At 62.4% G+C, this 57,671-nt stretch carries 45 protein-coding genes and 2 tRNA genes (1 of these 47 running past the window's edge); 25 read left to right on the forward strand and 22 right to left on the reverse strand.

The genetic code is table 11. The features are described 5' to 3' along the window. The 6 genes from MUO32_RS17965 to MUO32_RS17990 all read left to right on the forward strand — a co-directional run. On the forward strand, positions 1 to 196 hold a 196-nt coding region (locus tag MUO32_RS17965), incomplete at its 5' end, for a hypothetical protein (protein ID WP_257949743.1). 76 nt (positions 197 to 272) lie between these two features. Next, complete coding sequence (locus MUO32_RS17970; RefSeq protein WP_257949744.1) at positions 273 to 494, forward strand: hypothetical protein; 222 nt, start codon at positions 273 to 275, stop codon at positions 492 to 494. 77 nt (positions 495 to 571) lie between these two features. After that, on the forward strand, positions 572 to 781 hold the full coding sequence (locus MUO32_RS17975) for a hypothetical protein (protein WP_257949745.1): 210 nt from the start codon (positions 572 to 574) through the stop codon (positions 779 to 781). Positions 782 to 1,054: 273 nt separating this feature from the next. Next, positions 1,055 to 2,470 carry a cytochrome ubiquinol oxidase subunit I gene (locus MUO32_RS17980; protein WP_257949746.1) on the forward strand — a complete coding sequence of 472 codons (1,416 nt, stop codon included), beginning with the start codon at positions 1,055 to 1,057 and terminating at the stop codon, positions 2,468 to 2,470. Beyond that, a complete protein-coding gene (gene cydB, locus MUO32_RS17985) occupies positions 2,460 to 3,464 on the forward strand; it encodes a cytochrome d ubiquinol oxidase subunit II (protein ID WP_257949747.1) in 1,005 nt (334 codons plus the stop codon). The genes MUO32_RS17980 and cydB overlap by 11 nt, the downstream gene beginning before the upstream one ends. A gap of 323 nt (positions 3,465 to 3,787) precedes the next feature. Continuing rightward, a complete protein-coding gene (locus MUO32_RS17990; RefSeq protein WP_257949748.1) occupies positions 3,788 to 4,087 on the forward strand; it encodes a chorismate mutase family protein in 300 nt (99 codons plus the stop codon). A 7-nt stretch (positions 4,088 to 4,094) separates the two neighbouring features. Here MUO32_RS17990 and galE read toward each other — a convergent pair whose 3' ends face one another. Continuing rightward, positions 4,095 to 5,087, reverse strand: coding sequence for a UDP-glucose 4-epimerase GalE (gene galE / locus MUO32_RS17995; protein WP_257949749.1), 993 nt, complete (start codon positions 5,085 to 5,087; stop codon positions 4,095 to 4,097). Positions 5,088 to 5,191: 104 nt separating this feature from the next. Between galE and MUO32_RS18000 the strand changes: the two genes are divergently transcribed. Beyond that, a complete protein-coding gene (locus MUO32_RS18000; protein WP_257949750.1) occupies positions 5,192 to 5,719 on the forward strand; it encodes an AAA family ATPase in 528 nt (175 codons plus the stop codon). Positions 5,720 to 5,725: 6 nt separating this feature from the next. On the opposite strand, the gene MUO32_RS18005 is transcribed toward MUO32_RS18000, so the two are convergent. Both MUO32_RS18005 and MUO32_RS18010 read right to left on the reverse strand, forming a co-directional pair. After that, complete coding sequence (locus MUO32_RS18005; protein WP_257949751.1) at positions 5,726 to 6,892, reverse strand: pyridoxal phosphate-dependent aminotransferase; 1,167 nt, start codon at positions 6,890 to 6,892, stop codon at positions 5,726 to 5,728. A gap of 264 nt (positions 6,893 to 7,156) precedes the next feature. Next, positions 7,157 to 8,023: a hypothetical protein gene (locus tag MUO32_RS18010; RefSeq protein ID WP_257949752.1), complete on the reverse strand. Its 867-nt coding sequence runs from the start codon at positions 8,021 to 8,023 to the stop codon at positions 7,157 to 7,159. 191 nt (positions 8,024 to 8,214) lie between these two features. Here MUO32_RS18010 and MUO32_RS18015 point away from each other — a divergent pair, with 191 nt between their 5' ends. Both MUO32_RS18015 and MUO32_RS18020 read left to right on the forward strand, forming a co-directional pair. Next, entirely contained in the window at positions 8,215 to 11,355 is a 3,141-nt protein-coding gene (locus MUO32_RS18015) for a glycosyltransferase (protein ID WP_257949753.1), read from the forward strand. 212 nt (positions 11,356 to 11,567) lie between these two features. Continuing rightward, positions 11,568 to 12,695: an alginate lyase family protein gene (locus MUO32_RS18020; RefSeq protein WP_257949754.1), complete on the forward strand. Its 1,128-nt coding sequence runs from the start codon at positions 11,568 to 11,570 to the stop codon at positions 12,693 to 12,695. A 21-nt stretch (positions 12,696 to 12,716) separates the two neighbouring features. Here MUO32_RS18020 and MUO32_RS18025 read toward each other — a convergent pair whose 3' ends face one another. The 14 genes from MUO32_RS18025 to MUO32_RS18100 form a co-directional block, all read right to left on the reverse strand. Next, positions 12,717 to 14,096 (reverse strand): glycosyltransferase family 2 protein, encoded by a 1,380-nt coding sequence (locus tag MUO32_RS18025; protein WP_257949755.1) that lies wholly within the window; start codon positions 14,094 to 14,096, stop codon positions 12,717 to 12,719. 135 nt (positions 14,097 to 14,231) lie between these two features. Then, on the reverse strand, positions 14,232 to 15,401 hold the full coding sequence (locus MUO32_RS18030) for a nucleotide sugar dehydrogenase (RefSeq protein WP_257949756.1): 1,170 nt from the start codon (positions 15,399 to 15,401) through the stop codon (positions 14,232 to 14,234). 225 nt (positions 15,402 to 15,626) lie between these two features. Continuing rightward, on the reverse strand, positions 15,627 to 16,949 hold the full coding sequence (locus tag MUO32_RS18035; RefSeq protein WP_257949757.1) for a hypothetical protein: 1,323 nt from the start codon (positions 16,947 to 16,949) through the stop codon (positions 15,627 to 15,629). Positions 16,950 to 17,378: 429 nt separating this feature from the next. Beyond that, positions 17,379 to 20,669, reverse strand: a complete 3,291-nt coding sequence (locus MUO32_RS29315; RefSeq protein WP_308311307.1) for a M10 family metallopeptidase C-terminal domain-containing protein — start codon at positions 20,667 to 20,669, stop codon at positions 17,379 to 17,381. A gap of 671 nt (positions 20,670 to 21,340) precedes the next feature. Further along, positions 21,341 to 21,416 (reverse strand) — tRNA-Phe (locus tag MUO32_RS18055). Between the two features lie 174 nt (positions 21,417 to 21,590). Further along, positions 21,591 to 21,800, reverse strand: coding sequence for a DNA gyrase inhibitor YacG (gene yacG, locus MUO32_RS18060; protein WP_257949758.1), 210 nt, complete (start codon positions 21,798 to 21,800; stop codon positions 21,591 to 21,593). Then, on the reverse strand, positions 21,800 to 22,420 hold the full coding sequence (locus tag MUO32_RS18065) for a Maf-like protein (protein ID WP_257949759.1): 621 nt from the start codon (positions 22,418 to 22,420) through the stop codon (positions 21,800 to 21,802). The genes yacG and MUO32_RS18065 overlap by 1 nt, the downstream gene beginning before the upstream one ends. Positions 22,421 to 22,498: 78 nt before the next feature. Further along, positions 22,499 to 22,717 carry a translation initiation factor IF-1 gene (infA, locus tag MUO32_RS18070; RefSeq protein WP_007759621.1) on the reverse strand — a complete coding sequence of 73 codons (219 nt, stop codon included), beginning with the start codon at positions 22,715 to 22,717 and terminating at the stop codon, positions 22,499 to 22,501. A 145-nt stretch (positions 22,718 to 22,862) separates the two neighbouring features. Beyond that, entirely contained in the window at positions 22,863 to 23,324 is a 462-nt protein-coding gene (locus MUO32_RS18075) for a low molecular weight phosphatase family protein (RefSeq protein ID WP_257949760.1), read from the reverse strand. A gap of 4 nt (positions 23,325 to 23,328) precedes the next feature. Continuing rightward, complete coding sequence (locus MUO32_RS18080) at positions 23,329 to 23,805, reverse strand: UPF0262 family protein (RefSeq protein ID WP_257949761.1); 477 nt, start codon at positions 23,803 to 23,805, stop codon at positions 23,329 to 23,331. A 3-nt stretch (positions 23,806 to 23,808) separates the two neighbouring features. Beyond that, positions 23,809 to 25,107: a histidinol dehydrogenase gene (hisD, locus tag MUO32_RS18085; RefSeq protein ID WP_257949762.1), complete on the reverse strand. Its 1,299-nt coding sequence runs from the start codon at positions 25,105 to 25,107 to the stop codon at positions 23,809 to 23,811. 47 nt (positions 25,108 to 25,154) lie between these two features. Next, complete coding sequence (locus tag MUO32_RS18090; RefSeq protein ID WP_257949763.1) at positions 25,155 to 25,592, reverse strand: DUF2948 family protein; 438 nt, start codon at positions 25,590 to 25,592, stop codon at positions 25,155 to 25,157. Between the two features lie 105 nt (positions 25,593 to 25,697). Continuing rightward, positions 25,698 to 26,990, reverse strand: coding sequence for a UDP-N-acetylglucosamine 1-carboxyvinyltransferase (gene murA / locus MUO32_RS18095; RefSeq protein WP_257949764.1), 1,293 nt, complete (start codon positions 26,988 to 26,990; stop codon positions 25,698 to 25,700). Between the two features lie 167 nt (positions 26,991 to 27,157). Further along, positions 27,158 to 27,358 carry a hypothetical protein gene (locus tag MUO32_RS18100; RefSeq protein ID WP_257949765.1) on the reverse strand — a complete coding sequence of 67 codons (201 nt, stop codon included), beginning with the start codon at positions 27,356 to 27,358 and terminating at the stop codon, positions 27,158 to 27,160. Between the two features lie 148 nt (positions 27,359 to 27,506). On the opposite strand from MUO32_RS18100, the gene MUO32_RS18105 reads away from it, so the two are divergent. Then, positions 27,507 to 27,581 (forward strand) — tRNA-Thr (locus MUO32_RS18105). 249 nt (positions 27,582 to 27,830) lie between these two features. Next, on the forward strand, positions 27,831 to 29,513 hold the full coding sequence (locus MUO32_RS18110) for a calcium-binding protein (protein ID WP_257949766.1): 1,683 nt from the start codon (positions 27,831 to 27,833) through the stop codon (positions 29,511 to 29,513). A gap of 142 nt (positions 29,514 to 29,655) precedes the next feature. Here the strand turns inward: MUO32_RS18110 and MUO32_RS18115 are convergent, their stop codons facing one another. Further along, the gene (locus MUO32_RS18115; RefSeq protein WP_257949767.1) at positions 29,656 to 30,687 is read right to left on the reverse strand and encodes an AraC family transcriptional regulator; all 1,032 of its coding nucleotides are present in this window, start codon (positions 30,685 to 30,687) and stop codon (positions 29,656 to 29,658) included. 79 nt (positions 30,688 to 30,766) lie between these two features. Here MUO32_RS18115 and MUO32_RS18120 point away from each other — a divergent pair, with 79 nt between their 5' ends. From MUO32_RS18120 to MUO32_RS18170, 11 genes are all read left to right on the forward strand, one after another. Then, positions 30,767 to 31,957 carry an MFS transporter gene (locus MUO32_RS18120; protein WP_257949768.1) on the forward strand — a complete coding sequence of 397 codons (1,191 nt, stop codon included), beginning with the start codon at positions 30,767 to 30,769 and terminating at the stop codon, positions 31,955 to 31,957. 68 nt (positions 31,958 to 32,025) lie between these two features. Further along, the gene (locus MUO32_RS18125; RefSeq protein ID WP_257949769.1) at positions 32,026 to 32,706 is read left to right on the forward strand and encodes a permease; all 681 of its coding nucleotides are present in this window, start codon (positions 32,026 to 32,028) and stop codon (positions 32,704 to 32,706) included. A gap of 74 nt (positions 32,707 to 32,780) precedes the next feature. After that, on the forward strand, positions 32,781 to 33,932 hold the full coding sequence (locus MUO32_RS18130; protein ID WP_257949770.1) for a fumarylacetoacetate hydrolase family protein: 1,152 nt from the start codon (positions 32,781 to 32,783) through the stop codon (positions 33,930 to 33,932). A 1-nt stretch (position 33,933) separates the two neighbouring features. Further along, the gene (locus tag MUO32_RS18135) at positions 33,934 to 34,401 is read left to right on the forward strand and encodes an Lrp/AsnC family transcriptional regulator (RefSeq protein ID WP_257949771.1); all 468 of its coding nucleotides are present in this window, start codon (positions 33,934 to 33,936) and stop codon (positions 34,399 to 34,401) included. Positions 34,402 to 34,565: 164 nt separating this feature from the next. Then, the gene (locus tag MUO32_RS18140; protein WP_257949772.1) at positions 34,566 to 38,030 is read left to right on the forward strand and encodes an indolepyruvate ferredoxin oxidoreductase family protein; all 3,465 of its coding nucleotides are present in this window, start codon (positions 34,566 to 34,568) and stop codon (positions 38,028 to 38,030) included. A 37-nt stretch (positions 38,031 to 38,067) separates the two neighbouring features. After that, positions 38,068 to 39,216, forward strand: a complete 1,149-nt coding sequence (locus MUO32_RS18145) for an isovaleryl-CoA dehydrogenase (protein WP_257949972.1) — start codon at positions 38,068 to 38,070, stop codon at positions 39,214 to 39,216. Continuing rightward, positions 39,216 to 40,823, forward strand: a complete 1,608-nt coding sequence (locus MUO32_RS18150; protein WP_257949773.1) for a carboxyl transferase domain-containing protein — start codon at positions 39,216 to 39,218, stop codon at positions 40,821 to 40,823. Before MUO32_RS18145 ends, MUO32_RS18150 begins: the two co-directional genes overlap by 1 nt. 12 nt (positions 40,824 to 40,835) lie before the next feature. After that, entirely contained in the window at positions 40,836 to 41,219 is a 384-nt protein-coding gene (locus MUO32_RS18155) for a RidA family protein (protein ID WP_257949774.1), read from the forward strand. 70 nt (positions 41,220 to 41,289) lie between these two features. Continuing rightward, the gene (locus MUO32_RS18160) at positions 41,290 to 43,275 is read left to right on the forward strand and encodes an acetyl/propionyl/methylcrotonyl-CoA carboxylase subunit alpha (protein WP_257949775.1); all 1,986 of its coding nucleotides are present in this window, start codon (positions 41,290 to 41,292) and stop codon (positions 43,273 to 43,275) included. Next, a complete protein-coding gene (locus MUO32_RS18165; RefSeq protein WP_257949776.1) occupies positions 43,272 to 44,147 on the forward strand; it encodes a hydroxymethylglutaryl-CoA lyase in 876 nt (291 codons plus the stop codon). The genes MUO32_RS18160 and MUO32_RS18165 overlap by 4 nt, the downstream gene beginning before the upstream one ends. 123 nt (positions 44,148 to 44,270) lie before the next feature. After that, complete coding sequence (locus MUO32_RS18170) at positions 44,271 to 45,071, forward strand: crotonase/enoyl-CoA hydratase family protein (RefSeq protein ID WP_257949777.1); 801 nt, start codon at positions 44,271 to 44,273, stop codon at positions 45,069 to 45,071. An 81-nt stretch (positions 45,072 to 45,152) separates the two neighbouring features. Here MUO32_RS18170 and pbpC read toward each other — a convergent pair whose 3' ends face one another. Both pbpC and MUO32_RS18180 read right to left on the reverse strand, forming a co-directional pair. After that, the gene (gene pbpC, locus MUO32_RS18175) at positions 45,153 to 47,237 is read right to left on the reverse strand and encodes a penicillin-binding protein 1C (RefSeq protein WP_257949778.1); all 2,085 of its coding nucleotides are present in this window, start codon (positions 47,235 to 47,237) and stop codon (positions 45,153 to 45,155) included. Between the two features lie 12 nt (positions 47,238 to 47,249). After that, positions 47,250 to 52,706: an alpha-2-macroglobulin family protein gene (locus tag MUO32_RS18180; protein ID WP_257949779.1), complete on the reverse strand. Its 5,457-nt coding sequence runs from the start codon at positions 52,704 to 52,706 to the stop codon at positions 47,250 to 47,252. Between the two features lie 504 nt (positions 52,707 to 53,210). Here MUO32_RS18180 and MUO32_RS18185 point away from each other — a divergent pair. Beyond that, the gene (locus MUO32_RS18185) at positions 53,211 to 54,155 is read left to right on the forward strand and encodes an AEC family transporter (RefSeq protein ID WP_257949780.1); all 945 of its coding nucleotides are present in this window, start codon (positions 53,211 to 53,213) and stop codon (positions 54,153 to 54,155) included. A 124-nt stretch (positions 54,156 to 54,279) separates the two neighbouring features. On the opposite strand, the gene MUO32_RS18190 is transcribed toward MUO32_RS18185, so the two are convergent. Then, on the reverse strand, positions 54,280 to 55,026 hold the full coding sequence (locus tag MUO32_RS18190; RefSeq protein WP_257949781.1) for a cytochrome c family protein: 747 nt from the start codon (positions 55,024 to 55,026) through the stop codon (positions 54,280 to 54,282). Between the two features lie 151 nt (positions 55,027 to 55,177). On the opposite strand from MUO32_RS18190, the gene MUO32_RS18195 reads away from it, so the two are divergent. Continuing rightward, the gene (locus MUO32_RS18195; protein ID WP_257949782.1) at positions 55,178 to 55,933 is read left to right on the forward strand and encodes a 3-deoxy-manno-octulosonate cytidylyltransferase; all 756 of its coding nucleotides are present in this window, start codon (positions 55,178 to 55,180) and stop codon (positions 55,931 to 55,933) included. Positions 55,934 to 55,944: 11 nt separating this feature from the next. After that, the gene (locus MUO32_RS18200) at positions 55,945 to 56,796 is read left to right on the forward strand and encodes a prephenate dehydratase (RefSeq protein WP_257949783.1); all 852 of its coding nucleotides are present in this window, start codon (positions 55,945 to 55,947) and stop codon (positions 56,794 to 56,796) included. On the opposite strand, the gene nudC is transcribed toward MUO32_RS18200, so the two are convergent. Continuing rightward, positions 56,793 to 57,671, reverse strand: the 3' portion of a protein-coding gene (gene nudC / locus MUO32_RS18205; RefSeq protein WP_257949784.1) for an NAD(+) diphosphatase. 96 nt of this gene lie beyond the right edge of the window; the window shows 879 of its 975 coding nt (coding positions 97-975); its start codon lies beyond the right edge, outside the window — the gene reads right to left on this strand; its stop codon occupies positions 56,793 to 56,795. The genes MUO32_RS18200 and nudC overlap by 4 nt on opposite strands.

Genomic DNA, 57,671 nt, shown 5'->3' on the forward strand with positions numbered 1-57,671 from the left:
CGCCCTGTCGCTCTCCGCCGGTGCCGCTTTCGCTGAAAACCCCAGCCTCGGCCGCACCGACGTTCAGCCGTCGGCTGTCGACCAGTCCACCACGGCTTCGATCAAGTCCGGTAACCACGCTGCTGTCGTCGCTCAGCAGGAAGTTGCCGACTCCCGGGCTCGCTACGGTGACGGCGCTCCCTACGCCGGCCGTTAATCAACGCCTCATCCAATTCCTTCGCCGACCGGCAGGTCCGGTCGGCCGATCCTCCCAAATTCGAAAGGTTAAGATCATGAACAAGTTCGCAATCGCCATCGCCGCCCTGTCGCTCTCCGCCGGTGCCGCTTTCGCTGAAAACCCCAGCCTCGGCCGCACCGACGTTCAGCCGTCGGCTGTCGACCAGTCCACCACGGCTTCGATCAAGTCCGGTAACCACGCTGCTGTCGTCGCTCAGCAGGAAGTTGCCGACTCCCGGGCTCGCTACGGTGACGGCGCTCCTTACGCCGGCCGTTAATCAACGCCTCATCCAATCCCTTCGCCGACCGGCGGGTCCGGTCGGCCGATCCTCCCAAATTCGAAAGGTCTAAGATCATGAACAAGCTCGCAATTGCCATCGCCGCCCTGTCGCTCTCCGCCGGTGCCGCTTTCGCTGAAAACCCCAACTTCGGCCGCACCGACGCCCAGCAGTCTGCCGTCGACCGCACCACGACCGCTTCGGTCAACAAGGGCACCGCTCAGGGCACCGTCGACTACATCGACCCGGCTGCCAACCGCTACGGCGACGGTGCACCGCGCAACTAACCGCGACGACCCGCGGCCATGGGCCGGATCTGACGCGAGGCGCCCCCCTCTCTGCCTCGGTCCCCAAGACCGGCCTGTCAAACCTCCGCCGTTCCCCTCGGCGGAGGTTTTTTATTGCCCGCAGGGCGAGCGAAATGCCGCACGCGGGCGATTGTCGCGGTGCGGCAATGCGGGCTTGTGCGCCGAATTGACTTTTATCTGTTCGAAACCGCATCCTTGGGGTGACCGGCGGGCTGAAAAGGCGCGCGGCGGCCTGATGAAAGGATGTGGTCGATGTTCGAACAGTTGGACGCAACGCTGCTTGCCCGTTTCCAGTTTGCCTTCACCGTCTCCTTCCACATTGTCTTCCCGGCCTTTTCGATCGGGCTTGCGAGCTATCTCGCCGTTTTGGAAGGGCTGTGGCTCTGGACGAAGGACGAGGTCTATTTCGCGCTCTTCAATTTCTGGAAGACGATCTTCGCACTCGCCTTCGGCATGGGTGTCGTTTCGGGCATCGTCATGTCCTACCAGTTCGGCACGAACTGGAGTGTCTTTTCCGACAAGGCCGGGCCGGTCATCGGGCCGTTGATGGGCTACGAGGTGATGACGGCGTTCTTCCTGGAAGCCGGTTTCCTCGGCGTCATGCTGTTCGGCCTCAATCGCGTCGGCCCGAAGCTGCATTTCTTCGCCACCCTCATGGTTGCCTTGGGCACGCTGATCTCGGCCACCTGGATCCTTGCCGCCAATTCCTGGATGCAGACGCCGGCCGGCTTCTCCATCAACGAGGCGGGTCAGTTCGTGCCGGTGGACTGGTGGGCGGTCATCTTCAATCCGTCCTTCCCCTATCGGCTCGTGCATATGGTGCTCGCCGCCTATCTCACCACCGCCTTCGTGGTCGGCGCGGTCGGCGCCTATCATCTGCTGCGCGGCGATGCGCCGAAGCGTGCGAAGACGATGTTCTCCATGGCCATGTGGATGGCAGCGATCGTCGCGCCCATCCAGATCTTCGCCGGCGACATGCACGGTCTCAACACGCTGGAACATCAGCCGGTCAAGGTTATGGCGATGGAGGGGCACTATCAGAGCCATCCCGACGGTGCGCCGCTGATCCTCTTCGGCATCCCGAATTCCGCCGAGCAGCGCGTCGACTACGCCGTCGAAATCCCGAAATTGTCGAGCCTCATCCTGAAGCATGATCTGAATGCACCGCTTGCCGGCCTCGACACGGTGCCGAAGGCTTTGCAGCCGCCGGTCGCTATCGTCTTCTGGTCGTTCCGCATCATGGTCGCGATCGGCTTTGCCATGCTCGGCCTCGGGCTCTGGTCGCTCTGGTGTCGCTGGCGCGGGACGCTTGGCGAAAACCGCCTGTTGCACCGCGCCGCCGTCCTCATGGGTCCCGCCGGTTTCGTCGCCGTGCTTGCCGGCTGGGTGACGACGGAGGTCGGTCGTCAACCCTACACGGTCTACGGTCACCTGCTGACGGCGCAATCCGTCGCGCCCATCGCCGCCCCGGCTGTCGCGACCTCGCTGATCGCCTTCATCGTGGTCTACTTCCTCGTCTTTGGCGCCGGCACATTCTACATCCTGCGTCTCATGGGGCGCTTGCCGCGCGATCCGATGCCCGATCTCACGGAGGGTCCGCTCCGCTCCGCCGGTATTACGCCCGCTGCCGCAGCATTCACCAATGGGAGCCACCATCATGGCGCTTGATCTTCCCTTCATCTGGGCGGCCATCATCGCCTTCGCCGTGCTCGCCTATGTCATCCTCGACGGTTTCGATCTCGGCGTCGGCATCCTCTTTCCCTTCTTCAAGGCGAAGCGCGACCGCGACGTGATGATGAATTCCGTTGCACCCGTCTGGGACGGCAACGAAACCTGGCTGGTGCTGGGCGGCGGCGGGTTGATGGCGGTCTTCCCGCTCGCCTACGCCACCATCCTGCCGGCACTCTACATGCCGCTGATCCTGATGCTGCTCGGTCTCGTCTTCCGCGGCGTCGCTTTCGAATATCGCTGGCGCACGCGGCGCGGCGAGTTCCTCTGGGACATCGCCTTTGCCGGCGGCTCGATTACGGCAGCCTTCACGCAAGGCGTGGCGCTCGGCGCGCTGGTGCAGGGCATTGCGGTGGAGAACCGGGCCTATGCGGGCGGCTGGTGGGACTGGCTGACGCCGTTTTCGGTTGCGACCGGCCTTGCGCTCGTCGTCGGTTATGCGCTGCTCGGCGCCACCTGGCTGGTGATGAAGACGAGCGGCGATCTGGCCGCCCGCGCGCGCCGCTATGCGCTTTGGACTGGAGCGGTTACGCTCGTCGCCATGGGGCTCTTCAGTCTGTGGACGCCCTTCCTCGAGCCACTCTATTTCGAGCGCTGGTTCGGCTGGCCGACGGTGATTTTCAGCCTGCTCGTGCCGCTCCTCGTGCTCGGCTGTTTTGCCCTGCTGCTGCACGGCCTGAAGACAGGGCACGATTCGCGGCCGTTTCTTGCGGCGCTCGGCCTCTTCGTGCTCGGCTTTGCCGGCATCGGGATCAGCTTCTACCCCTATATCGTACCGGCGTCGCTGACGATTTGGCAGGCGGCGGCGCCCGAGGAAAGTCTCTCCTTCCTCCTGGTCGGCGCCTTGGTGCTGGTGCCTGTCATCCTCGTCTACACCGCCTATGCCTACTGGGTCTTTCGCGGCAAGGTCGATCCGGAGGAGGGGTATCATTGATGCGGGAGCCGTCGACGGCGAAGAAACTGCTGTGGTTCGTCGGCCTCTGGCTGGGTGGTGTTCTCGCCGTTACGGGGCTTGGATTGATTATCAAATTAGCGATTGGAACATAACTTCACGCTACGTGACGGCATCCAGCTTCGCGCCAGCTTGTTTGCCTAGGTTCCGCCTCGGCCAGCATGCAGGCCCGCAAGTGGAAGACAGGACCGCACCCTCCTTTCGCTTAACCCCCGGGCCTGCATGTGGCCTTGTGTCTCGCGACGGTGAGATGCCTTTCCCCCCGGACATTCCTCTGCTATCCGGGTCTCGCAAAGGAGACCGGAATGGCGAAGACGGCTGAAGACTGCACGACGATGGCGCAGATCCGCGAAAACATCGATCGTGTCGACCAGGCGCTGATGGCGCTCTTCGAAGAGCGCTGGAGCTTCATCCGCCGCGCGGCCGAGATCAAGGCCGGTCTGGGCATGCCGGCCGACGTGCCGGTGCGCGTCAAGGAAGTGCGCGACAACGCCAGCCGCAATGCGCAGGCGCATGGCCTCGACGGCGATTTCTACGAGGGCATCTGGGCGCAGCTCATCCAGCACGCCATCGCCTACGAGAAGGCGCAGCTTGGCGAAGATTGAGCTTCTTCTAAAGCTGGTTGCGCTTGCCGAGGTGCTCTTCCCAGTCGAGCGCCGTGCGCACGATGAAGTCGAGATTGTCGTGCTGCGGCTGCCAGTTCAGTTCGGTCATCGCGATGGAGGGATTGGCGACGATCAGCACGGCGTCGCCCGGCCGGCGGCCGGCGAGCCGCACCGGGAAATCCTTGCCGGACACGGCCTTCACCTGCTCAAGCACTTCAAGGACCGAGAAACCACGGCCATAGCCGCAGTTGGCGACGATCGAACCGCCGCCCGCGCGCATGCGCTGCAAGGCCTTCAGATGCGCATTGGCAAGGTCGCTGACGTGAATATAGTCGCGAATACAGGTGCCGTCGGGCGTGGGATAGTCTGTGCCGTAGACGTCCATGCCATCGCGTTTGCCAAGGGCCGCCTGGCTGGCGACCTTGATGAGATGGGTGGCGCCGGCGCTGGACTGGCCGGTGCGGCCGCGCGGATCGGCGCCGGCGACGTTGAAGTAGCGTAGCGCCGTGTAGGTGAAATCATGCGCGGCGGCGGTGTCGCGCAGCATGATCTCCGTCATCAGCTTGGACGAGCCATAGGGCGATTCCGGGCGAAGGGCAGCGGTCTCCAGCACAGGCTCGGTGCCGTCGGGCGTGCCATAGACGGCGGCTGTCGAGGAGAAGACGAAATGCGGCACCTTCGCCGCCAAGGCCGCTGCGATCAGCGCCCGTGACTTCACCGTGTTGTTCTCGTAATAGGAGAGGGGATCGGCGACCGATTCCGGCACGACGATCGAGCCGGCAAAGTGGATGATCGCATCGATGCGGTTCTCGGCGAAGATGGTGGACAGCAGCGCCCCATCGGCGATATCGCCTTCGTAGAAGCGCGCCTCGGGCGCTACCGCCCAGCGGAAGCCGGTGGAAAGCCGGTCGAGCACCACCACGTCCTCGCCGGCATCGACAAGCGCCCAGACCATGTGGCTGCCGATGTAACCCGCGCCGCCCGTAACCAGAACCGCCATGTATTCCCCCGAATCGCTTGAATTTCGCGCATATCAGCGCGCCCGCACACAAGACGCAACCGCAATCGCGCCCGCGCGGTTTCCCGCCTGAGAAAGGTCATAGTATGTCCGACCGCTTTATCGTGCTTTCCGGCTGCTCCGGCGGCGGGAAATCGACCCTTCTGGAGGAGCTGCGCCGGCGCGGCCATGCGACGGTCGCGGAGCCCGGCCGCCGCATCGTGCAGGAGGAGCTTGCGAGCGGCGGTACGGCCTTGCCCTGGCTGGACCTTGCCGCCTTCGCCCGCCGTGCCATCGCGCTGGCGCTTGCCGATCTGGACGCGATGCGGGAGCAGGCCGGTTTCGTCTTCTTCGATCGCGGCCTGATCGATGCGGCCTCTGCGCTCGAGGCGCATTGCGGCGAGCCCGTCCTGGCCGCGCTCGCAACGCAACACCGCTACAACACGAAGGTCTTTCTCACACCGCCCTGGCCGGAGATCTACGCGGGTGATGCAGAGCGCCGGCATGGTTTCGAAGCCGCCCTTGCCGAGTATGCGAGGCTTGAAACGACCTATCCGACGCTGGGATACGAGACGGTCATCCTGCCGAAAGTGGCGGTGGCCGAGCGTGCCGATTTCGTGCTCGCCCGGCTGTAGCCGGCGTCAGCGAGCCGCGATGTAGCGGGCAAGCCGATCGGCCGCTTCCGCCACTTGCCCGGGATCGCGCAGGAAGCAGGCGCGCATGAAGAGTTCGCCGCCGGGACCGAAGGCCGTACCCGGCGCCAGGCCGACATTGGTGCGGTCAACGATATCGATTGCGGCGCGGCGTGAATCCGTCACGCCGTCGATCTTCAGGAAGGCATAGAGTGCACCATCCGGCTTCAGCGTCTCGACCCGGTTGGTGGCGATCAGGGCATCGCAGAACACGTCGCGGTTCTTCGTCGCCTTGTCGATATTCGCCTGCAGGAAGGCATCGCCTTCGTCGAGCGCCACGATCGCCCCCTGCTGCAGGAACTGCGGCACACCCGAGGTGGAATATTGGATGAGGTTTTCCAGTACCTGGCCGATCTCCGGCGGCGCGACGATCCAGCCGACGCGCCAGCCGGTCATCGACCAGTTCTTCGAGAAGGAATTGACGAAGACGACCTTGTCGCCCTCTTCCATCACGTCGAGGAAGGAGGGCGCCCGTCCGCCTGCATAATGATAGAGCGCGTAGATCTCGTCCGCCATGATCCAGAGATCATGGCGACGGGCGATGTCGAGAAGGCTCTTGAGGTCCTCCCGCGTCGCGGTCCAGCCGGTCGGGTTCGACGGCGTGTTGACGAAGAGCACACGCGTTTTCGGCGTGATTGCCGCCTCGACCCTGTCAAGATCGACCTGCCAGCGCCCGCCGGTAAAATCGAGCGTCACGGCAATCGGATTGGCGCCGGAAAGCTCTGCCGCTGCGGCAAAATTCGGCCAGGCGGGCGTCAGGTACACCATGTCGTCACCGGGCGAGACCAGCGCCTCGATGACAAGCTTGATCGCTTGCATGCCCGACCCGACCACATAAAAATGCTCGGCCGGCAAGGTCGTCCCGAAGCGCCGCGCATAATAGCGCGACAGCGCCGCCCGGAGTTCCGGTATCCCCCGCTGCCAGGTATAGAAGGTCTCGCCCCTGAGCAGCGCCTCGGATGCTGCCCGCGCAATGAACTCCGGCGTCGGGAGTTCCCCTTCGCCCACCCAGAGCGGGATGAGCCCGTCGCGCCCGCGTGCATAATTTACGACTTCGACGATCCCGCTTTCCGGCGCACGGAGGGAGCGGGGGCTGAGATGGTCAAGCAAGGTCATTATCTGCTCAATTTCGAATGGATGAATGCAGGCGAGCGAAACGGGGCAATCCGGGAATGCTGGCAGGCCCATTCAGGCCACGCCGCTTGGTTTCTGAACACGGGTGAGATCATCCGCGCATTTCTGTCTCAGCCACGGGGCATGGCAATCTCAGGTGGTGAGCGCTTTCCGCCAGCAGGCCGGAAGCATGTACCTTCAAGCAAAGGGAGCGCGCCGCTAGCTGTAAATCGCCCCGACTGGGCGCCGGAGGCGCCCAGCATTCATTTAGAGAGGTAACTGGTTCACCTTTTCGAGGATTTCGCTGAAGACGTCAGGCGTCTCGGCTCCCTTGTGGCCGGATTCGTCATCGAAGAGGATTCTGCTGAAATTGTCGTTATCACCCAGAATATAGGGATCGACACCCATTTTCAGGCAGAATGGCCGGTAATGCTCGATGAAATGGTGAATATCGACCACGTTCTGCGCGTAGATCACGCGCCGCCCCTTCAGTGCATCGACGCTTTCCAACAAATCCAGGCGCGGAGCGAATTTTTCCTGTGCGGCTTCCCTGTCCCCGGTGCCCCAGCAGGTCATGAGGTACTTCTTTACCGAGCTCTTGTGGTAGTTGACGATCGTAATTTGCGGATTGATCGCCACCATCGCAATCTCAGGCATCATGCTGCCGAAACGGAGCGATGCGAAACCGCCGCCGCTCGATCCGTAGGAGACGATGTTCCTGTGCTCGACGCCGACCGTCTTTGCGATGGCACTCACCACCTCGATGATCGGTAGCACAGGGTCGAAATCCTCTGTACCTGCATACCACGCAAGCCCCAGGTCATTGCTGAGATAGAGGCTGGGGTCGGATATGAAGAGGCAGTGTCCCTGCATCTGTTCGGCCCATGTCCACCGTTGGAAGACGGGCGGCTGTCGCTTCGAGCGCTGTGCATCGCCGGAAAAAAAGACAAAGAGCCGCTGCTTACCGGGAGCGGGACGCCATAGAAAATCTATTTTGTATCGTCCCTGCGTGAGTGTATAAATTGCGGGATCTGTGACGCTTATTCGGTTTTTGTCGAAGGGGCTAATCTTGATTCCAGATAAGTCCGCAAGGGAAGCCTTTGTGTTGCGCCCTTTATTTTCAGCGTTCGCCATATTTTCTACTCATGCATGGATTTGTATTTCAAGCTTAGCCTATATCGCGAGCAACTCCCTAGGATTTCCCGCATGCTTGAACTGACCCTGTGAAAGCGATAAGAGCATAGCCACCAAGTCAATTTTGTCAAACACGGCAACCTGCATTCTTGGCGGGCCCGCGAAACGTAAGCAAGAGTCGAGACCTATTGATGACTGCCAAAACCACCGAGGCGGCGAAATCCGAAAAAGCAGGTTCTAGCTCAGTCCCGGGCGCAGCCGATGCAAGCGTTGCTAACAGCCTTGATGGCAGGGCGTCTTCGCCGGTTGTTTTGGATATCAATGTAAATGGTGGCTCTCCGGCCAAGCGGAGCGAAAAGCCAGCTGCGCAATCGCGCTCTGACGCTGAAAAGAAGCAGGCGGAAGAGCTCAAGAAGCTGACGCTTGAGCGGAAAAATCTGCAGCAAGAACTTGCCAGCACGAAGATGGCCTTTCTCGAGGCCATTCGGTCTTCGCTTGCGGTCCAGGCAAGGACGGTGGAGTTTCAGGCGGAAATCGATAATGCAAAGAGTGCGCTTGCGGAGCTAAAGGTATCGATCGAAGCGTCCAATCAGAGAAAGCAAATGCTGAAAGCTTCAGTCAGCGGAGCAGAGCATGGCGATGAGGCTACACTCGACTTCGCTGTCGATGAGATCGAAAGTGTTGTTTCGATGTGGCGTAAGCGGGCCCTCAATGCGAAGGCGGACAATGATGCCCTGCTTAAATATGCCGAAAATTTGAAAGCGCGTAACTTGAAGCTGAAGAGTTCTCTTAGCTGGCGTCTTACGATGCCCTTGAGATTCGCGCTCAAACTGCTCTTCGGCGGCCAAGACTACAAAATTGGCAAGATGCCGAAACTCAAGAGCAAAAAGTGGACGAAGAAAGGCTCTCTCGGTTTCTTCTACGATTTGGTCAACGGCGGCGAGGGTAATAGCAAGGGCAAAGTTCCTGAAATCATTTCCGAAACGGAGAAGAGACTCTGGGGCGGATATTCGGAATGGGCCTTGAAGCGCTATGAGGCGATGAGGAATGACGCTTCGCTCGATCCGTCCATTCGCGCCGATGTTTTCTTCCGACTGGCAACCTGGCATGCCGTTCAGGGGCGCTATGATCTTGCACTCGAATTTATGCAGCAGCGCAGACTGACCGATCCTAAGATTGCGCCCTTCAAGCGACAGGCTCTCCTTGAAGCCTATTTTCTGTGCCGCCTGTCCCGTGCGACAGAAGCGCGCGCGCTGCTTGACGCTTATGCCAAGTATAAGGGAAGCGATGCCGACGTCGAACTCATGTATGCCAGCACCTGGCTGGATACGGGGGAAGCCGGCAGCGCGTCTGTCGATGAGAAGAAGGCGCTCAAGCACATCAATGCGATGTACCGTTCCTTCGGCATGACGGAGATTGCGAAAATCGATCCGTCGCAGCCGCTGTCGATCGACAACGTCCGCGGCACGGTGGCGGGTGGTGCCGTCGACGAAGCCGTCAAGGTGACGGTCATCGTCCCGGTCTTCAATTCGCAGGACACCATCCTCACAGCCCTCAAGGGGGTTGCGGCCCAGACCTGGAAGAACCTTGAAGTCATTATCGTGGACGATTTCAGCACCGACGGGACGGCGGATATCGTTGCCGGCTTCTGTGCAATGGATGACCGCTTCAAGCTGATCCGGCAACCCTATAACCGGGGAAGTTACTTCTGCCGCAATGTTGCCATCCGGCACGCGACAGGCGATTTTGTTACGATCCACGATGCCGATGACTGGTCACATCCGGAACGGATCGAGCTCCATGTTCGAGATGCCCAGGAATCCAAGTCGCGCGCTAACATCTCCAACTGGATGAGAGCCAGAACCGACTTCGTGCCGGTCGGCACCTGGCGGCCGACGGAAAAGCTGATTTCTCTGAACATGGGTTCCTTTTTCGTCGATCGCACGCTCTTCCATGAGGTCGGCTCATGGAACGAGGTCCGCGTGTCGGCCGATCGTGAATTCATCAAGCGTTGCGAACTGTTTCTCGGCGAAAAGGTCCGGACCGGTATTGTCAAGGGTGCGCCGCTCACTGTCGGCCGGTCGAGCGAATCCTCGCTCACGCGCCAGAGTGCGACGCATGTGGCGACCACCTATCACGGTGTCCGGCGTGATTATCACGAGGTGACGGACCTCCTGCATCGGAAATGGGGCAGCAAAGTCATCGGTGACCTGAACACCATCGGTACGATGGGCGGAGAACTGGCACCGATATCCATCCATGCTGAGCGCAAAGCGGCCGAAGTCGATGTACTGTTGATCGGCAACTGGAACATGCGGGGAGGAACGTTCCATTCCGCGCGGAACATGGCGGCGGCCGCCAAGGCCGACGGCCTCAGCGTCGGGTTCTACCATTATCCGAACTGTGACCTCGAAATCACCAAACCGATCCGCAGCGACTTCCGCGAGCTTTTGTGGGAGCAAGGTTTCAAGATGGTCGTGGCTGGGGAGGAGGTGAAGGCGAAAACCGTCATCTTTACCTATCCTCCAGTTCTGGACGAGAAGATCGACCTCTTTCCGCGCATCAGCCATGAGCGGGTCTTCGTCGTCGTCAACCAGATGGCTGAACGCAACATCAGCAAGACGGACGTCGCTTATGATCCGCGCAGGGTTCGGCAGAACCTTTTGGCTCTTGTCGGCACCGAAGGAGAATGGGCACCCATCTCGAACCGCGTCCGGGAAATCATGATAGCCGACGCGCGCTATCCCGCACCGGTGGCAGACACCTGGACGCCAATGACCGATATCAGCCGGGTCAGCGCAACACCTGCGCCGTGGCGTGGCAAGGAAAGGGTCAAGCCCCGTATCGGCCGCCACGGGCGCGATCACGTCCTCAAGTGGCCGAGCCGGCGCGAGGACGTTTATCAGGCCTATTGCGTCGACAAGGACTGTGACGTTCATTTCCTCGGCGGGGCAAAACACGCACTACAGCTTCTCGGAAACACGCCGGAAAACTGGAAGGTCGATCCCTTCGGCTCGCTCGATGTTGGCGCATTCCTGTCGGATCTGGACTTCTTCCTGCATTTCCCTGACGAGGATTACATCGAGGAATTCGGACGCGCGCCGATGGAAGCCATGGCTGCGGGTGTACCGGTCATTCTTCCTTCCGTCTTCAAGTCCGTCTTCGGAGACGCAGCGATCTACGCCGAGCCAGAAGGAGTCTGGGCTGTCGTCTCCGAACTCTGGAAAGACAAGGCTGCTTGGCAAGAGCGTTCTGAAGCTGGACGACGGTTCGTTCGGGAGAATTGCGCCTACAGCGCCTTCGGCAAGCGGATCGCGGCTGTTAAGCCCTGACCGTGAGCATTTGTCGTAATGCCAATGTGCCAAGCCGACCCGGAGCTCTTCCGGGCCGATGCATTTCAGGCGTAAGCTCCGCTGTAGGTAAGGCCGTAGCGAATTTTAGGGTGCGGCCAACCTCCGTTCCAATTCACAGCCGGATGTTGACAGGGAAACCTTGTTAAAGCGTAGATTTCTACTGATCCAACGCCGTTTGATAGGGAAGCCAAATGCGCCGTTTGCACTTCACAATCAGCGTTGCTGTCTCTATTTCTTGTTTCTCGGCTGCGCCCGCCCCGTTTGATGCACCGGCCGCCGCACAGGAGATTTTCCCCCATCCTGGGCTGCTGCAAACCCAACGGCAATTACAGAGGTTCTCTGAACGATCGACCATATCTGACATCGTTGCCGATACCTATAAGCTGATGGAGGATGATCCGCGCAGTTCGGGCGATTACCAGCCGCAACCTCTGGCGGTCGTCGATGTCGTAAGTTCCGGTGCCGGACCGGCGGAAAAAGCGTTCAAAGACGACGCGATCGCCGCGTATCTCAACGCGATGCTGTGGGTCAAAACCGACGATCCTGTGCATCGTGACAAGGCGATGGAGATTTTGGACGTCTGGGCTTCCACGTTTAAAACAGTGACGACCGACGTTGACGCTAGAAATTCGCCGCGGCAGCCGCAGCTGGAAGCGGCCTGGGCTCTTCCGATGTGGGTAAACGCTGCGGAAATCATCCGCTACTACGACAATGGCGGCGCCGGCTGGCAACCAGAAAGTATCGACCGATTTGATCTCTTCATCGATAGGCTTTTTGCTTTTTCCAGCCAGGCGATGGATAGAAAAAACAACTGGGGCGCCTCCGCCGCCATGGCGGCGGTGGCGGTCGGTGTCTATCAGAACGATAGGCGACGGTATAAAGCGGGCCTGAACAGCATCAAGAAGTTGATGCCCGCTGTGATCTCCGAGGATGGGGAGATCAACGAATTGCGAACTCGCGATTGCAGTCATCCTCAATATTCTCTGGCCGCCTTTGTCCAGGCGGCGACAATTGCAGGAAATCAAGGGGACCAATCCCTCTGGTTGTTTGGCCAAACCGCAGATGCCCCACCGCTTCTTGCGCGGGGACTAGAATACATGGCGGAGGCACTGATCGAAGGCAGCCCGGTGCGCGATTGCCAGCGGCGCGGCCATATCGGTAAGCTTGGCGCGGGCTACGGCGACATCGCGCTGCAAGAATATCAGGAACGGGGAATATTCTTGCCGAAGTTGCGGAAAGTGGTGCAGTTCACAGGCGTCGATAGGCCGTCCTATCAATTTCTGGGATGGTCGTCGGCGACGTATATGCTGGCGAACTGACGCAGTCCGCTGCGCAGCCTCTCAGTCTGTGGTGAGGCCGACATAAAGGCTCTGGCGATAGCGCAAGGCCCGAGCCTGTTTCTTCCGCCAGGCTTCCCAGTAGTCCAGGCGCTCTGCATTCATCGCCTCGCCACGTTTGGTTCCCGTCATGACATCCGTCATCAGCGAACCGGCGCGGTGTGCGCCGAAAGCCAGCGGTAGGGACAGCAGGCGATATCCGCGCTGGCCATAGATGAGCCGGAGGCGGGCGATGTATTCGCTATCCGCGCCGGTACGGACATTTTCGTAGAACCCGGCACGGCTGAGCGTCGGCGCTTTGCGAAACAGCGGGGAGGCTGGGTTGAATCGTGTCAGCGGATGGATCTGGGTCGCGTAGAACAGGCCGTCGTCCTGAATGCGCACCCATTTGGACGCCGTCACATTCAGGTTCCTGTCCTTGAGCATGGGTTCGACCTGCCTGTGGATTTTCTCAGGATGAGCCCAGTCGTCTGAATCATGACAGGTCACGAAATCGCCGTTTGCATTGGCGAGCGCCATGTTGCGCGCGGCATAAGGGCCACCGTTCTGGGTTCGCTGGATGAGCCGGACGCGTTGGTCCCTCAACGTAAAGCCCGTGACGACGGCAACCGTATCGTCGGTGCTGCTGTCATCGACCACCAGAATCTCGATATCCCGGTAGGTCTGGGCCAGCAGCGAGTCGATCGCGGCACCGATTCTTCCACTCGTATTGTAGGCTGGCATCGTGACGGTGACGAGCGGACCACGGACAGAGCCGGCCTCGGCAGTCGATACGAGGTTCGATGCGGAGAGACAGATCGAGTCATCCTTGCGCCGCAAAGAAGACAAGCCGTACGTCGCCAAATATGAATTCAAATCCTCAAGCTTGGCAGCGTGATCGACCGTCATATTGGCGTGCAACAGAAGGATATCGGGATCGACGGTGTCCCGGTCTCCATCGAGGGCTTCCTTGATCATCTCGCCCGCCTGATGGGTGTGCCCCAAAGCGAGATGCAGCGCCACGCGCAGCCCGAGATTTGAACGCTGGTCTTGTCCGTTGAGGATTTCGAGCGCTGTGTCTGGGCTATATTGGGCGATCGCTCGAGCCGCCGGCGACAACAACGCCGGTGTCAGCAAACGTTTTGAGTGGGCCTCTCTCAAGATACGGCTACCCGCAGCGATATCGCCGCACGCCGCCAGGGAAACGCCAATCGCCACGGCATCGCCCCCACTTGTGGGCGCTTGTCTGGCCTCTACAACAGTACGATAGCAGCCTGCCTTGTAGAAGGCCCATACGGCGTCAGACGGAATGGGAGAATTCTCATTGCCGTAGAAGGCGATTGCCTCCAGAAACCGTTTCCTTTGGAACAGGTATTTGAAGCGAATTTTGTCGTAAAAATTCATCTCTGTTCCAATACACGGCCCCGGAATCCTTTTGATGCAGAGGTCATTTGTCTTCCGGGTGGAGCCATTCCGCAGGGATTCACATGAGATTTCCCCGCAGCCTGTGCCGGCTTGTCGGAGAGTAGAGGAGATGTCTCAATCCACCCCGAAGATATCCCGCGTATAAACCTTGTCCTTCACGTCACTGAGTTCCGGCATGTAGCGGTTCGCAACGATGACGTCGGCGCGTTGCTTGAAATCGGCAAGATCGCGGACGATTTCCGAATGGAAGAAATCGTTGCCGGGATATTCTGGCTCGTACACGATAACCGAGATACCCTTGGCTTTGATGCGCTTCATGATGCCCTGGATGGAGGACTCTCGGAAATTGTCCGAGCCCTGCTTCATGATCAAGCGATAGACGCCGACAACCTGCGGCTCACGGGTGAGAATATCGGCAGCCAGGAAATCCTTGCGCGTGGTGTTCGCGTCGACGATGGCTCGGATAAGGTTCTGTGGGACCTCCGAGAAGTTGGCCAGCAATTGTTTGGTATCCTTCGGCAGGCAGTAGCCGCCGTAACCGAAGGAGGGATTGTTGTAGTGGTTGTTGATGCGCGGGTCGAGGCCGACGCCTTCGATGATCTGCCGGGAATCGATGCCGTGCGTCATGGCATAGGAATCGAGTTCGTTGAAATAGGCGACCCGCATGGCGAGATACGTGTTGGCGAAAAGCTTGATTGCCTCAGCTTCGCCTGCGCCCGTAAACAGGACCGGCACATTCTGCTTGATGGCGCCTTGCTGGAGCAGCCCGGCAAAGACTTGCGCGGGTTCGCCCTGGCCTCCGACGACGATGCGGGAAGGGTGCAGGTTGTCGTGCAGCGCCTTGCCTTCACGGAGGAACTCGGGCGAGAACAGGATACGCTCGTCGCCGAACTCCCGCTTCAAACGATCCGTGTAGCCGACGGGGATCGTCGACTTGATGACGATCGTCGCGGTCACATTGTGTTCCCGGACATCCTTGATAACCGTTTCTACGCTGCTGGTGTCGAAATAGTTGGTTTCAGGATCGTAGTTCGTCGGCGTCGAAACGATGACGAATTCGGCGGCACTGAAGGCCTCGGCCTTGTCGTTCGTCGCTTTCAGGCGAAGACGCTTCGTCTTCAGATATTCCTCGATATCGGTATCGACAATCGGCGAAATGCCGTTGTTGATCTTGGCGACCCGGTCGGCCGAGATATCATAAGCGATAACGTCGTTATGCTGTGCAAGCAGAATAGCGTTGGAAAGGCCGACATAGCCTATGCCAACAACAGTAATATTGGCCATTAATAACTCCTGGAGATGCACACGCCTAAAGCCGAAGCTCGACAGAGGCGCTTCCCCGCGTTTCATGGAAGATGCGGAAAGCCAGCGAGGTAAAGCAAGGAATCCGGCGCGACGCAAGGCGAAATATGGTTGTTTTCCTCTGAAAACACCTTGCCCGGTGCCGGCATGGACGGAAAGAGATGGTCGTAAGCCGGATCTCTCCGGGACGAGCTCAGCGGCCAGCGCTCATTTCGCCACGCGCGAAGAGGAAAGATCGCTTCTTCCCGTCAGTAATTCAGGACGGCTTGCACCATATCGCGCGCGCACGTCGAGTTCGCCATTCTGAATCTGCGTCAGGACCTTCCCAATGCGGCGCGCGGCGGCGCCATCGAATTCGCCGATCCCGAAGGCTTTCGCGGCCCAGCTGAGGTCGTATTGGGCGACAAGGCGACGGGGATCGCGGATGGCCGCCATGACAATAGTCCGCAAGTCGTCGCGGTTTCTCGCCACCGGAATCTTCAGGGCATCCCAAATCTGCTCGAACTGGACATACTTCGCAGTCACAGCCACTTTACCATCCAGGGCGGCCTCCAGCAACATCGTGCTGTTGAGGGACACGAGGATATCGCTCGCGGCAATGGTTTCCTCCGCCGAAAGGAGATAGAGCGACGCATCGTCGATCGCTATGTGCGGATTTCTGTCCACCTTCTCGTAAATCTCCGCATCCAAAATCGCGTCCTTAGACGGCGGCGTCCGGATGATGAGCTGGATGCCGTTATCGCTGGCGATTGAAATGAGATCCAGGATCGCGGAGTTTTGTGCCGCCCGTGCCGCCTTCATGTCGTACTGGCTGTCGAGGGGTTGCGCGGCAAAGACCATGACGGGTTTGTCTGTCGTCAATCCCAAGCTGAGGACGGCATCCTTGGCGTTGCCAGCCCGCGTCTCTCCAAGATAGTCGAATTTCGGCGCTCCGACTTTCAGGATGCGCTCTGCCGGATACCCCCTCTCCATGAATATCCGCTCCTGCATATCGCCCCAGGCCAGCACGATGTCACATATCGGCGTGTTCATCCCCATTTTCGGATGGGTATAAAACATGTTCTCCTTGGCGAAGACCGATTCGTGTGGCACCAGAATGGTCCGGATTCCCAGACGCGACGCGCCGTAAACCAGCCGCCGCATTGCCGGCAGCCAGTCAAGCGTCACAATGAGGCCGAGCGCGGAATGTCGGTGTGGCGACAGCTTGTGCATCACCATGCGGTCGTAGACGTCGCCATGGGAATCGGCAAAGCGTATGATCTCTTTGCGTTGCTGCTTGTCGCTCGGGTCGGAAAACATTCCCAGGCTGGCAAATGGGGCCGTACCGCTGCGGCTCAGCAGGCGAATGAGTTTGTCGGTATGCTCCGGGACCCATGGCTGGAACAGGAAGCTGGGCTGGACATCGTCAACCGCAGCGGGGTCATTTCGGACAAACCACTCGGGGGGGGAAGGCCATTTTGCCGCCTCTCTCAGCGCCGTGGCTGTCCGGAGGAAATTCGGCAAATTCAATCGTTTAAGAAAATCGACCATCAATCTAACCCTTTCCCACCACCACACAAGGTTGTCGATAGGCCTTCATTCCACATGCGTCCGATGCCGGCTTCATATTTTAGTTGCCGACGAAGCGTCAAGGATTGTTGAAGGGCGATGGCTGTTTGCCAAGGAGCGGAGTAGCGGCACTTTCGGTCGCACGGGCGGCTGTCTTCGCAGTGAGAGGAGCCGGCCCTTGCCGGATGTGTCGGGATTTTTCAGCGTTGCTTCCAAGCTGCCAGATCGACGGTACGTACAATGACATTCAGGGATAAGCCCGCTCCACGATATGTCCCGGTCTGTAAAATCGTCTCGATGAAACAGATGATCTCATGATCATGGCGGAGCCTGGAGGCAATCTGTTCGTAAACAGGCCTACATGCTCCGCCACCGTCATTTGGACTTCATCACGAGCCCGTCGAGCAGATATTAGAGAAGGAAATCGCCGCTTGTGAGGGTGATCGCGCCCGAAAGCTTGATCTGGAAATCGATCTTCCCGTCTCCATTGGTGTCGCCGCTGACATAGGTATTCCCACCGGACTGGCTGTAGCGCAGTTCGCCGGCAGCCTTGTGGAAATCCTCGGTGCCGATGAATTTGAATTTGTCGTTGGTTTGGGTTTTCGAGTTTGCGTCGATGCTCTGGAGATTGATGATATCGTCCTCGGATTGCTTGAAATCGGTGATCGTATCGCGCGAGGAGGACGTCGAGTCTTTGACGGAAATGAAGTTGAACACATCCGCACTGGTTCCGCCGGTCAGGGTATCCGCTCCGCTTCCACCCTGGATGAAGTCCTTGCTGCCGCCGCCGGAAATGGTGTCGTTGCCACTGTTTCCGATCAGGCGGTCGTCACCCTTGCCGCCATCGATCTTGTCGGACGAAGAGCCGCCAGTGATGGTGTCCGCCCCGCTACCGCCAACAACGTTGATTGCGCCGCCGGCCGCGGTCACCTTGCCGCCGGTGTTGAAGAGCGTCACCAGGCCCGAACCCTGGATGCGGACGCTGGTCGCGTCGGTAATATCGCCGGTATCGATGCGTGCTCCGACAGAGCCGACATTGATTGTTACGTAATCATTGTCGGCCTGACCCGCGAAAGACTTATTGAGATAGAGGGCGAGCGGGCTGGATTGCTTGCTGACATCAATGACGTCGATGCCTTTCGCCGTACCCATCGTGCTGGCGCGGAAGGCGGAACTGGAGGAGAGGAGGAGCGTGTCGCGCCCGGCGCCGCCAAAGATGTCGTACTTGTGATCCGCCAGGAAGCTCGTCGAGATCGAAAACACGTCGTCGCCATTGCCGCCGGACCCGCCGATATCCGTCTTGAAGAGGGAAATCGTGAGCGGCTTTGTGCTACTGGAGAACACGAAGTTCTCTGCCTTGAGTGCAGCCGCGGAAACGCCTTTCAGAATGAACTTGTCGCCGCCACCCAGTGAAACCACGGTATCGGATCCGACTTGTTTGACCGAGAGGAAGGTGCGGGACGCAACCAGCGCTTTGCTGAGATCCAGGCGATCACCCGACGTGCCGGCCTGGAAGTCAGTAATGGTGTCTTCGCCGTCGCCGCGGCTCAATACGAAGGTGTCTGCGCCGATGCCACCTGTCAGCGTATCGGTGCCTTTTCCGCCGGTGATCAAGTCGGAGTTTGAACCGCCGTCCAGAATATCGTTGCCGTCGTCGCCGTACAGAAGATCCTTGCCGCCGTTACCCTTCAGAATGTCGTTGCCTGTTCCGCCGCGAAGCTTGTCCACGCCGGCTGCACCAATCAGTTCGTCGGCAGCATATCCGCCATCCATGTCCGAGCCGGAGGCGCGCGCATAAATCTTGTCGACCGCTCCGGTGCCCCGGAAATAGCCGAAGGTGACGTTGTTCGCCTCTATCGTGGAATTCGGGTGGACGCCCTTCGCGCCTGGCGAAACGCCGGAGGAACCGCCGGTGGTCGTGTTGTAGTCGAGCACGGATCGATCGACGATCACGGTGTTGTTGCTGTCGGGGCTGCCGTGGAAGTTGATGTCCCGGTTGGTGCTGTCGACCTGAATGTAATTGTAGTGCTCGGCACTGTAGGACGAGAACAGGACGCTGTGACGCATGTCCTTGTCCGTGAGGTTTGTGAACGTATTCTCGAACGCTTCACCGAAGGCGAACGCATAGCCGTTGCCGTCACCGCCCTTGTTGTGCGAGCCGATCGTGCTCAAGGTGTCGCCGCTGATCCGGAAAACGGACTGGAACGAGAAACCGTGGGAGGCTGCATTGGTGACCGCGATGTTGTGGAGCTTGACGCCTGTCGCCTGCAGAACTTCGATGGCTGCGCCGTCGAGTCCGGCGGGAAGCGTATTTTCGAAGAGATAGGGATTGGCCGCCCCGAGGTCGGTGGTGACCGAGAACCCGCCGACCTCGACGTTCTTGATCATCTCGCGGACTTCAACGGTGGCTTTGCCTGCTTCGAACGTATATGGCACCGCCTTGCTCAGCGTCACCGTCTTGCCGTTGACGCTCGTCACCTCGGCCAGCATTTCGCGCAGATTTTCCGCCGACGTCTTGATAAACGTATTGCCCTGGGAATCGAGCCATGCCCGATCGTTGGCCTGGCCCATATAAATGACGTCGCCGACCTTAACATCGGTGGCGCGATCAAGCACGATCTTGTTGGAACCTGCGGTAGCGGTGGAAGCAAGCTTGGCTTCCGAGGATACCTCAACGCCCTTGCCGATATGGATTGCGGTGGCGTTCTTGTTGTCTGTCTCGATGACGATCTTGGTCTTGCCTTCACCAGCACCGACGAGCGCTATATCGTCGCGGTTTATCTCGAGCGCCTTGGTGAAATTGTAGGTGCCGGCAGCGAGGTGAATGGTGGCTCCGGCGGGTGCATCGTCGATTGCTTCCTGGATCTTTTCTACAGAGACGCCCGCCTTGAAATAGAAGTCCTTCTGGACGCTCTGGCCCTTGAAAATGAAATCGCTGGCGGTGAGTGCGGACGCCTTGACACCTTCGAGGGTAAGCTTGTCCGAGCTGCTGAAGGTGAGGACCGTATTGTTGCCGCTCTGGGTCATCGAGAGGCCCGAAAATTGGGTGACGCTGGTGACGCCACGGAGATCGATGACCTCGACTGCGCCATCGGCATCGAAGTCCGTGATCTTGTCCTGGCCATCTCCGGTCGAATAGACGAAGCGATCGGAATTCGCGCCGCCCGTCAGCGTGTCGCTACCCTTGCCACCCGAGATCACATCCAGGCCGGCATTGCCGGAAATCTTGTCATTGCCGGCGCCACCTTGGATAGTGTCGTTCTTCACGCCGCCTTCGACATTGCCGTTTGACGTGCCTTCGAGGACGACTCGCTGTTCGCTGGAGTCGGTAAGCGTGACTTTGCCGGTGCCCTGGATACCGAGTGTGGTACCGTCGGTGTTGAGCGAGATCGCATTCGCGCCGAACTTGACGAGGAGCATCCCGTCGTCCGCCTGGGTGATGGTCTTGGTGTTCAGCGACAGGCGCAGCGTGCTGATCTTCGCGGACAGATCGAGAATGTCGACACCGGTGACACCAACGAAGCGGCTGGCATCCATGATGACCTGGGAGCTGGCGCTGATGACCAGCGTGTCGATCCCCTTGCCGGCTGCAATTTTATCCGTGCTTTGAAGCTGTACCCAGCTTCCCGAATAAGTGTCGGCGGCATCTGTGCCGCCGAAGTTATCCGGCCCCGCCGTGTTGTTCGTGAGTACATATTTCATAACTGCCTGCCCCCGATATTTGTCTGTTGAGTCGCGTCCAGAACTACACGCCTGCAAACAATGTGCGTACGGCGCCGCAGATTAGGAAGGTGCGTGATCCCGTTCTACATAATGGTATGCCGGTTGATATTTTATAAATGTCTGCTTCGCATCTGGCTAGGCGGAGCCGAAGCCAAAGGATCCGTTTCGCTACATATCAGATCGAGCGTTCGAGGGCGACTGAAGGCTGTTCGAGATCGCGTAAAATAGTTTCGGCAGTTATCGTCTTGGGATGTGTGTTTGAGGCCGCCTATAAACTTGCAAGCCAACGGATCTGTTCAACATGGGGTCGGTCCAAGCTGGGGCCAGTTCAGAAAGAATCTGCAGAAGGGAGAGCGAAATTTAGCAAGGCCTAGCGCTGAAGGGTTTCCGACATGCTGTAACAGCCCTTTATACCGGGATGGGGCAGTGAAGCCATCTATCTCCTGCTCGGTCACTCGACTGATGTTTTGGGAAAACACCAATTCCCGCGCGCTGACATGGCACGAAAGGCGATTGCAATCCTGGCGAATTTCGAAGTCGCACTGAGCAAGAGAAAGCGAAGATTGTCAAACCCGGCACATAAATCTGTCGACTTCAGATCCATAAGGAGGAGATTACATGATGAAGATGGGCGTCACAAAGACTTTAAATGGTGCCCGGAGGCGGATTTGAACCACCGACACGCGGATTTTCAATCCGCTGCTCTACCAACTGAGCTATCCGGGCATCCGGGTGGATTTCGCATTCGAAACCCGTGGGGCGTTTGGTTGCGCCCCGGAAGCGAGCGGGGTTATAACATCTTGCAAAAATGTGTCCAGCCCTATCGGCGGTTTTTTGCGGGAAAAATGACAGTCTTTTCAAGTTGCGGAAAAGATTGAGTTTTCGCCTCGCATCAGACGTTCACATTTCGTCGTCTTCCGCCTTGTCCTCGCCATCGGCGACAGGAATGACATAGGAGCCGGAAAGCCAGCGGTTGAGGTCGACGTCGCGGCAGCGGTTGGAGCAGAAGGGGTAGTGCTCGCGCGCCGAGGGGCGGCTGCAGATCGGGCACGGCACGGCCTTGCGCAGGGGCGCGACGGTTGCCGCTGGTTTTTCAGTCTCGTCCGCCATCAGGCACCCGCCCAGCCGTCATGCACGTCGAAACCTTCGCCCGAGAGCAGCGTGAGGGTTTCGTAGAGCGGCAGGCCCACCACATTGGTATAGGAACCGACGAGCTTGACGACGAAGCTGCCGGCAATGCCCTGGATGGCATAGCCGCCGGCCTTGCCGCGCCACTGGCCGGAGGCGAGATAGTGCTCGATATCCGTGGTCGACAGGCGCTTGAAGCGGACCTTCGTGTCGATGACCTTCTGGCGCACGGTCCTGTCAGGCGTGATGAGGCAAACGCCGGTGAAGACGCGATGGCTGCGGCCGGAGAGGAGATGCAGCGCACTCGAGGCTTCGTCGATCATCTCCGTCTTCGGCAGGATGCGCCGGCCGACGGAGACGACCGTATCGGCCGAAAGGATATAGCTGCCGGCAAAGGCCGGATCGCCCTTGATGGCGGCGAGCGCCGCCTGCGCCTTGCCGGTCGACAGGCGCCGTGCGAGCGAGCGGGGATGCTCGGAGCGCTTCGGCGTCTCGTCGATATCCATCGGCATCAGGCGTGTGGGCTCGATGCCCGCCTGCGCGAGCAGTTCGACGCGGCGCGGCGAGCCGGAGGCGAGGATGAGCTTGTCGGTCTGCGCCATGGGAGCTCCGGAAAAGTCCGGGACGCGCCGTCGTTCAAGCCGCGGCCTGAAGCCGGGGCGAAGGCGCGGTCCCTGGGCTTACTTGAAACGGTAGGTGATGCGGCCTTTGGTAAGGTCGTAGGGGGTCATCTCGACCAGAACCTTGTCCCCGGCGAGAACGCGGATACGGTTCTTGCGCATGCGGCCCGCCGTGTGCGCGATGATCTCGTGTTCGTTTTCAAGCTTGACGCGAAACGTTGCGTTCGGGAGCAGTTCCGTGACGATACCGGGGAATTCGAGGACTTCTTCTTTTGCCATCTTGTGATGATATTCCTGTAGGGTGGATGAGGGCGAGCCGGATGCCCGCCTCGAAAAATTTGCCGGAAACTACACAATCCCCGGTGCTTTGTGAACACCGAAGCGCCGGGTTTCTGCATTTGCCAAAAATCAGGCCTTCCTGCGGTCAGGGCGGGTCTTGCAGGCGCTTCTGTATCAGAGTTCTCAGGAATTCGCGAACGTCGCGATACGAACTCATAATCTGGTCGCGGGTGCCGGTCGCGACCGTCGGGTCGGGCGTCGGCCAATACATGACGTCGACGGCCATGGAGCGTGTGAGTTCGAGAGCGGCGTGATGGGCTTCAGGCGCCAGCGTCACGATGAGGTCGAAATAGTCGTCTTCCAGTTCGTCCAGCGAATGGGGCGCATGGCGGCCGAGCGACAGGCCGACCTCGTCGAGCACGGCATCGACGAAGGGATCGCGCTCGCCGGGCCGCACGCCGGCCGAGGCGACATAGGTGCCGGGTAGCAGGCTTCGGGCGAGAATTTCGGCCATCGGCGAGCGCACGGCGTTCATGCGGCACATGAAAAGGATCGAACGGGGTGTCCGCGACGGAGCTTCCTGCGCTGTCGGGAAAACACCTTCCATCCGCTCACCCGCGCCAGTAGAGAACGCAGACGAGCGTGAACAGCCGGCGGGCCGTGTCGAAATCGAATTTGATCTTGCCCGACAGCCGATCCATCAAGGTCTGCGAGCCCTCATTGTGGATGCCGCGCCGACCCATGTCGATCGCCTCGATCTGGCTCGGCGTCGAGGAGCGGATCGCCTGGTAATAGCTCTCGCAGATCAGGAAGTAGTCCTTCACGATGCGCCGGAATGGTGTCAATGAGAGAATGTGGGTGGCGACATCCTCGCCGGCCTCGGTGCGGACGGTGAAGACCAGCTTGGAATCGAGCAGCGAAATATTGAGACGGTAGGGGCCGCCGGCATGGCCGAGCGGCTCGAAGGTGTTTTCCTCGATGAGATCGAAGATGGCAACGGCACGCTCGTGCTCCACATCCGGCGTGGCGCGGCCGATCGTGTCGTCCAGCACCACGTCGCAGAGGCGGAAGTTGCCCTTTGTGCCCATGCCTCAGCTCTCCAGATTGAGCCGGATGGCAACGGAACGGGCATGGGCACCAAGCCCTTCGGCTTGCGCGAGCGTGATGGCGGCGGGGCCGAGTGCACGCAGCTGATCGGGACCGAGGCGCAGGATCGAGGTGCGCTTCATATAGTCGAGGACGGAAAGACCGGAGGAGAAGCGGGCGGAACGGGCGGTCGGCAGAACGTGGTTCGAACCGCCGACATAGTCGCCGATGACCTCAGGCGTATGGCGGCCGACGAAGATGGCGCCGGCATTGCGGATGTCGGACATCAGCGCGTCGGGGTCGGCGGTCGCGATCTCCAGATGCTCCGCGGCGATGCGGTTTGCCAGCGGCACGGCCTTATTGAGATCCGGCACGAGAATGATGGCGCCGAAATCGCGCCAGCTCGCAGCGGCCGTCTCCGAGCGCTCCAGCGTCTTCAACTGGCGTTCGACGGCGGCCTCGACGGCATCGGCGAGCGCCACGCTATCGGTCACGAGGATAGACTGGGCACCGACATCGTGTTCGGCCTGGGCAAGCAGGTCAGCTGCGAGCCAGTCCGGATCGTTGTCGGCATCGGCGATGACGAGCACTTCGGAAGGCCCGGCGATCATGTCGATGCCGACGGTCCCGAACACCTGGCGCTTGGCGGCGGCGACGAAGGCGTTGCCGGGGCCGGTGATCTTGGCGACGGGCGCGATCGTCTGCGTGCCATAGGCAAGTGCTGCGACGGCCTGCGCGCCGCCGATACGGTAGATTTCGTCGACACCGGCAATGCGCGCGGCGGCGAGCACGGCGGGATTGATCTCGCCCTCCTTGGCCGGCACGACCATGACGAGGCGCGGCACGCCGGCGACCTTGGCAGGCACGGCATTCATCAGCACCGAGCTTGGATAGCTCGCCGTGCCGCCCGGCACGTAGAGGCCGACGGCATCGATGGCCGTCCAGCGCGAGCCGAGGCCGACGCCGATCTCGTCCTCGTAGATATCGTCCTTCGGCATCGAGCGGGCATGGTGCTTTTCGATGCGCTGGGCAGCGAGTTCGAGTGCCGCGATGATCTTCGGATCGACGGCGTCATAGGCCTGCTCGATCTCCTCCAGCGTCACGCGCATCGAGGTCACGGAAAAATCGAGGCCGTCGAACTTCTTGGAATAGTCGGCCAGCGCCTTGTCGCCGCGGGCGCGCACATCGTCGATGATGGCGCGCACGATGGTGTTGACGTCTTCGGAGACCTCGCGCTTGGTGGTCAGGAAGGCAGCGAACCGGCTTTCGAAATCGCTGCTCTGGTAGTCAAGTCTGATCGCCAAGTCTGTCGTCCCTGTCGTCTTCCGGCAAAACCTGCCGGTTCATGCATTCAAACCGCTGGATGGCGGGGCTTCAAGGTGGTTTCCCATGCCCCGCCGGTATCTGCAAGCTGAACTTCGACGCATTCCACATCGAGCGCCACGGAAGCATTGCCCGACATCACGACTTCCAGCGTTCCTTCAGGACCTTCGCCTGATGGCGTGAAATTGACGGCGAGCAGGGAGAAGACGGCGCTCGCATCCTTGCGGTCGATACCGATGGAGCGCACGGCGTTGACGCGCTTGAAGGCGATAACGGCGCGGCGGCGCTCGAAGCTCTTGCCGCGGCTTGCGGCGGTTTCCCAGACGAAGCGATTGACGACGACCGAAAAGACATGCTGGCGGGCGTCGAAGGCGAGGCCGTCGGTCTTGAAGACCGCGTCCTGGAGATGGGCCGAGACGATCGCAAGGTCTTCGGCGTCGAGGGCAAGCAGTTTCAGGCTGTCCATAACAGGTGTCCTTCCCGTGGATGCCGCGAAGTGCGGCATCCCGTATATTCGGTAAACGAGATAGGACGGCACGCGGCGGACTGCAACGCCGCCGCGTGGGAAAGATCAATCGCTGACGCGTTCGACGATGGCGCCGCAGCGGGTGAGCTTCTCCTCGAGGCGCTCGAAGCCGCGGTCGAGATGGTAGACGCGCGAGACCATCGTCTCGCCCTCGGCGGCAAGGCCGGCGATGACGAGCGATACGGAGGCGCGCAGGTCGGTCGCCATGACGGGCGCGCCGCGCAGGCGCTCGACACCCTCGATCTTGGCCGTCTGGCCGGAGAGCGAGATCTTCGCGCCGAGGCGGGCCAGTTCCTGCACATGCATGAAGCGGTTTTCGAAGATCGTCTCGGTGATGTGCGAAATGCCGCTCGACTTGGTCATCAGGCCCATGAACTGCGCCTGCAGGTCCGTCGGGAAGCCCGGGAAGGGATCGGTGACGACATCGACCGGCTTGATGCCGCCGCCGTTGCGCACGACGCGGATGCCGCTTTCCGTCGAGGTGATCTCGGCGCCCGAACGGCGGATCGCCTCAATCGCGGTGTCGAGCAGGGAGACTTCCGTGCCTTCCAGCACGACGTCGCCGCCCGTCATGGCGACGGCCATGGCATAGGTGCCCGTCTCGATACGATCGGGCAGGACGCGGTGACGCGCGCCGGACAGCTGGGTGACGCCTTCGATGGTGATGGTGGAGGTGCCCGCACCCATGATCTTCGCGCCCATGGCGTTCAGGCACTTGGCGAGATCCTGCACTTCAGGCTCGCGGGCGGCATTGCCGATGACGGTCGTGCCGCGGGCAAGCGTCGCCGCCATCATGAGGACATGCGTCGCGCCGACCGAAACCTTCGGGAAGGTGTAGCGTGCGCCGATCAGGCCGCCGGCCGGTGCCGTCGCCTCGATATAGCCGCCATCGATTTCGAGCTTGGCGCCCAGCGCCGCAAGAGCCTCGATGAAAAGATCGACCGGACGCGTGCCGATGGCGCAGCCGCCCGGCAGCGAGACGCGGGCCTTGCCTTCGCGGGCCAGCAGCGGGCCGATGACCCAGAACGAGGCGCGCATCTTCGAGACCAGCTCGTAGGGTGCGGTCGTATCGACGATGTTGCGCGAGGTGAAAGTGACGGTGCGTGAATAACCCTCGCCCTGGCGCTCGCGGCGCCCGTTGACGGTGATGTCGGCGCCGTGGTTGCCGAGAATGCGGATGAGCTGCTCGACATCGGCGAGATGCGGCACGTTTTCCAGCGTCAGCGTGTCGTCGGTGAGCAAAGACGCGATCATCAGCGGCAGCGCGGCATTCTTGGCGCCGGAGATCGGAATGATGCCCTTGAGTTCGTTGCCGCCTACAATCCTGATACGATCCATATGCGATTACGGGCCGGGCCCGCCTTTCTTGAGATATAGGCTTTCGGAGATTGCGGCCTCTTTAGAGCATCGCGAAAGAAAAATGAAGACCGTGCCGGCCACCCGCATTTTGCCTGCGCCCGGCTGGACAACCACCCCCGTAGCCTTCGTGATGAAGACGGTTTCGACTAATCGTCCGATTCGTCTTTTTTTGCGGCAGAGGTCCCGGCCGGCAGGCCCGTCGTCTCATCCGCTTCGCCAGCGCGCCGGGCGCGGGCCTGCTGCTTGCGGCGTTGGAGATTGTCGCGCAGCGTCTTGGCCAGCCGCTCCGCCCTGATCTCCGCTTCCGTCCTGATTTTTACGCTTTTCGTCTCGTCCTTGCCGCTCATATCCCTTCTCATAATGAAATCGCGGGCGAGAAAAAAGCACCGCCGTCATCAGTTTGTTGCGATAATCGCGAAATCGCCGCTTGCGCTACCCATCCACCTATGGCAATAGGCCCTCGCTCAAGCGAAAGCGCCTTCTGCTTCGCAAGATGCTGCTATAGCTCAGGGGTAGAGCACTCCCTTGGTAAGGGAGAGGCCGAGAGTTCAAATCTCTCTAGCAGCACCATTTCTTCCCTCTACAGTCGATGTAACTTGCGTTCCACGCATGTATGAATTCGTGGCATCCGGTCTGCCGACTGCCTGCAATGACAGACCGACTGCGTGGTGTCTGGTGCCGCAATGGAAGACTTTCCGAATTGCTGCGTGTCGAGATCACGTGCCTGACGAAGAACAAAAACTTCGCCTATACTGACGGATGAAAAGCGGTTATTTTAACTCGGATCGCTCCTGTAATCTCAAGATATAGGATTCTGTCATGAAGTTGTTCGAGCAAGTTACCGGCCAGTCACCAGAATTCACGCTCACGCGAACCGCAACAACTGTCGAGGTTTTCTTCAACTACGATCTTTCGGGATGGTACGACGAGGAAGCAGGTTTTTACGTTTATTCGGGCGAAGCCATTATAAACGTCGGCGATGTCGATAGGATGGTTTATCAGTCACCCGGTGGCGACCGCCCCCTGTTCATGAACTTTACCGCTTCCCTGACATCCGGTGTGACCTACCAGAATGAGTACACCGTCGTGGACTGGGGTGACGGCACGGACGTGACGTTTAGCTTCAATATGACGTTGTTCTCGTTAAAAGCGGTGTTCAATGGAACGCAAGCCGTTGATGTGGTTTTCGGCTCCCTTGCTGGCGACGTGCTTTCGGGCGGCGGCGGCGACGACTTTATTGAAGGTCATGCCGGGAATGATGTGCTGAATGGCGGGGAGGGCAAGGACACCCTGTACGGTGGTGTCGGGAATGACACCTACATCCTCGATGATTTAGGAGACCGGGTCGTTGAGGCCGCTTCGGAAGGCTATGACCTGGTGGAGGCTTCCTTCAGCTATAGCCTCGGCGCCAACTTTGAGGCGTTGACGCTCGTCGGATCGTCGGCAATCGGCGGGACTGGCAATTCCGGCGCCAATGTTCTCACGGGAAACATTGCCAACAATATCCTGGACGGCGGTGCCGGCGCCGACACGATGATCGGAGGCATGGGCAATGACGCATATATAGTCAGCGATCCCGGCGATAAGATCTCTGAAAAAACAGGCGAAGGCTTCGACTACGTCAAGGCTTCGGTGACCTACGAGTTGGCCGCAAATATCGAGGATCTTCTCCTTTACGCAAGTGCCGGCGCTATCAACGGTTTCGGCAACACACTCGCCAACTCGATCAAAGGCAACGAGAGCGCAAACGTGCTCGATGGCGACGCGGGCAACGACGACCTCAGTGGAAATGGCGGCGACGACATACTGCTAGGTGGCGACGGCGACGATGTGTTGCGGGGCGGCACAGGCACCGACCGACTTTATGGCGGCAACGGGTCCGATAAATATGCCGTCGACAACGCGCTTGATCGTATCGTCGAGGCTACTGGCGGCGGGATTGACAGGGTGTTGACCTCCACGAGCTTTGTACTGACTGCGGGGGCGGAGGTGGAATCGTTTGCTACCACGCAAGCGACCGGCTTTGATGCAATCAATCTTACAGGGAACGAGTTTGCCCAGACGATAACGGGAAACCTCGGCGCAAACATTTTATCTGGCAAAGGTGGCAACGACACGCTGAAGGGCGGTGGCGGCGCCGACAAGTTGCTCGGCGGGTCAGGTGCTGACAAGCTTTATGGTGGTGCAGGCACGGATATCTTCGTGTTTCAGTCCTACGAAAGCAGCGTGCTGTCGGGGCGTGACATTATCTACGATTTTTCGCAGGAGGCAGGCGAAAAGATCGACCTTTCGGCTCTGGATGCGAATAGAAACATTTCTGGCAACCAAGCCTTCACATTCATCGGCGAGAAAGCGTTCAGCAGCAAGGCCGGCGAACTACGCTATGTCAATGCCAGCGGCGACACCTATCTCTACGGCGATGCGAACGGTGACCGTATCACCGATTTCTCGGTCCGGCTGAACACGACGATCGAGTTTGTCAAAGGCGATTTCATTCTATGATCTGCACGGGCGGATGACGCTGCCTGTAGTGCGCACTATCTTCCTGAAGCTTTTGCCTACCGGTTCCAATATACGGAAGGTTGAATGCGTTTGCGCGGACGGCAACAGGACGGCAGGTCAACGGGGCCAGCAACAGAGTGAATTACTCTGATATTCCAATTGGATGCCCTCCAGATGCTCCATTCCTTCTCGCATTCTCCATACCGCCTGCGGCAGGCTTCTTGCGCGTTTTGCCCGGCGGTTCGCCGACGATGCGTTTGAAGGCGCGGGCGAAGGCGGCCTGGGAGCCGAAGCCGAGGCGACGGGCGGCGGTGTCGATGGCGAGCTTGTCGCGACGGAACCATTGTTCGGCAAGGCGCATGCGAAGTGCCAGCACGTAGCGCTGCGGTGTGACGCCCGTCACCTCGACGAAGCGTTTGGCGAAGACCGAGCGGGAGCTGCCCATTTCCTGCGCCATGTCGGCCAGCGTCCAGTTGCGGCCGGGCTCGCGGTGAAGCGCGGCGATGACGCGGCCGAGTCGCGGGTCGCGCAGTGCCTCGATCCAGCCGGTCGCATCGCCGCACCCGCATTCCACCCAGCCGCGCACGATGGAGGCGGCAATCACATCGGCAAGGCGCGCGAGAATGCCGGCCGAGCCGACGCGTTCCTCCGCCATTTCCCGCTCCATGGCGCCGAGCAGCGGCATCAGCTCCGGCTGGCGGCCGATCAATGCGCCGACGGACATGATCTGCGGCATCAGGCCGACGAGCGGGTGTAGCGTATCGAGCTCGAATTCCATGCGGCCGGTGAAGATGAGCGTGTCACTCTCTCGGTCCGCGGACTTGATGCAGGCTTCCACCGCCGCCACATCGGAGCACAACGGCTTTCGCGTATAGCTCTCATAATCGCGCATCTGGGTATTCGGGCCGGTGACGATCTCATGCACGTCGCCGCGCGGCAAAAGCACGGCATCGCCGCAACCGAGGGGACGGTCGGCCTCGCCGGGGGCACGCAAAAAGACCTTGCCGCGGGCGACGAAATGGAAACGGGCTTCCGGCCCCGCGGGAAAGCGGATGCCGAAGGGCGGGGTCAGTTGCAGGCGGCCATAGCTTGCACCGCGCAGGCGCATACCCATCAGAAGCTCGCTGACGGGATCATGGGCATTTTGCGGGAGGTCGGACGATCGATCAAACATTGCGGATAAAATGGCATTGTGCGTCTTGCATTTCAACCCATCTTTCCAGTACGCACCTGCAACAGGAAAGGGATGGCAGATGACGGATGCAACAATATCAGTGCCCGAGAGCGAGGCCGAGGCCCGCCCGGCCTGGGGAGCCGTGCTCGCCATGACGTTCGGCGTGTTCGGGCTGGTGGGGGCGGAGTTCCTGCCGGCAAGCCTTTTGACGCCCATGGCGGGAGATCTCGGGATTTCCGAGGGCATGGCGGGGCAGGCGGTGACGGCGACCGCCGCCGTCGCGCTGGTGACGAGCCTTCTGATCACCGTGGTGACGCGCAAGCTCGACCGGCGGCTGGTGCTGCTCGGACTTTCGGTGCTCCTGATCTTCTCCAATCTGCTGGTGGCGATGTCGTCGAACCTGCCGATGCTGCTGGCCGGCCGCGTGCTGCTCGGCATGGCGCTCGGCGGCTTCTGGACGCTCTCGGCGGCGACCATGATGCGGCTGGTGCCCGAGGCCCTTGTGGCGAAGGCGTTGTCGATCATGTTCCTCGGCGTTTCCCTGGCGACGGTCTTTGCAGCACCCGTCGGGAGCTATGTTGGCGATATCGTCGGCTGGCGGAATGTCTTCCTGGGGGCCGCGGTTCTGGGCGCGGTGGCGCTGGTAGTGCAGTTCGCGACGCTGCCCTCGCTGCCGCCGCACGGTCATTCGCGTTTCGGCACGCTGGTGGAGGTTCTGGCGCGTCCGGGCGTGGGCTTTGCGATGCTGGCGATCCTGCTTGTCTTCACCGGTCACTTCGCCTTTTTCACCTATATAAGGCCGTTCCTTGAAACGGTGACGGGTGTCGGCGTGGAGGGGGTTTCGGTCGTGCTGCTCGGCTTCGGCATCGCCACCTTCTTCGGCAATTATCTCGGTGCCGTGCTGCTCGAACGGTCCATGCGCTTCACGCTGACGCTCATGCCGCTCGTGATGGCTGTGCTTGCGCTCTCGCTCTCCGCCTTCGGCGGCAGCCTCTTCGGCGATGCGGCCATGGTCGCGCTCTGGGGCCTCGCCTTCGGCGCCGTGCCGGTCGCGTGGTCGACCTGGATCACGCGGGCCGTGCCGGATGAAGCCGAAAGTGCGGGTGGCCTCTTCGTCGCCGCGATCAATTTCGCCATCGCGACGGGAGCGGCCGCCGGCGGCGCCCTGTTCGATGCGAACGGCGTATCGAGCGTCTTCGTCGCAAGCGGCGTCGTGCTCTTCCTGGCTGCGCTCACCATCGTCTCGACGGTCCGCACGCGGCCTGCTTGACGCGATGGGCTTCCCGGTGGCGCGAAAACCCTCTATTCCGGAGGTCTTGCGCCACCGGGGAGCCTTTCATGGATTTCATGCGCCTGTTGCAGTCGCTGGAAGAACTGCTCTACGAACTGGTGTCCTGGCTCGTCTTCTATCCGGTGACGCTTTGGCGCACGCTGACCCGCCCGCGAGAGATGATGCGCTATGCGGATATCGAGCTCGGCGATGCCCTGGATGAGCGCTACAAGGACACGCTGAGCCCGCCGCTCTTCCTGTTGTTGACGCTGCTGTTCGCCCACGGGCTGGAACTGGGACTGATTGCGCATCGCGACGATGGCATGCTGCCGGACATGCTGCGCAATGACACCAATCTGCTGATCTTCCGCGCCTTTCTTTTCGGGTTCTTTCCGCTGCTGATGGCGGTGCGATTGCTGCGCCGCGCGGGTACGACACTGGATCGCGACACGCTGAAGCCGCCCTTCTACAGTCAGTGCTATGTGGCCGCGCCTTTCGCCTTCGGCTTCAGTGCGGGCATCAATCTTGCCCGGACGGGCCATCAGGGATGGATTCTGGCGGGAACCCTGATCACGCTCTTCTCCCTGCTCTGGTATGTCGTCGTGGAGGTTCGCTGGTTCCGGCAGGACCTGCGGATCGGCACGCTGCTTGCTCTATGGCTCGTCATGCGCACCGTGGTGGAGGCGATGCTGCTGCTGCTTCTGGCGGCGTCCGCCCTTGCCTATGCGTTGGGTGCGGGGCAAGGCTGATCCGCATCTTCACCCTGTTCCCGCCAGCCCTTTTCGCGCTAGAACCTCCTTCGAGGATTGTGGAGGAGCGGCGCGTGACGGCAGGTGATTTTTCGCGAGGGACCTTTGTCGGGCGCGTCTGGCGGCCGGATGTGCAGGGGCCGGCGGTGGTGGTGCTCAGGGATGGCAAGCTCTGCGACATCACCTCGAAGGATGTTCCGACCATGCGGGACCTCATGGAGAAGGACGATCCGGTCGCGATTGCCCGCGCCGCACCGTGCGAATCGCTCGGCACGCTCGATGCCGTTCTGGAGGCGTCCGTCGAGGGCGCCGGCAATTTCTCCCGCATGCATCTTCTGGCGCCTTGCGATCTCCAGGCGGTGAAGGCCTGTGGCGTCACCTTCGCGCGTTCGATGATCGAGCGTGTGATCGAGGAGAAGGCGGCGGGCAATCCGGCGCTGGCGGAAAAGGTACGGGACCGGGTCACAGACATTATCGGCGACAGTTTGCGCGACTTGAAGGCCGGCTCGGAGGCTGCGGCCAAGGTCAAGGCGGCGCTGATCGAAGAGGGTGTCTGGTCGCAATATCTCGAAGTCGGCATCGGGCCGGATGCGGAGGTGTTCACCAAGGCGCCCGTGCTGTCCTCGGTCGGCTGGGGGGCTTCTGTCGGGCTGCACCCGATATCCAGATGGAACAATCCGGAACCGGAAATCGTGCTCGCCGTCGATAGCGGCGGGCGTGTCAAGGGCGCGACGCTCGGCAACGATGTGAACCTGCGCGATGTCGAGGGGCGTTCGGCGCTCCTGCTCGGCAAGGCGAAGGACAACAATGCCTCCTCCGCCATCGGGCCGTTCATCCGGCTCTTCGACGAGACCTATTCGATCGACGATGTGCGCGAGGCCGATCTCGACCTCCTGATCGAAGGAGAGGACGGTTTCGCGCTGAAGGGGCGCAGCACGATGCGTGAAATCAGCCGCGATCCGCTCGAGCTCGTGGCCCAGACGATCGGCAGGCATCATCAATATCCCGATGGATTCATGCTGTTCATGGGCACGCTCTTTGCACCCGTCGAGGATCGCGATGCGCCGGGGCAGGGTTTTACGCACAAGACGGGCGATCGCGTGGTGATCTCCAATGCGGAACTCGGCGCGCTTGCCAACACCGTGCGCCTTTCCACCGAGTGCCCGCCCTGGACTTTCGGCATCGCGGCGCTGATGCGCAATCTCTCCTCGCGCGGGCTGATTTGAAATGGCCGAGGGCGTGCTGGACGAGACGAGCCGAAAGATCCTGCGCCTCCTGCAAAGTGAGCCGGAGCTGACTGTCGCCGAGATCGGCGAGCGCGTGGGCTTGAGCCATACGCCGTGCTGGCGGCGCATCAAGGAGATGGAACGGCTCGGCATCATCCGCGGCCGCATCATCGCCATCGAGCCGAAGCTCGTCGGGTACGAGGTTTCGGTCTTCTGTTTCGTGCGGCTGAAGCAGCATGACGAGGCGACGCTGCTGGAGTTCGAAAAGGCGGTGAAGAACATGCCGGAGGTCGTGCAGTGTTATTCCATGACCGGCGATCACGACTATGTGCTGCGCGTCCTGACGAGCAGTGTCCGGCAATACGAGGAGATCCTGAAGAAGGCGCTGCTGCGCCTTCCCGGTGTCGGTTTCGTCAATTCCAGTTTCGCGCTCGACGAGCTCAAGAACACGCACCGCGTACCGATTTGACCCGCAATGAGGATGGCGTTGCGTTAAAGCGGCCGCTTTGCGGATGCCATCCCTAAATCGTGATGTTTCAAGGGGAAAATAAGGACCCGCTCCTCCCAATCCATGCGTAAGCTCCTACATATGGAGGATGGCTTTCGTGGAGGAGGGCCATCGAGGAGGAAGTCATGCTGAAGCAGAGCTTTTCTCTCGAGGACAAGTATACGGCGGAAAGTGGGAGGATCTTCCTTTCCGGCATCCAGGCACTCGTGCGCCTGCCGATCGTTCAGATGCGGCGCGACCGTGCCGCGGGTCTGAATACCGCCGCATTCATCTCGGGTTATCGTGGATCGCCGCTTGGCGGTTATGACCAGCAGCTGGCCAAGGCCGGCAAACACCTGGCGGCGCACGACATCGTGTTCCGGCCCGGTGTCAACGAGGACCTCGCGGCGACGGCCGTCTGGGGCACGCAACAGCTTCATCTGTCACCCGGCGCGCGCTACGACGGTGTTGCCGGTTACTGGTACGGCAAGGGGCCGGGCGTCGACCGCTGCGGCGACGTGCTCAAGCACGCCAATGCCGCCGGCACGTCGAAACATGGCGGCGTGCTCTGTTTTGCCGGCGACGACCATTCGGCGAAATCGTCGTCCATCCCGCACCAGTCGGACCACGCCTTCATGTCGGCGGTCATTCCGGTGCTCTATCCGTCGTCCATCCACGAATTCGTCGAATACGGCCTGCTCGGCACGGCCATGTCACGTTACTCCGGCTGCTGGGTCGGCATGAAGTTCATTTCCGATACGGTCGAGACGACCGCCTCGGTAGACCTTGCCGGCGAGCACCGGCAGTTCGTCATTCCGGAAAACTTCGAGCTGCCGCCGGGTGGTCTCAACCTGCGCTGGCCCGATCCGCCGCTGCCGCAGGACGAGCGCCTCCAGACCTACAAGGGATATGCGGCCATCGCCTTTGCCCGCGCCAACAAGGTGGACGAGGTGACGCATGACGTGCCCCGCGCCCGCTTCGGCATCATCGCCTCCGGCAAGGCCTATGAGGACGTGCTGCAGGCGCTGAAGGAGCTTTCGCTCGGCCCGGCCGAGATGGCAGAGATCGGCATGCGCATCTACAAGGTCCGCATGCCCTGGCCGCTGGAGCCGGAGGGCGTGCGCGAGTTCTCGCAGGGGCTGGAAGAGGTGCTCGTCGTCGAGGAGCGCCGCGAGATCATCGAAAACCAGATCAAGCAGCAGCTCTTCAACTGGCACCATGGCGAACGGCCGCGCATCATCGGCAAGTTCGATCATGACGACCACGCGTTCCTGCCGCTGTCGCAGGCCTTGACGGTGGGCATGGTGGCGCGGGCGATTGCCGCCCGGCTCCTGCATTTCGAGTTCGACGCCGGCCTGAAGAAACTGATCTCCGACGAACTCGCCTATCTTCTCGAGCGCGAAAAAATCCGCAAGACGCATGCCGCGCCCATCGAGCGCGTGCCCTATTTCTGCTCCGGCTGTCCGCACAACACCTCCACCAAGGTGCCGGAAGGCAGCCGCGCGACGGCCGGTATCGGCTGTCACTACATGGTGCAATGGATGGACCGCGACACCGCGACCTTCACCCATATGGGCGCGGAGGGCGTGCCGTGGTCCGGCATCGCGCCCTTCACTGACGAGAAGCACATCTTCGTCAATCTCGGCGACGGCACCTACTACCATTCCGGCATTCTGGCGGTTCGCCAGTCGGTCGCCGCCCGCGTCAATATCACCTACAAGATCCTTTATAACGACGCCGTCGCGATGACCGGCGGCCAGGCGGTCGATGGGCCGATCAGCCCCGAGGGCGTGACGCGCCAGCTCTTCGACGAGGGCGTCGAGCCGATCTACCTCGTCTCCGATCATCCCGAGGCCTATTCCCCCTCCATGCTTGCGCCTGGCGTCATCATTCGCCATCGCGACGAACTCGACCGGGTGATGCGCGATATCCGCGAGGCGCCCGGATGTTCGGCCATTGTCTATGTGCAGACCTGCGCGGCCGAAAAACGCCGCCGCCGGTCCCGTGGCCTCATGGAGGACCCGCCGGTCCGCCTGATGATCAACCCCGCCGTCTGCGAAGGCTGCGGCGACTGTTCCACCCAGTCGAACTGCGTCTCCGTCGAACCGCTCGACACGGAACTCGGCCGCAAGCGCAAGATCAACCAGTCGACCTGCAACAAGGACTATTCCTGCCTCAAGGGTTTCTGTCCGTCCTTCGTGACGGTGGAGGGCGGGCGTTTGCGCAAGGCGGCGCGCTCGAACCCGGATATGAGCGGCATCCCCGACCCCGATCTCGTCAGGATCGGCGACCGCTCCTACAACATCGCCATCGCCGGCATCGGCGGCACGGGCATTCTCACGATCAGCGCCATCCTCGGCATGGCCGCCCATCTCGACGGCAAGTCGCCGATGATCCTGGACATGGCCGGCCTCGCCCAGAAGGGCGGCGCGGTCATGAGCCACCTGCGTATCGGTCTGCATGACCAGGACGTCTCCTCGCCACGCATCATCACCGGCGGTGCGGATCTCCTGATCGCCGCCGACGACGTGGTGGCGTCCTCAAAGGATGCCGTCACGCTCTGCGATCACCACCGCACCACGGGCGTGGTCAATACGCGGTTGACCCCGGTCGCCGATTTCGTGCGCAAGCGCGACTTCGACTTCCGCCGCCGCGATGTCGAGAACACGGTGCGCGCGGCCTTGCGCGAGGCATCGTACCTTCTCGACTTCACGACGGTCGCCGAAAAGGTGGCCGGCAATGCCATGGCGACGAACATCCTGATGACCGGCTTTGCCTGGCAGAAGGGGCTGATCCCGCTCACCCACCAGTCGATCGAACAGGCGATCGCGCTGAACGGCGTGGCCGTCGACGCCACGCTCTCCGCCTTCGGCTGGGGCCGTCTCATCGCCGCCGACCCCGTCCGCGCCGAGCGCCTGTTGCATCCCGGTAAGCCTGTCGCCACGCTGGAGACCATGCCGACGGCGGACCTCGTCGCCCACCGCGTGAAGCACCTGACCGCCTACCAGAACGATACCCTTGCAGACCGCTACAAGGCGCTTGTGGACCGGGTGCATCAGGTGGAAAAGGCGCTCGGCCCTGATGACAAGCTGGTCCGCGCCGTCGCGCATGTCTATGCCCAGCTCCTTGCCTACAAGGATGAATATGAAGTGGCCCGGCTCTTCACGGATCCGGCCTTCAAGGCGGGGCTCGCCGAGCAGTTCGACGGCAATTACAAGATCGCCTTCAATCTCGCGCCGCCCTTCCTCAAGGGCGAGGATGCCAACGGCCGTCCGCGCAAACGCCGCTTCGGCCGCTGGATGCTGCCGGCCTTCGGTCTGCTGGCAAAGCTCAAGGGCCTGCGCGGCACCGCCTTCGACCCGTTCGGCCGCACCGCTGAGCGCCGTATGGAGCGGGCGCTGATCGCCGACTACGAAGCCCTGGTCGAGCATGTGTTGCAAGACCTCCGTCGCGACAACAGAGACGCCGCCATTGCGCTGCTCTCGCTTCACGGCGAGATTCGCGGCTACGGCCCGGTCAAGGAGGAGGCGGCAAAGCGGGTGAAGGCGCGCGAGGCCGAAAAGCGCGCGGCCTTCGACACGGCAAAAGAACAGGAAAAGGCAATCGCCTGACGGTTGCGAGGGGAGGGTGGACATGTACGACGCCGGCATGAGCTTCGGGCTTGGAGAGGATATCGAGGCGCTGCGCGAAAGCGTGCGGCGTTTCGCGACGGACCGGATTGCCCCTCAGGCGGCGGAGATCGACCGCAGCAACACTTTCCCCATGCCGCTCTGGCGGGAAATGGGCGATCTCGGCCTGCTCGGCATCACGGCACCGGAAGGGCTCGGCGGCTCCGGCATGGGCTATCTCGCCCATTGCGTGGCAATGGAAGAAATCAGCCGCGCTTCGGCTTCCGTGGGCTTGAGCTACGGCGCCCATTCCAACCTTTGCGTCAATCAGCTCGTGCGCAATGCGACGCCGGAGCAGCGCCAAAAATACCTGCCGAAGCTGATTTCCGGCGAGCATGTCGGCGCGCTCGCCATGTCCGAGCCGGGGGCGGGTTCCGATGTCGTCTCGATGAAGCTCAGGGCCGACAAGCGGGGCGACCGCTATGTGCTGAACGGCAACAAGATGTGGATCACCAACGGGCCGGATGCGGATGTGCTGGTGGTCTATGCCAAGACCGACCCGGAGGCCGGTTCGCGCGGCATCACTGCCTTCCTCATCGAAAAGGGTTTTGCCGGCTTTTCGACGGCCCAGAAGCTGGACAAGCTCGGCATGCGCGGCTCCAATACCTGCGAACTCGTCTTTGCCGATTGCGAGGTTCCGGAGGAGAACGTGATGGGCACGGTGGGGCGCGGCGTCAACGTGCTGATGTCCGGCCTCGATTACGAGCGTGTCGTGCTCTCGGGCGGTCCGCTCGGCATCATGGCCGCCTGCCTCGACGTGGTCGTGCCCTATATCCATGAGCGCAAGCAGTTCGACCGGCCGATCGGCGAGTTCCAGCTGATGCAGGGCAAGGTCGCGGACATGTATGTCGCGCTCAACGCCTGCCGCGCCTATGTCTATGCGGTGGCCGCCTCCTGCGACCGCGGCGAGACGACCCGCAAGGATGCCGCCGGCTGCATCCTCTATTCGGCCGAGATGGCCACGAAGCTGGCGCTGGAAGCCATCCAGTCGCTCGGCGGCAACGGCTATATCAACGACTACCCGACCGGCCGCCTGCTGCGCGACGCCAAGCTTTACGAGATCGGCGCCGGCACCTCCGAAATCCGCCGCATGCTCATCGGCCGCGAAATCTTTCAGGAGACGCTGTGATGCCGGTCATCCCCTCGGCCGTGAACACCCGCAGCGAGATTTTTGCGGCAAACCGCAAGGCGATGCGCGATGCATTGGCCCTGGTCGAGGAAGCGGTCGGCCTCGCCATGGATGGCGGCGGGGCGAAGGCGCGCGACCGTCATGTTTCGCGCGGCAAGCTGCTGCCGCGCGACCGCGTCGCGCAATTGCTCGATCCCGGCTCGCCCTTTCTCGAAATCGGCCTCACGGCCGGCCATGGCCTCTATGGCGGCGCGTCCCCCTCCGGCGGCATGATATCCGGTATCGGCCGTGTCTCCGGCCGCGAATGCATGATCGTCTGCAACGATGCGACGGTGAAGGGCGGCACTTACTATCCCATCACCGTGAAGAAGCATCTTCGCGCGCAGGAGATCGCCGCGGAAAACCGGCTGCCCTGCATCTATCTCGTCGATTCCGGCGGCGCGAACCTGCCCAACCAGGACGAGGTCTTCCCCGACCGCGATCATTTCGGCCGCATCTTCTACAACCAGGCCCAGATGTCCGCCGCCGGCATTCCGCAGGTCGCCGTCGTCATGGGTAGCTGCACGGCGGGCGGCGCCTATGTGCCGGCGATGAGCGATGAGACCGTCATCGTCGAGAACCAGGGCACGATCTTCCTTGCCGGCCCGCCGCTGGTAAAGGCCGCGACAGGCGAGGTGGTGAGCGCCGAAGACCTCGGCGGTGGCGACGTGCACACGCGCCTTTCCGGCGTCGCCGATCATCTTGCGCGCGACGACCGGCATGCGCTTTCGATTGCCCGCCAGATTGCCGCCAACCTCAACACACGTAAGCCGGAGGTTACGAAATCCGGCGACGGCGACGCGCCGCTTTACGACCCCGAAGAACTCATGGGCATCGTACCCGCCGATACGCGTACGCCCTACGATGTGCGCGAGGTGATCGCCCGCGTGGTGGATGGTTCGCGGTTCGACGAGTTCAAGGCGCGCTTCGGCACGACGCTGGTCTGCGGCTTCGCCACGCTGCATGGGCTCCAGGTCGGCATCATCGCCAACAATGGCGTGCTGTTCTCGGAGGCTGCCTTGAAGGGAGCGCATTTCATCGAGCTTTGCGCGCAACGCGGTATCCCGCTCGTCTTCCTGCAGAACATCACCGGCTTCATGGTCGGCCGCAAATACGAGGCGGAGGGCATCGCCAAGAACGGCGCCAAGCTCGTCACCGCCGTTGCCACAGCAAAGGTGCCGAAACTCACCATGCTGATCGGCGGCTCCTACGGTGCCGGCAATTACGGCATGTGCGGCCGGGCCTATTCGCCACGCTTTCTCTGGACCTGGCCGAACAGCCGCATTGCCGTCATGGGCGGCGAGCAGGCGGCGGGCGTTCTGGCGACCGTCAAGCGCGAGGGCATCGAGCGCACCGGCGGCAGCTGGAGCGGCGAAGAGGAGGCCGCCTTCAAGCAGCCGACCATCGACATGTTCGCCCGCCAGAGCCACCCGCTCTATGCCTCGGCGAGGCTTTGGGATGACGGCATCGTCGACCCGCGCAAGACGCGCGACGTGCTGGCGCTTTCGCTTTCTGCGGCGCTCAATGCGCCGATAGAGCCCACCCGTTTTGGCGTCTTCAGGATGTAAAGGAGGCAAGTCATGAAACGCGAACTGAGCAATGCCAAGAACGTACCCGCCCCGCGCGGCGGTTATTCGCAGGCCGTGAAGATCGAGGATTTCAAGACGCTGCTGTTCATCAGCGGCCAGATACCGGTGTCCGATGACGACAAGGTGCCGGAAACCTTCGAGGATCAGGCGCGTCTCGTCTGGCGCAATATCGACGCGCAACTCAAGGCCGCCGGCATGGCGAAGGCCGATCTCGTCAAGGTCACGACCTTTCTGTCCGACCGTCATCACGCGACCGCCAACCGTGAGATCCGCAGCGACTATCTCGGCACCATCGCACCGGCGATGAGCGTCGTCATCGCGTCGATCTTCGACGAGAAGTGGCTGCTCGAAGTCGAGGCCATCGCCGCACGATAGTTGTTGTCGCAATTCCGCACGCAAACCGCTCGGGTGCTTTGCCGGAATTGCCTTTGAAAGCCGGAGCCGGATGTTCAGGAAAATCCTCATCGCCAACCGAGGCGAGATCGCCTGCCGCGTCATTCGCACCGCGCGGCGCATGGGCGTCGCGACGGTCGCCGTCCATTCGGATGCCGACCGCGCGGCGCTGCATGTCGAAATGGCCGACGAGGCCATCCGCATTGGCCCGGCCGAGGCGGTGAAAAGCTACCTGAACATCGCCGCGATCATCGAGGCGGCCAAGGCGAGCGGCGCGCAGGCCGTGCATCCCGGCTATGGCTTCCTGTCGGAAAACCCGGATTTCGTGGAGGCGGTGGAAGCCGCCGGTCTCGTCTTCATCGGCCCCTCCGCAAATGCCATCCGCGCCATGGGCTTGAAGGATGCCGCCAAGGCTCTGATGGAAAAGGCAGGCGTGCCCGTCGTGCCAGGCTATCACGGGGACAGGCAGGACGCCGCCTTCCTCGCAGGTCAGGCGGAGACGATCGGCTATCCCGTGTTGATCAAGGCGCGCGCCGGCGGCGGCGGCAAGGGCATGCGGCGGGTGGAGCAGCCCGCCGATTTCGCCGCAGCACTCGAAAGTGCGCGGCGCGAAGGGGAAAGCGCTTTTGGCGACGGCCACGTGCTCGTCGAAAAATACATGGCGAAACCCCGCCATATCGAAGTGCAGGTCTTTGGTGACGGGCACGGCAATGTCGTGCATCTCTTCGAACGCGACTGCTCGCTGCAACGCCGGCACCAGAAGGTCATCGAGGAGGCTCCAGCTCCGGGCATGACGGTGGAGATGCGCGACAGGATGGGAGCGGCGGCCGTGCGCGCGGCGGCGGCGATCGGCTATAGCGGCGCGGGCACGGTGGAGTTCATCGCCGACGTTTCCGAGGGGCTGCGGCAGGATCGTTTCTACTTCATGGAGATGAACACGCGCCTGCAGGTCGAGCATCCCGTGACGGAGGCGATCACCGGCCTCGACCTTGTCGAATGGCAATTGCGCGTCGCGGCCGGCGAGCCCCTGCCGAAACGCCAGGAGGAGCTTGCGATAGACGGCTGGGCCTTCGAGGCGAGGCTCTACGCGGAGAACCCGGCACGTGACTTCCTGCCGGCGACCGGCCGCCTTTCGGTCTTCGACCGGCCTGAAAGCGCGCGTGTCGATTCCGGCGTGCGTGCCGGTGATGTCGTCACGCCCTTTTACGACCCGATGATCGCCAAGGTTATCACCCACGGCCGCAGCCGCGCGGAGGCGCTGGCCAGGCTCGAGACGGCGCTGGAACAATTCCGTGTCGGTGGGGTGACGACCAATGCCGGCTTCCTCGTCCGCCTGTGCCGCCATCCGGCCTTTGCCGCCGGCGATGTGGATACGGGACTGATCGGCCGGGCCGGCGAGACCTTGTTCACCGATCCAGAGGCGCCGGAGGAGACCTTCGCGCTCGCCGCCCTTTCCGCCCTCGGGTTTCTCACAGCTCCGGCCGATCGCGATCCATGGGGTCATATCCGTGGTTTTCGCCTGTGGGGCGAGGCTGCGCAAACCGTATTTCTCGACCATGCCGGTGCCGAACATGCCGTGAAGGTCGCGACACTCGGCGGGGACAATTTCCGCATCGAGCACAACGATATCGCCACGGAACTGCGCGTGCGCTCGATCGACGGTCGCGCGGTCCGGGTCGATTTCGATGACCATACCGTTCCCGCGACCGTGCATCGCGACCGCGCCGACATCGCCGTCTTCTTCGGCGGCCATGGGCATGCCTTTTCGATTGCGCAAGAAGCCGGCCATCACGGCGAGGCGGCGACGGGCGGGGACCGGCTTGTCGCGCCGATGCCCGGCCTGGTGCGCATCGTCTCGACGGAGCCGGGCGCGCGCGTCGCCAAGGGCGATGCTCTCGTCACCATGGAGGCGATGAAGATGGAGCTGGTGCTGGCCGCCCCGCGTGACGGCGTGGTGGCGATCGTGCCGGTGGCGGTGGGCGATCAGGTGGCGGAGGGCGCGTTGCTGCTCTCGCTGGAGCCCGAGGAGGCTGCATGAGCCGGCGCATCGAAATCGTCGAGATGGCAGCCCGCGACGGGTTGCAGAACGAGAAGGCGATCATCCCGACCGCCGACAAGATCGCGCTGATCGACAAACTGTCCGCTTGCGGCTTCAAGCGCATCGAGGCGACGAGTTTCGTCAGCCCCAAATGGGTGCCACAGCTTGCCGACGGTGCCGGGGTCATGGCCGGCATCGCGCGCCGGCCCGGCATCTCCTATGCGGCGCTGGTGCCCAACATGAAGGGCTACGAGGCCGCGAAGGCCGCCGGTGTGAATGAGGTCGCCGTCTTCCTCTCGGCCTCCGAGGGCTTTTCGCGCGCCAATCTCAATTGCTCGATTACCGAAAGCATCGAGCGCGCCCGGCCCGTCGCGGAGGCGGCGAAGGCGGATGGCATCTTGCTGCGCGGTTATGTCAGCTGCGTCGTGCAATGCCCCTATGACGGTCCGGTGGAACCTTGCGCCGTGGCGCGCGTCACCGGGCAATTGCTGCGTCTCGGCTGCCATGAGGTGAGCCTGGGCGATACGATCGGCCGCGCGCGCCCGGCCGAGGTGGCGGCGATGCTGGATGTCGTGCTGGCCGTCGCCTTCCCGGAAAACCTGGCGGGCCATTTCCACGATACGAACGGGTTGGCACTCGACAATATCCGTGTTGCGCTCGATCATGGACTGACCGTCTTCGACGCCTCCGTCGGCGGCCTCGGCGGATGCCCCTATGCGCCGGGCGCACGCGGCAATGTGGATACGCTCGCCGTCGCCGACATGCTGGCGGCGATGGGCTATGAAACGGGCCTCGACCGGGAGAAGCTGGCAATCGCCGCAGCCTTTGCGCGGCGGATTGCCGGCAAGGATGAAGCACGAAAGAGCGCCTAGGCGGGCCCGGCAAAAGGGCGAGGCGATCTTGCGTTGGGAATGGCTGAAAACAAAGGGATCGAGCGACTTCGCCTTTCGAAGAAAGGCGGAATGTCTCAGGCTCAAAACGTGGAGGAGGGCACCATGAATTTTGAAACCATCTCCGTATCCGTCGACCGTCGGGGCGTTGCCGCCCTCACGCTGCGCCGCCACGCGCAGCACAATGCGCTGTCGGGCCTGATGATCCGCGAACTGACAGCCGTCGCCGGCCTGCTCGGCGAGGACAAGGCAGTGCGCGTCGTTGTGCTGACGGGCGAGGGGGAGAGCTTTTGTGCGGGCGGTGATCTCAACTGGATGAAGGAGCAGATCGCCGCGACCCGCGAGGCGCGCGTCGCGGAAGCGCGCCGGCTCGCCCTGATGCTGAAGGCGCTGCGCGACCTGCGCAAACCGCTGATCGCCCGCGTCAACGGCCAGGCCTATGGTGGCGGCGTGGGGCTCATCAGCGTCTGCGATGCGGCGATTGCCGTGGAGGGCGCGCGTTTCGGGCTGACCGAAACCCGCCTCGGCCTCATTCCCGCGACGATCAGCCCCTATGTCGCCGCCCGCATCGGCCCCGCCGCTTTCCTGCGCTTCGCGACGTCCGCGCGACTATTCGATGCGCCGACGGCCAGGCAGGTCGGTCTGTTGAGCGGCGTCGTCGTGCCGGAAGCATTGGATGAGGCGGTGGAGGCGGAGATCGCACCCTATTTCGTCGCCTCGCCCGAGGCTGTCGCGGCGGCGAAAGCCCTTGCCCATGCACTGGCGCCGCCGATCGATGACAAGCTTATCGAGATGACGTTGACGCGGCTTGCCGATACCTGGGAGACACCCGAGGCGGCGGAAGGCATTGCGGCGTTTCTCGAGAAGCGGAAGGCGGGCTGGGTGCTGGCCGATACCAAGAAGTAAGCCGGCAGGGCTGATTAGGCTGTTATCCCAAGGCTCTTCCGGCCAGCGGGGAGATGAGATAGGCGGGGCTGCCGCTTCGCACTATTCGATAAACACCCGCACGCTTGCCGCCCGCCCGGCCGCATCGATCACTGTCAGCGTTGAGAAGCCCGCACCCTCCGGCATCCACTGCGTCGTGCGCCTGCGCGAGGCTTCCGGCAGGACCTTGCCGTTGGCGAGCCAGCGGAACGGTGCGCGGCCGCCCTGGAGTTTCAGGACGAGGGGGGAGACGTCGGTGCCTATGGTGGCGCCGAGCTCGACATGGGCGCCTTCCGGCGGGTAGACGATCTGCGGTGCCGGCTCGCGCGCCACCGTGGTGACGAGGCCGCTCGCCGTCGTCGAGAAACGGCGCAGGCTTGCCGGGAGCTCCGATTGCGCGATGCGCACCGCGCCGGCCGGTGCGCGCGGAAGCGCGGTAATGGCGATGCCGGAACGCGAAAAGGCTTCGAAGAGGATGGGCGCGGCCGCGCCATAGCCGGTCAGGCCCGGTACCGCGCCATTATCGGCGCGGCCGACCCAGACGCCGAGCACGTGACGGCCGTCATAGCCGACGGACCAGGCGTCTCGGTAGCCGTAGCTAGTGCCGGTCTTGTAGGCGATGCCCAGGCGGCGGCTGCCGGTGGGTGGGGTGACGCCGGACAGCACGTCCGAGACCTGCCAGACGGCGACGGGGTCGAGCAGCGGATCGCCAGCAATCACCTTGGCATCGCCGGTAATGCCATCGCCGAGCTGCACGGGCATGCCGCGATTGGCAAGCGCCGCATAGAGCTGGGTGAGATCGCGCAGGGTAATGCCGAGGCCGCCGAGGCCGATGGCGAGGCCCGGCGTTTCGCCCGGCGGCAGGTCGGGGCGCACCTCGGCGCGGCGGAAGCGCACCATCATCCGCGTCGGGCCGACGGCCTCGAGCAGGCGCACGGCGGGCACGTTCAGCGACAGCTGCAGCGCCTTGCGAACGCTGATGTCGCCCTGGTAGGTCATGTCGAAATTGCGCGGGCGGTAGCCGGAGAAATCGGCGGGGCGGTCCTCGACGATGGTTTCCTGCGCGACGAGGCCCTCTTCGAAGGCAAGGCCGTAAATGAACGGCTTCAGCGCCGAGCCGGGCGAGCGGCGGATGCGCGTCATGTCGATCCAGCCGGCGCGGCTGCCGTCGAAATAATCCGCGGAGCCGACCTCGCCGAGGATTTCGCCGGTGCGGGCATCCGCCATCACCATGGCGATGGAAATTTTCGGGCCGAGGCGTTCGGCCGCCTCGCGCGCGACGGTTTCGAGACCGTCCTGCACTGTGCGGTCGAGCGAGGTCTCGTGTTTGATCGCCTTTGGATCCTTGCGCAGCGCCAGTTCCGAAAGGTGGGCGGCATAGGAGGGAAGTTGGCGGCGGCGATCCGGCACGGCTTCGAGGCTGGCGCGCTCGGCCTCGCCTTCTCCGATGACCTCGGAGACGGCAAGGCGGTTGAGCACCCGCTCGCGCGCCTTTTCCGCGGCTTCGCGGTGGCGATCCGGCCGGCGTTTCTCCGGCAATTGCGGTAAAGCGACGAGCAGGGCAGCTTCGGCGACGGAAAGCCGCTTCGGCTCCTTGCCGAACCAGGCGAGGCTTGCGGCGCGTACACCCTCCAGATTGCCGCCATAGGGGGCGAGCGTCAGGTAGAGATCGAGGATTTCGGCTTTCGAAAGGCGGCGTTCGAGCTGGACGGCGCGGGCCATCTGGCGCAGCTTCGCCGTAATCGAGCGGTTTTCGCGCGGCTCGATCAGACGGGCGACCTGCATGGAGAGCGTGGAGGCGCCCGAGACGATGCGGCCATTGCCGACGAACTGGCCGGCGGCACGCAAGAGCGCCCAGGGATCGATGCCGCCATGCGCGGTGAAGCGCCGGTCCTCATAGGCAACCAGCATGCGCAGGAACTGCGGATCGACATCGGCGGCCGTGGTCTTCAGCCGCCAATGGCCCTCCGGCGTCGCGAAGGCGCGCAGCAGGCGGCCGTCGCGGTCGAGCACTTCCCTGGAGACGGTTTTCGCCACCGAGATCGGCGGTGGATAGGCGCGATCGGCATAATCGAGCCCGAAGGCGAGGGCGGCAATCGCTGCCGCCCCGCCGAGGGAGCCGATCAGAAGTTTGCGCCATAGCGCCATCGTCAGAACCCCTTACTCGGCCTTGACGACTTGCATGCGGCCGGTCGCTGTGCGGGCGGAGTATTGCGGACGGTACATGTCCTCCACCTGGGCGGCCGGCAGGTCATAGGTGCCGGGGGTCACGGCGCGCACGACATAGGCGAGCGTCACGTCGCGGTTGTCGCCTTCGCTGCGGTTGAAGGCCGCGACGAAACGGTCGTAGCGGAACTCCGTATGCGCCGCTTCCGTCTCGCCGAGCCAGTCGAAATTGGCGAGCTTCGCGCTGTCGACGAGGCTCGGATTGTCGATCTCGAAACCGGCGGGCAAGAGGTCGGTGATGATGATGCGCGAGGCCCAGTTGTTGTGCTCCGTCACCTTCAGCACCACGACGTAGCGCTCGTTCTGCTGTGCCTCCGTGACATTCGCCTCCTCGCCGTCGAGCGTGAAGTAGGTGCGCTCGATGGCAAAGCCGTCACCGCCGGCCGGCAGTGGATCGAGCGGGGCCGCGACCGTGGTGAGAACGGCGGAAACCGGCTCATCGGTGCGGTTGGCGATGGTCAGCGGGTTTTCCAGCAGGGACTTGCCCGTCATCTGCGCGGCATAGCCGCCGGCGCGCGCGGCGCCGTTGACTTCGAGCTTCAGGTCCTTGTCGGCATCCTTCACCGAGCGGGCGGCGAGCAGCATCCAGGTCTGTTCCTGGGTGCTGGTCCAGCGCTTGTTCTCCCATTGCTTGGCGACGAGCTTGGAGAGTTCCGGAATGATGCCCGGAACCGGCCGTGCCTCGGCGGCGAGCGCCAGGATCGCGGCACCGTCACGCAGCGACGAACCATAGTCGTTTCGCGAGAGGCTGGCGGTCATGATGCTGTCGCGGGACAGGCCGAGCGCGTTGGAGAAGATCGTCGTTGCGCGCTGGGCGTCGCCATAGAGACCGAGCGCGGCACCAATCTGTGCGCGGGCGAACGGCGAGGAGAACTCCGACAGTTTCGTATCGGCGTAGTAGCGCAGGTCGCTGATCGCGGCCTTGCGGTTGCGGGCAAGCACGTAGAGCGCATAGGCGATCTCGTTGCCCTGCGTGGAGACGTTGACGTCGTAGGACAGCGCATTCTGCAGGTTGTTCAGCGCCTGCAGCATGGCCTGTTCCGGCACGTCGAACTTCTGCTCGCGGGCACGGGTCAGGAAGTCGGTGACGAAGGCGTCGAGCCAGAGGTCGCCGTAGCCGGGACCCCACAGGCCGAAGCTGCCGGTCGAGGACTGGTTGGCCAGCACGCGGTAGATGGCGTCCTGTACACGCTTCTGCGTTTCCGTGTCTTCCGGCAGGCCGGACTGCTTGGAAAGCTCGCTGAGATAGAGCAGCGGCAGGGCGCGGCTCGATGTCTGCTCGGTGCAGCCATAGGGGTAGCGGTCGAGCGACATCAGGAGCGCCGGGACGTCGAAGGCGGCGGCCCGCGACACGCTGACGCTGACCGAAGCACCGGCAAGCTGGCTGTCGGCCAGCAGCTGGTCATCGATCGTCAGGCTGCCATTGGCGGCGATTTCAAGCGGCCGGCGCGTGGTGATCGGCATGGCGGCCGGACGGACCGGCACGTTGAGCGCCTGTTCGAGCGATAGGCCGCTGCCATTGGTAAGCTTCACCGTGACGAGGCCGTCGCCGATCTCGCCGCCGATCAGCGGAAGGGTCAGCGCGGTCTTGCCGCCGACGTCGAGCTTCACCGTCTGCCCGGCGCCGGTCTGTTCGACCATGACCGAGGCATTGTGCGTGATCTCGAGCGTGTAGTCGCCGGCCGGCGCATCGGTATTGGCGATATCGAGACGCAGATCCGAACGGTCCCCGGGGGCGAGGAACTTCGGCAGGCTCGCCGTCACGACGATGGGATCGCGGATGACGACGTCCTTCGAAGCGCTGCCGACACCGGTCTTCGTCCAGGCGACGGCCATGACGCGGGCGGTGCCGTTGAACTGCGGGATATCGAAGCTGACCTTGGCGTTGCCGTCGGCATCGAGCTTCACCGGACCGGCGAAGAAGGCGACGAGATTTTCCTTCGGCGGGTCGCCCAGAAGGGCACCTTCGCCGCCGTCGCCACCGGTGCGCAGACGGCCTGTAGCGCCGAGCGAGCCGTCGATCAGGCGGCCGTAGAGATCGCGGATTTCCATGCCGAGGCGGCGCTGACCAAAGTACCAGGTGGCCGGATCGGGCGCTTCGTAGCGCGTGAGGTTGAGGATGCCGACATCCACGGCGGCTACCGTTATATAGGCTTCTTCATTGGCGTCGGCACCGGCAACCTTCAGGGAAATGTCGAGCGGCTGGCGCGGCAGGGTCTTTTCCGGGACGTCGAGTGCGACATCAAGCTTGCGGTCTGCCGGATCGACCTTCAGCCAGGTGATGCCGATGGCGCGCATCGGCATGCGGCTTTCCTGGTCGGAGCCGGGACGGAAGAGCGTTGCGGTAACATAGGAGCCGGGGCCCCATTCCTTGGTGATGGGAATTTCGACCTCGCCGCCCTCCGCGCCGATGGCGGCCGTCTGGGTTGCAACGAGGCTTTCGGCACCGATGGTGATGAGGAGCTGGCCGGCATGGCGCGGCGAGATCTTCAGTTTGGCGGTGTCGCCGACCGCATAGTTTTCCTTGTCGAGTGAAATCTCCAGCGCGTCGGGTGTTTCCGTCGAGCTTGCGGCGACATACCAGCCGGCGTCGAATTCGACGCTGGTGGCCGGTCCTTCAGGCTCCGGGCTTTCGACTTCGAGGCGGTAGCGGCCCCAGGTGACGGGCACGGAAATCTTGCCGCCGTCAGCGGCGACATCGACCGTGCCGTTGGCGATCTGCGTCGTCGAAAGCACGGGCTCGTAGCGCCACGAGCTGCCGTCGCGATACCACTGGTAGTTCCGCTCGACCGCGAGCAGCTTCCAGGGCAGGCCCTGCATCGCCTCCTTCTTGCCATCGGCGCCGATGGCGACGACGTGGAAGTTGGCAACGGTGTTTTCCGAGAGGTCGCCCTTGAATTCCGGCTTCACGCCGATCATCGCACCGGGCGCCTTGACCGGCAGGATAAGGTTACGCTCGACGGCGCGGCCGCCGGCCTCCATCATGCGCAGCGTTACGAGCGCTTCGAGGCGCTGGGTGGTGGCGGGCAGATCTGTGACATTGACGTCGAAGGTCGCCTTGCCGTCATCGTCGAGCACGTCGAGGCCTTCGAGCGGGATACGGCTTTCCTCGATCGCCTCTTCATCGGCAAGACCGAAGACATAGTCCGGATAGGCAGGATCCTGACGGGTCGGCTTCAGCGCCACGTCGCCCTCGATCTCCAGGCCGGCACCCGGCGCACCGTAGAGATAGCGGCCTTCGACGGAAACGGGAGCGGCAACGCTGGTTTCGATCTCCTTTGCCGCGCTCGTCATGTCGAATTCGATGCGGTCGGGCACGAAGTCATCGACGAGGAAGGTCTTTTCGGCAATCGCCGTACCCTTCGGATCGGTGAAGACCTGCATGGTCCAGGTGCCGCGCATGCTGTTTTCCTGCAGCGGCAGATCGATCGTATGGCCGCCGAGTGCTGCACCATCCGACACCATGCGGCGGTCTTCCACGCCGTCGGGCCGGTTGAAGATGAAGGTGAGCGGCAGCTTCTCGACGGCATTCGCCTCGATATCGCGGGCGAGCGCCGAAGCATGCACCGTCTCGCCGGCGCGGTAGATGCCGCGTTCGGTCCAGGCCAGCACGTCGACAGCGCCCGGGGCCGGGCGGCCGGTGACACCGCGGTCGGAGAGGTCGAAGCCGGCGCGCGTCATGTCGAGGAAGACGAAGTCGCCTTCGCCCTTTCTGGCAAGGATCACGGCGGGCGTGTTGGCGGCGGTGCCGCGCATCAGGCCGGCGGTAAAGGTCGCGCGGCCATCCGCATCGGTTGTCGCTGTTCCCAGGATTTCGTTGTTCTTGGCGATCAGCTGCAGCTCGACGTCTGCAAGCGGGCCGGCGGTATCGAGCGAGCGGGCGAAGACGTTGAGCCCATCCGTGCCGGCATAGGTGGTGAGACCGACATCGGAGACGACGAACCATTGCGTCGCCCTGGTGTCCCATTCGTTGCTGCGGCCGTTCGAGGCGCTGGCGGTCAGCACATAGACGCCGGGCTTGCGCTCAGGCAATGCCTCATCGACCGGGAAGCTGGTGACGACGTCCTTGTTCAGCTCCGGCGAGATATCGATCTTGCCCTGCCAGACGAGTTCGCCATTATCGTTCTCGATGCGGCTGGCCGAATAGCCGTCGAGCTGGGTGAGGAAGCGGCTTTCCGAAAGCAGCGAGGTGATGGCGCGGTCGCCGACGCGGTAGAGCTTCAGGTCGGCGCTGTCGGTGTTGACGGAGACGATCGGGATGCCGCGGCGAACGCTGCCGGGCAGCACGAAGCCGTCACCGGTGAAGCGCACCGTCGCTGCGCGGTCCTGCACATAGATATCGAGGTCCGAGGCGGCGGCCAGCGGCTCGTCGACCGACGACGGCAGGCCGGCGCGGAACGTGATCTTGTAGCGCTGGCCGTGGTTCAGGCCCTCGACGCAGATCTGCCGGTCCTTGGCTTCCACCGCCTTGGGTGCGGCGCCATCGAGCGTGACGAAAGAGGCGTAGTCGGCACCGGATTTCACCAGCGGTTCGGAGAATTCCACGCAGGCGCGCGGCGTCGCGCTGTCGGAATCGATCGTGTGGTTGACGATGCGGAAGCCCTGGCGGGCACGCAGGCCGAGATAGGCCGAGCGGACGGCGACGTCATCCTTCAGGTCGAGGCTCGCCTTGTAGGCATTGATGCCGGCGCGGTAGTTGCTCGACTTGTCGAGCGTGTCACCGAGCACGGCAAGCGCGCGGGCGCGTGTCTCGGTCGTGCGCGAAAGCTGATAGGCGTTGATCGCGGCCAGTGCGCCTTGGCCGGCGAGATAGCTGTTGTTGAAGGCGCGGCCCATGGCCTCGGCCGTCTCGATCCAGAGGAAATAGTCGTCCGGTGCCAGCGACAACGCGCCTTTATAGGCGGCGAGTGCCTGGTCGAAGCGGCTCGAAGCCGTCTCGATGCGGCCGAGCGAGGCGAGGCTCTCCGCGCCCTGGCCGGCCTGATCGGCGGCGAGCGCGAGATTGTCGCGGAACGAGCGGGCGTCGGTCAGCATGTACTCGGTGATAAAGGGCATGGCCGACGGTGCGCCGATATCGGCTGCATTGTCCGCCTTGAGGATCTTGCCGGCAATCGCGCCCTGGAAATGGTTGAGCTGGTTGAAGTCGCTCTTCAGGAAGCACCACTTCACCTTGGGATTATAGGTGAAGGCGCGGCAGGAGAGGTCGTCCACGCAGTCGCTCTTGCACTGGTCGAGCGTCACATCCTGCACTGTGCGCAGGTCGAAGCCGAAATAGTCGCTGTTTTCGGTCGTTACGACGGAGCGTGTCTCTTCCGCATGGGCCGGTAGGGCAGGGGAGGTGATGGCCGCTAGAAGAAGTGCCGAGAAACCCAGGAATGCGCGTTTAGACATGAAGTCCTCCTACCGCTGCCGTCTCGTTGCCGCCGCCACTGTCCTGACCGGGGGCCAGCTTGTCAATCGAAAGACAGAGCGTGGCGAGGTCGCAATGGCATGGCGCATGGAACCAGGGGAAAGACGTTTGGGAGGGCCAGTTCAATCGCCGGTATCGCGAAATATTTTGCCGGCCCTGGCGTTAACCTTTTGTTAACCATATCGGCGCAGACTTCATCTCATCGACGGGCGATTTTCTGTCATACCGCTGTAACAGGTGGTCGGTAGAAACCTCGTCAGACACGAAAGTCGTGTTTCAGGCCGCAGTGACCACGGATGTACTGGCACCGCGCGAAACACTTCCCCGGCCATGCCGGGATGAGGAAGCGGGGGGATAACCCTCGCTTTTTTCATTTTGCCGGGGCCTCCCGCTTGGTGCTGGACCCCTCCAGACGATTGCTCTACCGATGGACCCGCTTCCCGAGACGGCGCGCGCCGCCGTCTGCTTCCTGTCCGGAATGGTCCATGTCCGACGTCGCTCTCAATGTTCTTCCCGTCTTTGCAATGATCCTGATCGGCTGGCTGCTCGTTCGCACCGGCTATCTTCGGGAGGAACTGGGCGAGGGGCTGGGTGAGTTCGTCTTCCGGGTTGCCGTGCCGCTCTTGCTTTTCAGGACCATCGCGGAGGCCGAATTTGCCGGGGAGGCACCCTGGCGCATCTGGGTCGCCTATTTCGGGGGGGTCGCCGTCACCTGGACGGTGGCGCATCTCGTCGCGACGATCGGTTTCAAGCGCGACCGGCGCATCGGCGTGCTTGCCGGCGTTTCCGCCGGCTTCGCCAATACGGTCTTCATCGGCTTGCCGCTCGTGGCGCGTGTCGTCGGCGAAGAGGGGCTGGTGGCGATCTCGGTGCTGCTTTCGGTGCACCTGCCGACCATGATGATCGCCGGCACCATCCTGATGGAACGGGCCGAGCGCAAGGAAGGCACGCGCGAGCCGCAAAGCTTTGCTGCCCTCTTCCTCGGCATCGGCAAGAGCCTCATGCGCAACCCGCTTGTCATCGGCCTCGCCGCCGGTGCGCTGTTCCATGTGGGCGGCGTGCCGCTTGTCGGACCGGTAAAGGTGGTGGTCGACCAGATCGCGGCCATGGCCGCACCTGCCGCGCTCGTCTCCATCGGCATGGTGCTCAACAAGTACAAGGTTGGCGGTAATGCCGGCATTGCGCTTGCCATGACGAGCCTGAAGCTGCTGTTGCTGCCGGGTTCCGTTTACGTCGCCTGCCGCTTGCTCGGCCTCAGCCCGGAATGGACGACGGCGATGGTGCTGACCTCCTCCGTGCCGACGGGCGTCAACGCCTGGCTGCTGGCCAACCATTTCGGCGTCGGCCATGGGCTGGCATCCTCGACGATAACAATGACGACCGCGCTCGGGGTGTTCACGGTTTCTTTCTGGGCCTGGCTGCTCGGCTGAAAGTGTTTTTGCGGCGGCGGGCGGATGAAGGCCTGAAGCCGCTTCCGACATCCGGATAGGGTGCCGACAAACAAAAAAACCCGGCGCGAAGGCCGGGTTTCGTGTTCTTGGCTGATGCTCTGCTTTACTGAGCGGCCGGCTGTTCGGTCGTCGTGCCGCCTTCGGCCGGGGCAGCGCCCTCGGTCGTGGTCGTCGCAGCGCCACCTTCGGCTGGCGTCGTCGCACCCTCGGTCGTCGTTGCGGCAGCACCGCCTTCGGTCGCCGTCGCGCCCTCGGCCGGAGCAGCACCTTCCGTGCCGGTCGCGGCAGCGCCCTCGGCGGACGGAGTCGGCAGAGCCGCCGGGTTGTCGGAAAGCGTGCGCAGATACGCGATCAGGTTGGCGCGCTCGTCTTCCTTCTTGATACCGGCGAAGCCCATGGCGGTGCCCGGGACATGCTTCTTGGGTGCCTCCAGGAAGAAGCTCAGGTGATCGAAATCCCAGACGATCTTGTGGCCTTCGGAGAAGGTGGTCATGCCGGCGGAATAGCTGAAGCCTTCATGCGCGGCGATCGGGCGGTTCACGATGTCCCAGAGATTGGGGCCGACCTTGTTCGGGCCACCCTTCTCTGGGGTGTGACAGCTCGCACATTTCTTGAAGACGGTTTCGCCGGCGCCCGCATCGGCGCTCGCGAGCAGGGTTGCGATCGGCGTGGCCTTGGCAGCTTCGCCGCCGCCGGCCTCTTCGCCGCCAGTTTCCTCGGCAACAATCGCGAAACCTTCCTTCTCGGGATGGCCCGAATGGAAAATGCCTTCAGAAGCGATCGACACGGACATCAGTACGAAGACGGTGCCGAGCAGGGCACCCACGCCCATGTTCACATAAGAGTTCATCCAAACGCTCCCCTAGCGACCGGCGGACATGACACTGCCAGTCTTGAAATCGCGCGGAACCTATGTCTTTTGCTGCTTCGTTGCAACAGTGATTGTAGCCCCCGCACTGAGACTTTTTGACACTTTTCCAGGGGGTTTTGAAGGGCCTGCGATGAATTCCGCCAATTTTGACAAGACCCTCGTGCTCATTCCGGCGCGCATGGCCTCGACCCGGCTTCCGGGCAAGCCGCTGGCCGATATTGCCGGCCTGCCGATGATCGTTCAGGTGGCACGTCGCGCCGCCGCCGCCGATGTCGGCCGTGTCGTCGTCGCGGTGGACGACCAGACGGTCTTCGATGCCGTCGTGGCGGCAGGCTTCGAGGCGGTCATGACGCGGATCGATCACCAGTCCGGTTCCGACCGCATCTACGAGGCGCTGACGAAAAGCGATCCGGAGGGCCGCGCCGAGCTGATCATCAACGTGCAGGGCGATCTGCCGACCATCGATCCCGAGACGATCCGGGCAGCCCTGCGTCCGCTGGAAAACGCCGGGACCGATATCGCGACGCTGACGACGGAAATCCGCGACGAACACGAGAAGACCAATCCGAACGTGGTGAAGGTCGTCGGATCGCCCGTTGGCGAAACCCGTTTGCGCGCGCTTTATTTCACGCGCGCGACCGCGCCGCACGGCAATGGGCCGCTCTACCACCATATCGGCCTCTACGCCTACCGCCGCAAGGCGCTCGAAGCCTTCGTCGCGCTGAAGCCCTCGACGTTGGAAAAGCGCGAATCGCTGGAGCAGTTACGGGCGCTCGAAGCCGGCATGCGCATCGATGTCGAGATCGTTGACACGGTTCCGCTCGGTGTCGATACTCCCGCCGACCTCGAAAAGGCCCGCGCGATGCTTGCGGCCAACCCCATCTGATCGGACCTGCCATGACCATGAAGACCAACCGCATCGCCTTCCAGGGCGAGTTCGGCGCCAATTCCGACATGGCGAGCCGCGACATGTTTCCGACCATGGATCCGCTGCCCTGCCAGACCTTCGAGGATGCGCTGCTGGCCGTCGAGAACGGCGATGCCGATCTCGGCATGATCCCGATCGAGAACACGATTGCCGGCCGCGTCGCCGACATTCATCACCTGCTGCCGGAATCGCGCCTGCACATTGTTGGCGAATATTTCATGCCGATCCGTTTCCAGCTCATGGTGCTGCCGGGTGTCTCGAAGGAAGAGGTCCGCACGGTCCACAGCCACATCCATGCGCTCGGCCAGTGCCGCAAGATCGTGCGCCTCAACGGCTGGAAGCCTGTTATCGCCGGGGATACGGCAGGGGCGGCAAAACTCGTCTCGGAGACCGGCGACCGATCCATGGCGGCGCTCGCGCCGCGTCTCGCCGCCGATCTCTACGGCCTCTCGATCATCGCTGAAAATGTCGAGGACACCGAAAGCAACGTCACGCGTTTCGTCGTCCTGTCGCGCGAGCCTGTCGTGGCCGAGCGGGTCGAGGACGAGATCATCGTCACGACCTTCATCTTCAACGTGCGCAACATCCCGGCCGCGCTCTACAAGGCGCTCGGCGGCTTTGCCACGAATGGCATCAACATGACGAAGCTCGAAAGCTACCAGATCGGCGGCACCTTCACGGCGACGCAGTTCTATGCCGATATCGAAGGTCATCCCGATGATCCGCATGTGCGCCGTGCGCTCGATGAACTGCGTTTCTTCTCGGAAAAGGTCCGCATTCTCGGGACCTACAGGGCGCATCCGATGCGCAGCGCCTTTTAAATCTTCCAGTCCAGCCAGTCGCGCATCAGACGGTGCGCGATGGCACCTTTCGGCGGTGGCGTGGTGGCGCCGGGTGTCGCGCCTGACATGGCGCTGCGCTCGATCATGTCAGCCGTTTCCGCGCGGGTGAACCAGCGGCAATCCTCCAGTTCCGTCTCGTCGCGGCGGATGTGGAAGGAGATCGCCTCGGCATAGCAGCCGATCATCAGGGAGTGCGGCATCGGCCAGGGCTGCGAAGCATGGTAGCGCACACGCCCCACCTTGATGCCGGATTCCTCCAGCGTCTCGCGGCGCACCGTGTGTTCGATCGTCTCACCCGGCTCCAGAAAGCCCGCGAGGCAGGAATACATGCCCGGCTGGAAGTGCGGCGAGCGGCCGAGCAGGCAGAGGTCCCGCTCGATATCGATGACCAGCATGATGGCGACCGGGTCGGTGCGCGGGAAGATCGTATGGCTGCACGCCTCGCAGACGCGGCGGTAGCCGCCGATCTCCGAGCGGGTCGGCGATCCGCATTTGCCGCAGAAGCGGTTGTTGCCGTTCCAGGTCATCAGGCTGGAGGCCTGCGCGAACTGGCCGAGCAGGTCGTCGTCGAGCATCTGCTGGCGATAGAGCGTGCGCCCGTCGGTGGCCTTCAGCGGCTCCTGCAGCGTCTCCGGGTCGGCGCGGACGGGGATCGCCAGCCGCGGCTCGCCGTTCTTGAGATAGCCGAGCAGAATGGATTCGTCCGGGATCGGGTCGAGTTCGGCAAGTTCATAGGGCGCAAAGAGCGGATCGATGATCTTCTCGTCATGCTTGACGACGAGCTTGCCGCCGGCAATCGCGAAGGCATGCACGTTTTCCGCCTTGAAGGCCTGTTCCAGGCAGTCTGCGGCGCG

The organism is Shinella sp. CPCC 101442 (assembly GCF_024704725.1).
Classification (GTDB): domain Bacteria; phylum Pseudomonadota; class Alphaproteobacteria; order Rhizobiales; family Rhizobiaceae; genus Shinella.

Excerpts from the sequence above, each read along its gene's own strand:
- MUO32_RS17970 (WP_257949744.1), top strand. The coding sequence starts at position 273 with ATGAACAAGTTCGCAATCGCCATCGCCGCCCTGTCGCTCTCCGCCGGT.
- MUO32_RS17975 (WP_257949745.1), top strand. The coding sequence starts at position 572 with ATGAACAAGCTCGCAATTGCCATCGCCGCCCTGTCGCTCTCCGCCGGT.
- MUO32_RS17980 (WP_257949746.1), top strand. The coding sequence starts at position 1,055 with ATGTTCGAACAGTTGGACGCAACGCTGCTTGCCCGTTTCCAGTTTGCC.
- cydB (WP_257949747.1), top strand. The coding sequence starts at position 2,460 with ATGGCGCTTGATCTTCCCTTCATCTGGGCGGCCATCATCGCCTTCGCC.
- MUO32_RS17990 (WP_257949748.1), top strand. The coding sequence starts at position 3,788 with ATGGCGAAGACGGCTGAAGACTGCACGACGATGGCGCAGATCCGCGAA.
- galE (WP_257949749.1), bottom strand. The coding sequence starts at position 5,087 with ATGGCGGTTCTGGTTACGGGCGGCGCGGGTTACATCGGCAGCCACATG.
- MUO32_RS18000 (WP_257949750.1), top strand. The coding sequence starts at position 5,192 with ATGTCCGACCGCTTTATCGTGCTTTCCGGCTGCTCCGGCGGCGGGAAA.
- MUO32_RS18005 (WP_257949751.1), bottom strand. The coding sequence starts at position 6,892 with ATGACCTTGCTTGACCATCTCAGCCCCCGCTCCCTCCGTGCGCCGGAA.
- MUO32_RS18010 (WP_257949752.1), bottom strand. The coding sequence starts at position 8,023 with ATGGCGAACGCTGAAAATAAAGGGCGCAACACAAAGGCTTCCCTTGCG.
- MUO32_RS18015 (WP_257949753.1), top strand. The coding sequence starts at position 8,215 with ATGACTGCCAAAACCACCGAGGCGGCGAAATCCGAAAAAGCAGGTTCT.
- MUO32_RS18020 (WP_257949754.1), top strand. The coding sequence starts at position 11,568 with ATGCGCCGTTTGCACTTCACAATCAGCGTTGCTGTCTCTATTTCTTGT.
- MUO32_RS18025 (WP_257949755.1), bottom strand. The coding sequence starts at position 14,096 with ATGAATTTTTACGACAAAATTCGCTTCAAATACCTGTTCCAAAGGAAA.
- MUO32_RS18030 (WP_257949756.1), bottom strand. The coding sequence starts at position 15,401 with ATGGCCAATATTACTGTTGTTGGCATAGGCTATGTCGGCCTTTCCAAC.
- MUO32_RS18035 (WP_257949757.1), bottom strand. The coding sequence starts at position 16,949 with ATGGTCGATTTTCTTAAACGATTGAATTTGCCGAATTTCCTCCGGACA.
- MUO32_RS29315 (WP_308311307.1), bottom strand. The coding sequence starts at position 20,669 with ATGAAATATGTACTCACGAACAACACGGCGGGGCCGGATAACTTCGGC.
- yacG (WP_257949758.1), bottom strand. The coding sequence starts at position 21,800 with ATGGCGGACGAGACTGAAAAACCAGCGGCAACCGTCGCGCCCCTGCGC.
- MUO32_RS18065 (WP_257949759.1), bottom strand. The coding sequence starts at position 22,420 with ATGGCGCAGACCGACAAGCTCATCCTCGCCTCCGGCTCGCCGCGCCGC.
- infA (WP_007759621.1), bottom strand. The coding sequence starts at position 22,717 with ATGGCAAAAGAAGAAGTCCTCGAATTCCCCGGTATCGTCACGGAACTG.
- MUO32_RS18075 (WP_257949760.1), bottom strand. The coding sequence starts at position 23,324 with ATGGAAGGTGTTTTCCCGACAGCGCAGGAAGCTCCGTCGCGGACACCC.
- MUO32_RS18080 (WP_257949761.1), bottom strand. The coding sequence starts at position 23,805 with ATGGGCACAAAGGGCAACTTCCGCCTCTGCGACGTGGTGCTGGACGAC.
- MUO32_RS18090 (WP_257949763.1), bottom strand. The coding sequence starts at position 25,592 with ATGGACAGCCTGAAACTGCTTGCCCTCGACGCCGAAGACCTTGCGATC.
- murA (WP_257949764.1), bottom strand. The coding sequence starts at position 26,990 with ATGGATCGTATCAGGATTGTAGGCGGCAACGAACTCAAGGGCATCATT.
- MUO32_RS18100 (WP_257949765.1), bottom strand. The coding sequence starts at position 27,358 with ATGAGCGGCAAGGACGAGACGAAAAGCGTAAAAATCAGGACGGAAGCG.
- MUO32_RS18110 (WP_257949766.1), top strand. The coding sequence starts at position 27,831 with ATGAAGTTGTTCGAGCAAGTTACCGGCCAGTCACCAGAATTCACGCTC.
- MUO32_RS18115 (WP_257949767.1), bottom strand. The coding sequence starts at position 30,687 with ATGTTTGATCGATCGTCCGACCTCCCGCAAAATGCCCATGATCCCGTC.
- MUO32_RS18120 (WP_257949768.1), top strand. The coding sequence starts at position 30,767 with ATGACGGATGCAACAATATCAGTGCCCGAGAGCGAGGCCGAGGCCCGC.
- MUO32_RS18125 (WP_257949769.1), top strand. The coding sequence starts at position 32,026 with ATGGATTTCATGCGCCTGTTGCAGTCGCTGGAAGAACTGCTCTACGAA.
- MUO32_RS18135 (WP_257949771.1), top strand. The coding sequence starts at position 33,934 with ATGGCCGAGGGCGTGCTGGACGAGACGAGCCGAAAGATCCTGCGCCTC.
- MUO32_RS18140 (WP_257949772.1), top strand. The coding sequence starts at position 34,566 with ATGCTGAAGCAGAGCTTTTCTCTCGAGGACAAGTATACGGCGGAAAGT.
- MUO32_RS18145 (WP_257949972.1), top strand. The coding sequence starts at position 38,068 with ATGAGCTTCGGGCTTGGAGAGGATATCGAGGCGCTGCGCGAAAGCGTG.
- MUO32_RS18150 (WP_257949773.1), top strand. The coding sequence starts at position 39,216 with ATGCCGGTCATCCCCTCGGCCGTGAACACCCGCAGCGAGATTTTTGCG.
- MUO32_RS18155 (WP_257949774.1), top strand. The coding sequence starts at position 40,836 with ATGAAACGCGAACTGAGCAATGCCAAGAACGTACCCGCCCCGCGCGGC.
- MUO32_RS18160 (WP_257949775.1), top strand. The coding sequence starts at position 41,290 with ATGTTCAGGAAAATCCTCATCGCCAACCGAGGCGAGATCGCCTGCCGC.
- MUO32_RS18165 (WP_257949776.1), top strand. The coding sequence starts at position 43,272 with ATGAGCCGGCGCATCGAAATCGTCGAGATGGCAGCCCGCGACGGGTTG.
- MUO32_RS18170 (WP_257949777.1), top strand. The coding sequence starts at position 44,271 with ATGAATTTTGAAACCATCTCCGTATCCGTCGACCGTCGGGGCGTTGCC.
- pbpC (WP_257949778.1), bottom strand. The coding sequence starts at position 47,237 with ATGGCGCTATGGCGCAAACTTCTGATCGGCTCCCTCGGCGGGGCGGCA.
- MUO32_RS18180 (WP_257949779.1), bottom strand. The coding sequence starts at position 52,706 with ATGTCTAAACGCGCATTCCTGGGTTTCTCGGCACTTCTTCTAGCGGCC.
- MUO32_RS18185 (WP_257949780.1), top strand. The coding sequence starts at position 53,211 with ATGTCCGACGTCGCTCTCAATGTTCTTCCCGTCTTTGCAATGATCCTG.
- MUO32_RS18190 (WP_257949781.1), bottom strand. The coding sequence starts at position 55,026 with ATGAACTCTTATGTGAACATGGGCGTGGGTGCCCTGCTCGGCACCGTC.
- MUO32_RS18195 (WP_257949782.1), top strand. The coding sequence starts at position 55,178 with ATGAATTCCGCCAATTTTGACAAGACCCTCGTGCTCATTCCGGCGCGC.
- MUO32_RS18200 (WP_257949783.1), top strand. The coding sequence starts at position 55,945 with ATGACCATGAAGACCAACCGCATCGCCTTCCAGGGCGAGTTCGGCGCC.